The 57,671-nt window shown below is 72.4% G+C and carries 43 protein-coding genes and 1 riboswitch (2 of these 44 cut by a window edge); of the genes, 22 read left to right on the top strand and 21 right to left on the bottom strand.

What is annotated here, in order from left to right:
- The 3 genes from IPH07_08710 to IPH07_08700 form a co-directional block, all read left to right on the top strand.
- A protein-coding gene (locus IPH07_08710) for a hypothetical protein (protein MBK6917466.1) crosses the window boundary here: on the top strand, positions 1–893 show its 3' portion. 457 nt of this gene lie to the left of the window's left edge; the window shows 893 of its 1,350 coding nt (coding positions 458–1,350); its start codon lies beyond the left edge, outside the window; the stop codon is at positions 891–893.
- A gap of 52 nt (positions 894–945) precedes the next feature.
- Positions 946–2,202 carry a threonine/serine exporter family protein gene (locus tag IPH07_08705; GenBank protein MBK6917465.1) on the top strand — a complete coding sequence of 419 codons (1,257 nt, stop codon included), beginning with the start codon at positions 946–948 and terminating at the stop codon, positions 2,200–2,202.
- Between the two features lie 93 nt (positions 2,203–2,295).
- Positions 2,296–3,849 (top strand): hypothetical protein, encoded by a 1,554-nt coding sequence (locus IPH07_08700; protein MBK6917464.1) that lies wholly within the window; start codon positions 2,296–2,298, stop codon positions 3,847–3,849.
- A 45-nt stretch (positions 3,850–3,894) separates the two neighbouring features.
- Here IPH07_08700 and IPH07_08695 read toward each other — a convergent pair whose 3' ends face one another.
- The gene (locus tag IPH07_08695; GenBank protein ID MBK6917463.1) at positions 3,895–5,898 is read right to left on the bottom strand and encodes an ATP-dependent helicase; all 2,004 of its coding nucleotides are present in this window, start codon (positions 5,896–5,898) and stop codon (positions 3,895–3,897) included.
- Positions 5,895–8,198, bottom strand: a complete 2,304-nt coding sequence (locus IPH07_08690; GenBank protein ID MBK6917462.1) for a DPP IV N-terminal domain-containing protein — start codon at positions 8,196–8,198, stop codon at positions 5,895–5,897. Before IPH07_08690 ends, IPH07_08695 begins: the two co-directional genes overlap by 4 nt.
- A 127-nt stretch (positions 8,199–8,325) precedes the next feature.
- Between IPH07_08690 and IPH07_08685 the strand changes: the two genes are divergently transcribed.
- Positions 8,326–8,763: a hypothetical protein gene (locus IPH07_08685; protein ID MBK6917461.1), complete on the top strand. Its 438-nt coding sequence runs from the start codon at positions 8,326–8,328 to the stop codon at positions 8,761–8,763.
- A gap of 10 nt (positions 8,764–8,773) precedes the next feature.
- Here IPH07_08685 and IPH07_08680 read toward each other — a convergent pair whose 3' ends face one another.
- On the bottom strand, positions 8,774–10,207 hold the full coding sequence (locus tag IPH07_08680) for a ferritin-like domain-containing protein (protein ID MBK6917460.1): 1,434 nt from the start codon (positions 10,205–10,207) through the stop codon (positions 8,774–8,776).
- Positions 10,208–10,327: 120 nt separating this feature from the next.
- Entirely contained in the window at positions 10,328–11,449 is a 1,122-nt protein-coding gene (gene bioB, locus IPH07_08675; protein MBK6917459.1) for a biotin synthase BioB, read from the bottom strand.
- A 232-nt stretch (positions 11,450–11,681) separates the two neighbouring features.
- Here bioB and IPH07_08670 point away from each other — a divergent pair, with 232 nt between their 5' ends.
- From IPH07_08670 to IPH07_08655, 4 genes are read left to right on the top strand one after another with little or no spacing between them, the layout of a single operon-like run.
- A complete protein-coding gene (locus tag IPH07_08670; GenBank protein ID MBK6917458.1) occupies positions 11,682–12,605 on the top strand; it encodes a pyruvate dehydrogenase (acetyl-transferring) E1 component subunit alpha in 924 nt (307 codons plus the stop codon).
- A 2-nt stretch (positions 12,606–12,607) separates the two neighbouring features.
- The gene (locus tag IPH07_08665) at positions 12,608–13,591 is read left to right on the top strand and encodes a pyruvate dehydrogenase complex E1 component subunit beta (protein ID MBK6917457.1); all 984 of its coding nucleotides are present in this window, start codon (positions 12,608–12,610) and stop codon (positions 13,589–13,591) included.
- Between the two features lie 60 nt (positions 13,592–13,651).
- A complete protein-coding gene (locus IPH07_08660; protein MBK6917456.1) occupies positions 13,652–14,971 on the top strand; it encodes a 2-oxo acid dehydrogenase subunit E2 in 1,320 nt (439 codons plus the stop codon).
- Positions 14,972–15,000: 29 nt separating this feature from the next.
- On the top strand, positions 15,001–16,074 hold the full coding sequence (locus IPH07_08655) for a hypothetical protein (GenBank protein ID MBK6917455.1): 1,074 nt from the start codon (positions 15,001–15,003) through the stop codon (positions 16,072–16,074).
- 24 nt (positions 16,075–16,098) lie between these two features.
- Here the strand turns inward: IPH07_08655 and IPH07_08650 are convergent, their stop codons facing one another.
- The 3 genes from IPH07_08650 to IPH07_08640 all read right to left on the bottom strand — a co-directional run bounded on the left by IPH07_08650 (position 16,099) and on the right by IPH07_08640 (position 21,397).
- The gene (locus tag IPH07_08650; GenBank protein ID MBK6917454.1) at positions 16,099–17,556 is read right to left on the bottom strand and encodes a glutamine synthetase; all 1,458 of its coding nucleotides are present in this window, start codon (positions 17,554–17,556) and stop codon (positions 16,099–16,101) included.
- 104 nt (positions 17,557–17,660) lie between these two features.
- On the bottom strand, positions 17,661–20,531 hold the full coding sequence (locus tag IPH07_08645; protein ID MBK6917453.1) for a sulfatase-like hydrolase/transferase: 2,871 nt from the start codon (positions 20,529–20,531) through the stop codon (positions 17,661–17,663).
- Complete coding sequence (locus tag IPH07_08640; protein MBK6917452.1) at positions 20,528–21,397, bottom strand: decaprenyl-phosphate phosphoribosyltransferase; 870 nt, start codon at positions 21,395–21,397, stop codon at positions 20,528–20,530. The genes IPH07_08645 and IPH07_08640 overlap by 4 nt, the downstream gene beginning before the upstream one ends.
- A 353-nt stretch (positions 21,398–21,750) precedes the next feature.
- On the opposite strand from IPH07_08640, the gene mqnB reads away from it, so the two are divergent.
- Both mqnB and IPH07_08630 read left to right on the top strand, forming a co-directional pair.
- Positions 21,751–22,374, top strand: a complete 624-nt coding sequence (mqnB, locus tag IPH07_08635; protein ID MBK6917451.1) for a futalosine hydrolase — start codon at positions 21,751–21,753, stop codon at positions 22,372–22,374.
- A gap of 47 nt (positions 22,375–22,421) precedes the next feature.
- The gene (locus tag IPH07_08630) at positions 22,422–23,210 is read left to right on the top strand and encodes a 1,4-dihydroxy-6-naphthoate synthase (protein ID MBK6917450.1); all 789 of its coding nucleotides are present in this window, start codon (positions 22,422–22,424) and stop codon (positions 23,208–23,210) included.
- Positions 23,211–23,238: 28 nt separating this feature from the next.
- Here the strand turns inward: IPH07_08630 and IPH07_08625 are convergent, their stop codons facing one another.
- From IPH07_08625 to mdh, 6 genes are all read right to left on the bottom strand, one after another.
- Positions 23,239–23,448 carry a hypothetical protein gene (locus IPH07_08625; GenBank protein MBK6917449.1) on the bottom strand — a complete coding sequence of 70 codons (210 nt, stop codon included), beginning with the start codon at positions 23,446–23,448 and terminating at the stop codon, positions 23,239–23,241.
- Complete coding sequence (locus IPH07_08620; GenBank protein MBK6917448.1) at positions 23,445–24,047, bottom strand: cob(I)yrinic acid a,c-diamide adenosyltransferase; 603 nt, start codon at positions 24,045–24,047, stop codon at positions 23,445–23,447. The genes IPH07_08625 and IPH07_08620 overlap by 4 nt, the downstream gene beginning before the upstream one ends.
- 76 nt (positions 24,048–24,123) lie before the next feature.
- Positions 24,124–25,206, bottom strand: a complete 1,083-nt coding sequence (locus IPH07_08615; protein ID MBK6917447.1) for a hypothetical protein — start codon at positions 25,204–25,206, stop codon at positions 24,124–24,126.
- 235 nt (positions 25,207–25,441) lie between these two features.
- Complete coding sequence (gene sucD, locus IPH07_08610; GenBank protein ID MBK6917446.1) at positions 25,442–26,347, bottom strand: succinate--CoA ligase subunit alpha; 906 nt, start codon at positions 26,345–26,347, stop codon at positions 25,442–25,444.
- A complete protein-coding gene (gene sucC / locus IPH07_08605) occupies positions 26,344–27,540 on the bottom strand; it encodes an ADP-forming succinate--CoA ligase subunit beta (GenBank protein ID MBK6917445.1) in 1,197 nt (398 codons plus the stop codon). The genes sucD and sucC overlap by 4 nt, the downstream gene beginning before the upstream one ends.
- A 4-nt stretch (positions 27,541–27,544) precedes the next feature.
- Positions 27,545–28,501 (bottom strand): malate dehydrogenase, encoded by a 957-nt coding sequence (gene mdh, locus IPH07_08600; GenBank protein MBK6917444.1) that lies wholly within the window; start codon positions 28,499–28,501, stop codon positions 27,545–27,547.
- Between the two features lie 656 nt (positions 28,502–29,157).
- Between mdh and IPH07_08595 the strand changes: the two genes are divergently transcribed.
- The gene (locus tag IPH07_08595) at positions 29,158–29,709 is read left to right on the top strand and encodes a hypothetical protein (protein ID MBK6917443.1); all 552 of its coding nucleotides are present in this window, start codon (positions 29,158–29,160) and stop codon (positions 29,707–29,709) included.
- On the top strand, positions 29,700–30,293 hold the full coding sequence (locus IPH07_08590; protein ID MBK6917442.1) for a hypothetical protein: 594 nt from the start codon (positions 29,700–29,702) through the stop codon (positions 30,291–30,293). Before IPH07_08595 ends, IPH07_08590 begins: the two co-directional genes overlap by 10 nt.
- Here IPH07_08590 and IPH07_08585 read toward each other — a convergent pair.
- Positions 30,265–30,828, bottom strand: a complete 564-nt coding sequence (locus IPH07_08585; GenBank protein MBK6917441.1) for a hypothetical protein — start codon at positions 30,826–30,828, stop codon at positions 30,265–30,267. The genes IPH07_08590 and IPH07_08585 overlap by 29 nt on opposite strands.
- A 149-nt stretch (positions 30,829–30,977) precedes the next feature.
- Positions 30,978–31,182, bottom strand: a riboswitch (cobalamin riboswitch).
- A gap of 46 nt (positions 31,183–31,228) precedes the next feature.
- Positions 31,229–31,594, bottom strand: coding sequence for a hypothetical protein (locus IPH07_08580; protein MBK6917440.1), 366 nt, complete (start codon positions 31,592–31,594; stop codon positions 31,229–31,231).
- A 198-nt stretch (positions 31,595–31,792) separates the two neighbouring features.
- On the opposite strand from IPH07_08580, the gene ybgF reads away from it, so the two are divergent.
- The 3 genes from ybgF to IPH07_08565 all read left to right on the top strand — a co-directional run bounded on the left by ybgF (position 31,793) and on the right by IPH07_08565 (position 35,072).
- On the top strand, positions 31,793–32,734 hold the full coding sequence (ybgF, locus tag IPH07_08575; protein ID MBK6917439.1) for a tol-pal system protein YbgF: 942 nt from the start codon (positions 31,793–31,795) through the stop codon (positions 32,732–32,734).
- Positions 32,735–32,739: 5 nt separating this feature from the next.
- Positions 32,740–34,209, top strand: a complete 1,470-nt coding sequence (locus IPH07_08570) for a LysM peptidoglycan-binding domain-containing protein (protein MBK6917438.1) — start codon at positions 32,740–32,742, stop codon at positions 34,207–34,209.
- Positions 34,210–34,271: 62 nt separating this feature from the next.
- Complete coding sequence (locus IPH07_08565; protein ID MBK6917437.1) at positions 34,272–35,072, top strand: DNA-processing protein DprA; 801 nt, start codon at positions 34,272–34,274, stop codon at positions 35,070–35,072.
- 15 nt (positions 35,073–35,087) lie between these two features.
- On the opposite strand, the gene IPH07_08560 is transcribed toward IPH07_08565, so the two are convergent.
- The 3 genes from IPH07_08560 to ligD all read right to left on the bottom strand — a co-directional run bounded on the left by IPH07_08560 (position 35,088) and on the right by ligD (position 46,212).
- A complete protein-coding gene (locus IPH07_08560; GenBank protein MBK6917436.1) occupies positions 35,088–42,851 on the bottom strand; it encodes a tetratricopeptide repeat protein in 7,764 nt (2,587 codons plus the stop codon).
- Positions 42,852–42,913: 62 nt separating this feature from the next.
- Complete coding sequence (locus IPH07_08555; protein MBK6917435.1) at positions 42,914–43,528, bottom strand: alpha/beta hydrolase; 615 nt, start codon at positions 43,526–43,528, stop codon at positions 42,914–42,916.
- A gap of 95 nt (positions 43,529–43,623) precedes the next feature.
- Positions 43,624–46,212, bottom strand: coding sequence for a DNA ligase D (gene ligD, locus IPH07_08550; GenBank protein ID MBK6917434.1), 2,589 nt, complete (start codon positions 46,210–46,212; stop codon positions 43,624–43,626).
- Between the two features lie 204 nt (positions 46,213–46,416).
- Between ligD and IPH07_08545 the strand changes: the two genes are divergently transcribed.
- The 3 genes from IPH07_08545 (at position 46,417) to IPH07_08535 (ending at position 50,356) form a co-directional block, all read left to right on the top strand.
- Positions 46,417–47,232, top strand: coding sequence for a Ku protein (locus IPH07_08545; protein MBK6917433.1), 816 nt, complete (start codon positions 46,417–46,419; stop codon positions 47,230–47,232).
- A 43-nt stretch (positions 47,233–47,275) separates the two neighbouring features.
- Positions 47,276–47,887: a sigma-70 family RNA polymerase sigma factor gene (locus tag IPH07_08540; GenBank protein ID MBK6917432.1), complete on the top strand. Its 612-nt coding sequence runs from the start codon at positions 47,276–47,278 to the stop codon at positions 47,885–47,887.
- Positions 47,888–48,082: 195 nt separating this feature from the next.
- Complete coding sequence (locus IPH07_08535) at positions 48,083–50,356, top strand: response regulator (GenBank protein MBK6917431.1); 2,274 nt, start codon at positions 48,083–48,085, stop codon at positions 50,354–50,356.
- Positions 50,357–50,365: 9 nt separating this feature from the next.
- Here the strand turns inward: IPH07_08535 and IPH07_08530 are convergent, their stop codons facing one another.
- The 3 genes from IPH07_08530 to IPH07_08520 form a co-directional block, all read right to left on the bottom strand.
- Positions 50,366–51,079, bottom strand: coding sequence for a DUF434 domain-containing protein (locus IPH07_08530; protein MBK6917430.1), 714 nt, complete (start codon positions 51,077–51,079; stop codon positions 50,366–50,368).
- 31 nt (positions 51,080–51,110) lie between these two features.
- Entirely contained in the window at positions 51,111–51,542 is a 432-nt protein-coding gene (locus tag IPH07_08525; protein MBK6917429.1) for a CoA-binding protein, read from the bottom strand.
- Positions 51,543–51,613: 71 nt separating this feature from the next.
- The gene (locus tag IPH07_08520; protein ID MBK6917428.1) at positions 51,614–51,859 is read right to left on the bottom strand and encodes a hypothetical protein; all 246 of its coding nucleotides are present in this window, start codon (positions 51,857–51,859) and stop codon (positions 51,614–51,616) included.
- A gap of 58 nt (positions 51,860–51,917) precedes the next feature.
- Between IPH07_08520 and IPH07_08515 the strand changes: the two genes are divergently transcribed.
- The 4 genes from IPH07_08515 to IPH07_08500 all read left to right on the top strand — a co-directional run.
- Positions 51,918–53,168, top strand: a complete 1,251-nt coding sequence (locus IPH07_08515) for a TolC family protein (protein ID MBK6917427.1) — start codon at positions 51,918–51,920, stop codon at positions 53,166–53,168.
- A 97-nt stretch (positions 53,169–53,265) separates the two neighbouring features.
- Positions 53,266–54,438 carry an HlyD family efflux transporter periplasmic adaptor subunit gene (locus IPH07_08510; GenBank protein MBK6917426.1) on the top strand — a complete coding sequence of 391 codons (1,173 nt, stop codon included), beginning with the start codon at positions 53,266–53,268 and terminating at the stop codon, positions 54,436–54,438.
- Positions 54,438–57,506 carry an efflux RND transporter permease subunit gene (locus IPH07_08505; GenBank protein MBK6917425.1) on the top strand — a complete coding sequence of 1,023 codons (3,069 nt, stop codon included), beginning with the start codon at positions 54,438–54,440 and terminating at the stop codon, positions 57,504–57,506. Before IPH07_08510 ends, IPH07_08505 begins: the two co-directional genes overlap by 1 nt.
- A protein-coding gene (locus IPH07_08500) for a response regulator transcription factor (protein MBK6917424.1) crosses the window boundary here: on the top strand, positions 57,503–57,671 show its 5' end (the start). The gene runs 488 nt beyond the window's last position; 169 of the gene's 657 nt are visible here — the first part of the coding sequence; it begins with the start codon at positions 57,503–57,505; its stop codon lies off the right edge, out of view. Before IPH07_08505 ends, IPH07_08500 begins: the two co-directional genes overlap by 4 nt.

Genomic DNA, 57,671 nt, shown 5'->3' with positions numbered 1-57,671 from the left:
AGGACGTCGCCGCCGATGCGTTCGCGCTCGACCGCCTGAGCCCGCGTGCGCGCGGGCGCGGCTTCGCGATCATGCTCGGCGCGCACCATGTCGGTGGCGATCTGCTGGTCGCGACTTGGCTCGCACCGTGGGCGGCGCTGCCCGGCGGCATGCCGGCCGTCACCGCGTGGATCGCTGCCGGCGTCGCCGCGATCGCGGCGGTGCTGCTCGGCTCGGCGCGCGCGCCCGTGGGCCGCCCGATGCTCGCAGCGCCACCGTCGTGGGCGCAGGGCCTGCGATCCTTCGCGGGACGGCGGCGGTTGTTGTTGTTGGCGAGCCTGGTGTTCGCGGCCGACGTCGTGACCTCGGCGGTGTCGTACGCGTGGTTGGTCGGGCACCTCGGCTGGACGCCAGCGCAGATGGCCGAGCGGCTGGGATGGTTGCTCGCGCCCGCGACGCTGCTGGGGTTCGCCTCGGCTGCGCTGGTGCTGTCGCGATTGGGCAACGCCCGCGCGGCGATCGTCAGCAGCGCCGTGCTCGGGCTGGCGTGGGTGGGCTTCGCCGCGGCCGCGGCCGCCTGGCACCGGCCGGTGTTCGTGCAGACCTTCGCGGCGTTGCAGGCGATCGTGATCGCGTGGCTGTACACGGCGACCCACGCCGTGCTCGCCGACGCGACCTGGCCGCGGCTGCGCGCGACCCAGTTCGCGGTGCTCACGGCCGCGACCAACCTGCCGCGGCTGTGGGCACCGGGGATCGGCGCGCTGCTGGTCGGTGGCTTCGGCTTCGCCGGTACCTTCGCCGCGTGCGGCCTGTGGCAGCTGGCGATCGCCGCCATGCTGCCGTGGGCGACCCGCATCACCGCGGCGGACCCGGGCGAACCGACCGCGGGCGCGCCGCCCTCGGCGCCAGCATGACGCGCGGGCTCCGGTGTCGGCCGGGGCTGCTAGGCTGCGGCGCAGCGACGCCGTGACGACCCCGCCCGAGCCCGCCATCGCGTTGTTGCTCGCGCTCGCCCGCGGCCTGCACGAGTCGGGCTTCGCCTCGCCCGAACTCGAGTCGGCGTTGACCCGCGTGGCGCAGCACCTCGGCATTGCCGCGCAGTTCTTCTCGACGCCGACGTCGATCTTCTCCGCATTCGGCCAGGGGGCCGAGCAGCACGTGCACCTCTTCCGCGTCGAGCCGGCCTCGGTCGATCTCGGCAAGCTGGTCGAGCTCGAGGCGCTGATCGACGCGGTGTGCGACGGCGAGGTCACGACCGAGGATGCACTCGTGCGTGTGAACACCATCGTGGCTGGGCGCCCGCCGTTCTCGCGGCCGGTGACGATCGGCGCCCACGCGCTGTCGTCGGGCGCATTCGCGCTGTTCCTGGGCGGCGGGCTGCACGAGACCGCCGCGGCCGGTCTCATCGGGCTCGTCACCGGTATCGTCGCGATCATCGGTCGACGCATCGCCGGGGTCGCGCGGGTGTTCGAACTCGTGACCGCCGCGCTGGCGGCTTTGCTCGCGATCGCGATGGCGCACCTGTGGCCGCCGCTGTCGGTGTTCACCGCGACGCTCGCGGGTCTCATCATCCTCATCCCCGGCTTCACGCTGACGATCGCGCTCACCGAGCTCGCCAGCCGTCACCTCGCGTCGGGCACCGCTCGTTTCGCGGGCGCGATGGTCACCTTCTTGACGATCGGCTTCGGGGTCGCGCTCGGCAGCCGCATCGGCGAGCTGGCGTTCGGCCCGGTGCCGACCGGCGGCATCGGGCCCACCGCGCCGTGGGCCGAAGCGGTCGCGCTGGTGGTCGCGCCGGTGGCGATGCTCGTGCTGTTGCGGGCGCCCGCCCGCGAGCTGCCGTGGCTGCTGGCGACCGGCGTGATCGGCTTCGCCGGCGGGCGCTGGGGCTCGCGCGCGCTGTCGCCCGAGCTGGGCATGTTCGTCGGTGCGCTGGCGCTTGGTGTCGCCTCCAACCTCTACGCGTGGTGGCGTCGGCAGCCGGCCAGCACCGTGCTCGTGCCGGGGATCCTGCTGCTGGTGCCGGGCTCCATGGGCTACCGCAGCCTCGCCGAGATCATGGCCCGCGAGGTGTTGCCGGGGCTGGCGACCGCGATCGAAATGATCCTCGTGGCTGTTTCGTTGGTCGCGGGACTGCTGGCCGCCAACGTCGCCACACCGCCGCGCCACGTCGCGCGTCGGATTCGCGATGCCTTCGGACGACCGCCGCCGCGCCGGCGGTGATTCACTCCACGACCGCAGGGAACCGAGCGCGGAACCTTCGCACCTACGAGTTGACCACACACCATGACGCGCGCTGCAAGCCTCGCTGGGTCCTTGTCCGTCGCACTGCTGGCGTGCGGCTGTGACGGCGCAGTCGCGAAGCTGCGTGAGATCGTCGGTGCCGACGCGTCGGCGGACGAGGACGCCGCCCAGGTCGCCAACGCGGGCGTGGTCGACGAGTCCGTCGAGGCCACCGGCGAGGCCGCGAGCGCCGACGCGAAGCTGCTCGCCGAGGCGGTGGTCGAGCTCGCGCCGGAGCTCGGCGCCGCCGCGTCCGAGCCCGCGAAGGCGGCGGTCCCCACTCCCGCCGCGCAGGGCCCCGACGAGCTCGAGGTCCACGACGTCACCGTCGAGTTCGCCGAGGGCGGCGGCTACTACGGCGGCTACGGCTACGGCGGCTATGGCGGCCCGGCCAAGGTGATGAAGGTCGAGGCCGCCGCACGCACCAAGGCCACGCCGTCGCGCAAGGGCGAGGTGATGGTGCGGGTGTCGTGTCAGGACGGTGGCGAGAGCTTCGCCGACGCAGCGGTCGCGTCGATCGACGGCGGCTACGCCAACGCCGTGCCGGGGCCGGGTGCGGAGTTCAAGCTCTCCGCACAGCTCTTCACCACCAACGTGCTCGGCGATCCCAGCGCGTGCCGGGTGAGCGTCACGCTGCGGGACAACGACCGCACGCCCCACCGCCGCGGTGGCCTCGAGCTGTGCTGGAGCTCGGGTCGCAAGGCCGCCGCGCCGTGCGAGACCGCGGCCGAGCCGACCCCCGAGGTGGCGTGGAGCGTTCGCGACGCGCAGTTCCTGCCGACCGCGGAGTTCGGCTTCGTGGTGGTCGCCGGCAGCGGGCCGCCACCCGATCGCCTCGGCCTGCGGGCGACCTGCCATGGCGGCGACAAGCACTTCGTGGAGTTCCAGTTCCTGAACGCGCGCTGGTACGGGCTCGAGCCCGGCGACGCGATGCTCCATCGGCAGATGCTCCAGAGCACCTGGGAGTTCATGCGCAGCGCCGAGTGCGACGTCGAGGTGCAGGACGTCTCGTACGACTTCGAGAAGTTCGCCGTGCGCGGCGTGAACACCATCGGCCGCCGCTGCGTGCGACCGGCCGGGGTGCGCGACGGCCGGTGCCGCGCCACCGTCACCGAGGTGCCCGCGGTCGATGCCAAGGGCACGCCCGCCCAGCTCGCGATCTTGAACGCCAACGCGTCGTCCTACGGCCGCTGGTACAGCGCGTACGCGCAGGCGGAGATCACCCTCGCGGCGCCGGTCAGCAAGGACGCCAAGCTGACCTTCGCGAGCGTGTGCGGCAAGAAGCGCGAGGAGATGCCCATCACGCTGGTGACCCCGCTCGAGATGGTCTACCCCGGTCAGAGCGTGCGCGTGCAGGCCGGCGTGTCGGGCGAGGGCCACCGCAAGGTCGCCAGCTGCCGCACCCACTTCGCGCTCGAGGACGTCGACTCGAGCGGCGCCAAGCAGACCTGGGTGCTCGGCGAGCAGTGCTACCGCGCCGACGGCACCACCACGCCGTGCCCGGGCACCACCGCGCCGCCGGCCTCGGCCTCGGCCTCGCCGGCGTTCTCGGGCAAGCACGGGCCCGGACGCAAGCCGTTTCGCTAGCGGGGTGCGGACGAACGCGAAGCGTTCTTCCGGGCACTGCTGGGCTCACTCCGCCGGCTCTTCGCTGATCTGCCAGCGATCGAACACCGCGGGCGCGTGGTCGATCTCGGTGAGGAAGCGGCTCGGTCGCATCAGCGTGGCCGGGCCGTCGCGACCGTGCTCGATGGTCGGGTAGCACAGGTAGAGCTCGTCGGCGGCGCGCGTGCACGCGACGTAGAACAGCCGCCGCTCCTCCTCGAGCTCGGCGACGACGCGCATCGACTGTGCAGTCGGGAAGCGCCCGTCGACCAGCCACAGCACGAACGCGATCGGCCACTCGAGGCCCTTGGCCTGATGGATCGTCGACAGCACCAACTTGTCGTCGGGTGCCTCGGCGCCCATGACATTCTCGGCCGCGAGGCCCTCGAACAGCGCCAGCTCGGCGAGGAACTCCTGCGCGCCGCCGTAGCGCTCGGCGTACGCGGCGAGGTGCTCGAGGTCCTCCTTGCGCACGTCGGCGTTGGTGAACGAGCGCTCGGCGTACTCGCCGTAGTGCGACTCGACCACGCGGCGGATCGCCGCGCCGACGTCGGTGTCGCCGACCGCGAGCAGCTCGAACAGCGTCGACAGCCGCGTCAGCGCCTCGGCCGCGCGTCCCCGTGCGGCCGCAGCCTGGCGCAGCAGCGCCGCCGGCAGCTCGCCGCGCTCGTGCACCGCCGCCAGTGCGGTGGCGTGTTGCTCGGCCGAGGCGGCGCCGATGCCCGGCCATTGCTTGAGCAGCCGCACCCACGCCACCTGATCGCGGGGGTTGTCGTGGGCGCGCAGGTACGCGACCACGTCCTTGATGTGGGCCTGCTCGAAGAACCGCAGACCGCTGCGGATCGCATACGGGATCTGGCGGCGCGTGAGCTCGACCTGCAGCTCGAGGCTGTGGCTGTGATTGCGGTACAGCACCGCCAGCTTCGACAGCGGCAGGTTCTGCTCGTGGTGCAGCTCGAGTACCCGCTGGGCCACGAACTCGGCCTGCTGGTAGACGTCGCGCAGCGGGATCACGGCCGGGCGCATGCCGCTGTGCTTGATCGCGACCAGCTCCTTGGCGTGACCGCTGCCGTTGCGGGCGATCGAGCGGTTCGACAGCGCCAGCACCTCGGGTGTGCTGCGGTAGTTGACCGTCAGCTTGAGCACGCGGGCGTCGGGGTGGCGGCGACGGAACGCACCGATCTGCTCGAAGTCCGCGCCGCGGAACGAGTAGATCGATTGCGCGTCGTCGCCGACGCAGGTCAGCGAGCCGCAGCGCGCGGCCATCTCCTCGCACAGCGTGCCCTGCAGGGCGCTGACGTCCTGGTACTCGTCGCACAGCACGTGGTCGTACTCGCCGCGCAGGGCCTCGGCGACGGCGGCATGCTCGGGCGCGGTCAGCAGCGTGTGCCAGTGGACCAGCAGGTCGTCGAAGTCGACGACGTTGAGCGCACGCTTGCGCTCGGCATAGCGCGCGCACACATCGAGGATCGCCGGCAGCTGCGGCACCAGGTTGGTCGCGCGTGCGGCCACCAGCTCGGGCAACGGCGTGCCGGTGCCCTGTGCGAGCCCGATCAGGCCGTGGAGCAGCTTGGGCTCGGGGAAGCGTCGGGCCGACAGCGCCTTGAGGCCGAGCTCGGCGATCACCGAGGCGAGGATGGCCCGTGCGTCCTCGCCGTCGACGATGCCGAAGTCGGTGCCCAGCCCGACCGCGTCGGCGTGGCGGCGCAGCAGCCGGTGGCCGATGTGGTGGAAGGTGCCGGCCCAGCAGCGCTGCATGTCGAGGCCCAGCAGCGCCTCGACCCGCGCGACCATCTCGCGCGCGGCGCGATTGGTGAACGTGCACAGCAAGATCCGATCGGGCGGGGTGCCGCGCGACACCAGCCGCGCCACGCGGTAGGTCAGCGTGCGGGTCTTGCCGGTGCCCGCACCCGCGATCACCAGCACCATGCCCGGCTCGGCCTCGACCGCCGCGCGTTGCTCGGGGTTCAGGTCGCGCTCGGCGTCGAACAGCGGCTTGCTGGGCCGCTCGCTCTTGATGACGTACTTCACGGCGCGCGCAGGGTGCGATCGAAGAACTCGCGGATGCGGTCCTCCATGTACACGCGATCGGCCTCGGCCCGCGGCATGTGCCGCTCGTTGGGGAACAACAGCAGCTCGTAGTGCTTGCGCGCCTTGACCAACGCGTCGATGAGTCGGGCGCTGTGGCGGAAGTGCACGTTCTCGTCGATGAGCCCGTGGACGATCATCAGCTCACCCTCGAGCGTGTCGACGTGGCTCATCACGCTGGAGTCGCGGTAGCCGTCGGGGTTGCCGGCGGGCGTGCCCATGTAGCGCTCGGTGTAGTGGGTGTCGTAGCCGTCCCAGCTCGACACCATCGCACCCGCGACCGCGGCCTTGAAGGTGCCCGGCGCCCGCATGAGCGCCATCGCGGCCATGTAGCCGCCGTAGCTCCAGCCGTAGATGCCGACGCGCTGGGGATCGGCGAGGCCCTGTTGCACGAGCCACTGCACGCCCTCGACCTGGTCCTTGACCTCGAGGTTGCCGAGGTCGTTCTTGATCGCGCCCTCGAACGCGAGCCCGCGGCGCGCGGAGCCGCGGTTGTCGAGCTCGAACACGAGGTAGCCGAGCCCGCGCAGGAACTGGGCCCGCATGTCGACGGTCTGCTCCCAGCTGTCGGTCACGCGCTGGGCGTGGGGTCCACCGTAGACGCTGACGATGGTGGGCCACGGCCCGCTGCCCTGCGCGGGGCGGTAGAGCGTGCCGTACAGCTCGGTGCCGTCGCTGGCGGTGAGCGTGACGATCTCCGGTGGCGGCAGCTCGAGCGCGGCCATGCGCGGATCGGGGGGCACGGCGACGCGGTGCACGAGGCTGCCGTCCTCGGCCTTGCGAATCGACACCGATGGCGGCGCGGACATCTGGCTGTGGCTGTCGACGAACACCGCGCGGGCGCGGTCCATCACGACGCTGTGCATGCCCGGCTCCTGCGTGATGCGGGTCGGCTCGCCGCCGCCCAGCGGCACGCGGTACAGCTGCATCTGCGTGGGGCCGTCCTTGCTGGCGGTGAAGTAGACCCAGCCGGACTTCTCGTCGACGCCGGCGAGCGCGTCGACCAGCCACTCGCCCTGGGTCAGCGGTCGGATCACGTGGCCGTCGGCGGCGACGAGATACAGGTGACGGAAGCCGGTGCGCTCCGAGCCCCACACGAACGCGCCCGCGAGCTCCCCTTGGCCCTCGCGCAGCGGCTCGAAGAGGTCGTGCAGGTTGATCCACACGTCGCTGCGCTCCTCGAGCACGAGCGTGCGTGCACCGGTGGCGAGGTCGAAGCGCACCAGCTGCAGGCGGGTCTGCGCACGGTTCTCGATCTCGGCCATCAGCGTGCCGTCCGGCAGCCAGTGCACGCGCGCGAGGTAGATCTCGGACTCGCCGTCCATGCCGAGATCCATCCACGTCGGCTCGCCGCCGTCGCGCCCGACGACGCCGAGCCGAACCTTGGCGTTGTCGGCCCCGGCGAAGGGATAGCGATGATCTTCCCAGCTCGGCGTCGCGTCGGCTTGATGCACGATGCGCCAGATCGGAATCGCGGTCTCGTCGACCGCCTCGAACGCCAGCTTGTCGGCGGCATGACTCCACCAGAAGCCATGGCTGCGCCCCATCTCCTCCTGCGCCGCGTACTCGGCCAGGCCGTGGGTGCGGCCGGTGCCCCGTGCACCCTGGGTGACCTGCCGTGGCGCGCCGCTGCCGTCGGCCGCGACCACGTAGAGCTCGTCGTCCTGCACGTACGCGACCCACTCGCCGTCGCGGCTGATCTGCGCGTCGATGCAGGGCTTGCCGTCGCCGCCGGCGAGCTTGCGCGGGCTGCCGTGCAGGCCGTCCTGCACCCAGACCTCGCCGCGCAGCGGCACCAGTACGCGGTTGGCCTCCTTGGCCCACGCGTAGCTGGTGACGCCGAGCCCACGCTCGCGCGCACGCTCGCGTCGCAGCTTCTCTTCGGGCGACAGGTTCTCCTCGGTCGCGCCGCCGCCCGCGGGGGCAAAGAGGATCTTGCGCTCGCCGCTGACGGGATCGTGCGCGTAGAGCTGGCGTGTGAGCGAGCCGTCCTCGCTCCACAGATAGGTGAGCATGCGGCCCGCGGGATCGGGGCGCACGGCGCTCGGCAGGAATGCCATGCCGGGCAGGGGGTAGCGTGCGACCTCTTCGATCGCGATCGTGCCGGTGGTGGTAACCATCGCTGTTTGCTCCGAGCCAGTGTCGGTGGCGCCGCGCGCACCATCGCGGTCGCGCGACGGCGTGCCGCACGATCCGAGCCCGAGCAGCGCCAGGAGGAGTGCGAGGCCGCGCATGGCCGGCATGATAGCCCCGATGCGCGGGTGCGCTGCGGTGGCCGTGCGAGCGCCGCAGCCGCGGGTGCGTCGGCGTGCCCACGGCCGACGGCTTGTCAGCGGCGGGGGAATCGGGCGAGCATCCCCGACCACAGGCATGACCACACTCGTCGAGAAGCTCACCGCACCCGCAGTCCGTCCCCAGGTCGTCTCCGCGTGCTGCGATCTGATCGATCGCGAGGTCGACGGCAAGTCGGGCCTCTCGGGCTTCGCGGTGAAGACCGGCTACAAGGTCGTGAAGGCGATCAAGCCCGGCTTCGTGACGCAGGTCGTCGAAGCGCTGCTGCCCGACTTCGCGGCCGCGATGGAGCCGATGCAGGCCAAGGCCGGCGGCGGCGGCGAGCCGTTCGCGAAGTACCTCGAGAGCCACCGCGACGAGGTCGCCGACGCGCTGCTGTCGGTGACCGACGCCAAGGCCCAGCGCTCGAGCAACGGCACCGTGCGCAAGACCTACGAGAAGCTCCGCGGGGGCGCGCGTGAGCACGTGATCGCGGCGGTGCCGAACCTGGTCGGCACCCTGCGCCCGTACCTGTAGCGGCGCCGCGTCAGGCGGTGCTGGCCGCGACGCCGACCGGACGGCGTCCGACCAGCTCGGCCAACATCGGCGCGACGATGTCGTGCCACGCGTCGGCGACGCTCTGCGCGAGCATGGCCGGGTCGAGGCGACCGTGGTGGCGCAACGCGCTGCGGGTCGCGCTCGACAGCAGCGGCGCGTCGCCGGGCTCGACCACCGGTGGGTGCTCGAGCATCGCCGCCAGTGCGGTGCGGACGTCGTTGCCGCCGTGGCCCAGCGCCCACGCGATCGTACGCCAGGCCAGCGCGGCGTGGCGCGACTCGTCTTCGATGATCACCCGCAGCGTCGCGCACACGGCCTCGTCGGTCGCGACCGCGAGCGAGCGCTCGGCCACCAGCGTCGCGACGGTCTCGCCCACGCAACCCTCGAGGAAGGTCTCGATCGCCAGCTGCGGCAGCGACTGCCCGCGCGGCGACAGCGAGGGCAGGGGCCCGGGGCCGACCGCCCGCCCGGCGTACGCGCTCGCGAGCGCGAAGCAACGGCGCGCGTGGTCGACCTCGTCGAGCCCCGACTGCATGCAGCCGGCGACCAGCTCGGGCGGCGCGGCCACGGCCATCAGCTCGAGCGCCGCGCGCGAGAACGACGCGACACTGGCGTGCTCGCGCAGCGCATCGTCGAGCCACGCGCGGGCGAGCGCGAGTCGGGCCTCGTCGGAGAGCTCCGCGACCTCGGGCGTGATGGCGTCGTCGACCCACGCGGTGCCGCTCTTCGGGGTCGCGACCACGCTGTCGCTGCCGTCGAGCAACGGACGTCCGCTGCAGTACTCGAACCAGTGGTAGCAGCACGCGTCGGCCTTGCCCTCGCTACGCATGCGCTGGGTGCGGCCCTCGTTGAACGCGCCCTGCATCTGTCGCTTGTTGGGCAGCCCGGCGTAGGCGGGCGCGTCGAGCGGGCTCGGATCGTGGGCGCCGGTGATGCGCGCCGGGCAGTCCATCTGCTTGGGCGTCGAGTCGCCGGTCGGGGTGATCTTCGCCGCGGTCTCGGCGGTGCCGCACCAGTTGCCCGAGGGACAGCTCTCCTCCTCGGGGTTGTAGCCGTCGACGTAGGGCGGGTCGCCGGGGATCGGCAGGTACTGCGCCGGCGTGCCGGGTGGCGGCGGAGCGCTCGGGGCGTGGTGGTGATCGTCGCCGTCGGGCGTGGCCACCTTCACCGGTGCGTCGTCGTCGTCGTCGATGCCGGGCCGCTCACCCTTGGCTGCTGTACGGGCCTTCTGCTCTTCACGCTTCTTGCGGAGCTCGGCGAGCTTGCCCTTGCCCTTGCCCTCGGCCTTCTCGGCCTTCTCGGCCTTGCCCGCGCCGTCGGCCTTCGCAGGCGGCTCGGCGCTCGAACAACCGAACGCGAGGGCGAGTGCCGGCACGCCGGCGAGACCGACGAGACGATGCCGAAGGACGAGGGCGTCGCGCATGCTCGGCACCGTAGCACCAAACCCGGGGCGCCTTGCAAGCGACGAGATGTTGCGGTCGGCCGTCGCGCCGCCTGCGATCGCGATCGGGCGAGCAGGCTCACGCGGGCCGCCGGCCACCGCTCACGCGCGGACGGGCAGGCGACGCACGCCGTCGTGCGCGGCGGCGGTCGGCGCCGCCGGCAGGCCGGTGCCCGCATGCGCGCGATCGTTGCGGCCCGTCAGCTCCGGGCGCGTCGCGCCGCAGGCGTGGGGCACCAGGCCCAGCTCGTCGAGCATGCGCAGGTCGTCGTCGACGCCGCGATTGGGCGTGGTGAGGAAATCGCCGATCATCATGCCCGACGCGCCCGCGCTGAACATCAGCGGCAGCAGCTGGCCCAGGTGCGTCCGACCGGCGGCGATGAAGATGTTCTGCCGCGGCAGGAACAGCCGGAAGGCGGCGATGATGCGCAGCATCTCGAGCGGAGGCAGCGGCTCGAATGGCTCGACCTGCGCCAGCGCCGTGCCCTCGATGCTGACCAGGAAGTTGATCGGCACCTCGTCGACGTCGAGCTCGCGCAGGGTCTGGGCCAGCTCGACGCGGTCGTCGGGGCCTTCGCCCATGCCGAAGATGCCGCCCACGCAGGTGCGCAGACCCTTGGCCTGCGCGCGGCGGATGGTCGCGATGCGCTCGTCGTAGCTGTGCGTCGAAACGATGCGCTCGAAGTACGCGCGGCCGCTCTCGAGGTTGTGGTTGAACTCGGTGAGGCCGGCCTCGATGAGGGTGTCGAAGCCGCGATCGGACACGAAGCCGAGCGACGCGTGGGCCTCGGTGTGGCCGGCCGCTCGGATCGCCCGCAGGCCCGCGGCGATGTGCGCGAGGCCGACCGAATCGTCCTCGAGCCCGCGCGTGGCGGTGACCAGCCCGAGCGCGCTCGCGTGGCGCGTCGCCGCGACCTCGCTGGCACGAACGATCTCGTCGACGCCGGCGAACTTGCCGGGCTTGACGTGGGTGGAGAAGTGCTTCGACTGCGCGCAGAAGCCACAGTCCTCGGGACAGCCGCCTTCCTTGGCGTTGATGATCGAGCACAGGTGCACGCGATTGCCGAAGCGGGCGCGCCGCACCCGGTCGGCGGCGGACATCACGTCCCAGACGTCGACCTCGCCGCCGAGGTACGCACGCAGCCCGGCGGGCTCGAGCGCATCGAGCCGCCCGGCGAGAATGGCGTCGGCGATGGTGGCGGGCGCGGGTGCAGGCACGGACATGCGCCGAACATACACCGGGTGCGACCGCGGGCAAGAACGGTGATAGCCTCCCGCTCCGCGTGCGCATGCCATCGCTGCGCCCCGGTCTCCCTCGAGCCTACGAACCACGCGCCCCACGCCTGCAAGGAGCAACCCCTTGAGCCGCGATACCGCCGCGCAGAAACAACCCAGCCCCGCGCCTGCATCGACGCAGGGCGGCGATCTCGCCCGATCGCGCCACCTCTATACGGAGATGCTCCGCATCCGCCGCTTCGAGGAAGCCGCCGCGCGCTCGTACACCCAGGGCAAGATCAGCGGCTTCCTGCACCTGTACATCGGGCAGGAGGCGATTGCGGTCGCGACCGCCGATCTGATGAAGCCCGGCGATCGCGTGGTCACGACCTACCGCGATCACGGCTTCGCGATCGCGCTCGGCTGCGAGCCCGGCGCGTGCATGGCCGAGCTGTACGGCAAGGCCACGGGCCTGGTCGGCGGCGTCGGTGGCTCGATGCACTTCTTCGCCCGCGACAAGGGGCTGTGGGGCGGCTACGCCATCGTCGGCAGCCACGTTCCCGTCGCAGCCGGTCACGCCTTCGCGAGCAAGTACACCGGCGACGGCGCGGTCACGATCTGCTTCCTGGGCGAAGGCGCCATGCACATCGGCGCGACGGCGGAGGGCATGAACCTCGCCGGCCTGTGGAAGCTGCCGATCGTGTTCGTCATCGAGAACAACCTCTACGCCATGGGCACGCCGCTGTCGCGACAGAGCCCGGTCGACGACCTCACCACCCGCGCGCCGGGCTGGGCGCTGGCCAGCGACCGCTTCGTGGTGCAGGACATCCACGAGACCCGCGAGCGACTGGGCGCCGCCATCGAGGCTGCGCGCACGCAACACCGGCCGGCGCTGCTCGAGCTGCTCACCTACCGCTTCCGCGGCCACAGCATGTCGGACCCGGGCAAGTACCGCACGAAGGAAGAGGTTGAGCAGTGGCGCAGCCGCGATCCGCTGCAGCGGCTCGAGGCGCAGCTGCGCGACGGCGGTCTCGACGAGGACGCCCTCACGGCGATCGACGACGGCGTGGTCGCCGAGATGGATGCCGCGATCGAGTTCGCCGACGGCTCGCCGCTGCCGGACCCAGAGCACCGCTTCCGCCACAACCTCGTGGAGGATGTCTGACCATGGCGACGCTACAGATCCGCGAGGCGCTGCGCGCTGCGATCGACGAGGAGATGGCCCGGGACGAGCGTGTGTTCGTGATGGGCGAGGAGGTCGGGCACTACGACGGCGCCTACAAGGTGACCGAGGGCCTGCTGGCCAAGTACGGCGAGCGTCGCGTGGTCGACACGCCGATCGCCGAGGCCGGGTTCGCCGGGGTCGGAGTCGGCGCGGCGATGGCCGGGCTGCGCCCGATCATCGAGTTCATGACCTTCAACTTCTCGGCGGTGGCGTTCGATCAGATCCTCAACAACGCCGCCAAGCTACGCCAGCTCACCGCCGGCCAGTTCACGCTGCCGATCGTGTTCCGCGGGCCCAACGGCGCCGCGCACATGTTGAGCTCGACCCACAGCCAGGCCTTCGAGAGCTTCTACTGCGGCTTCCCGGGCGTGAAGGTGGTCTCGGTCGCGACCGCGAAGGACGCCAAGGGCCTGCTCAAGGCCGCGATCCGCGACGACAACCCGGTGATCTTCTTCGAGAGCGAGGTCATGTACGCCAACCGCGGCGAGGTGCCCGACGAGGAGTACGTGATCCCGATCGGCGAAGCCGACATCAAGCGCCCCGGCAGCGGCATCACGGTGATCACGTGGGGGCAGGGGCTGCAGGTCGCGCTGACGGCCGCCGAGCAGGCCGCCGAAGAGGGCCTCGATTGCGAGGTCATCGACCTGCGGACCCTGCGGCCGCTCGACGACGCTTGCGTGCTCGCGAGCGTGCGCAAGACCAACCGCGTGGTGATGGTCTACCACGGCTGGCCCTACGGCGGCGTCGGAGCGGAGCTCTCCGATCGCATCCAGCGGCTGGCCTTCGATCACCTCGACGCGCCGATCCTGCGCGTGTGCTACGAGGACGTGAACATGCCGTACGCCGAGAACCTCGAGCAGCTGGTGCTGCCGAGCCCGGCGCGCGCGCTCGAGGCGATCCGCGAGGTCGCGTACCGCAAGGTCTGACGCATCGCCCGCGTCGCTCGCAACCCCATCGCAACATCCGCATCCGAGGAGACCGCAGCAATGGCAACCGTCGTGGCGCTACCCCGCCTGTCCGACACCATGGAAGAGGGCGTCATCGCCAAGTGGCACATCAAGCCCGGCGACAAGGTCAAGCGCGGTCAGATGATCGCGGAGATCGAGACCGACAAGGCGACGATGGAGTTCGAGTCCTTCGACGCCGGCGTCGTGCTCGAGCTGGTCGCGCCCGAGGGCAAGACGCTGCCGATCGGAGCGCCCATCGCGGTGTTCGGCCAGGCCGGCGAGGATCCGAAGGCGGCACTGTCGGGGGCCGCGAAGGCGCCGGCGAAGGCCGAGTCGAAGCCGGCGGCGAAGACGGACGCGGCGCCCGCGTCGAAGCACGCGGCGAAGCCGGACGCGGAGCCCGCGGCGAAGACGGACGCAGCGCCCGCGGCGAAGCCGGACGCGGCGCCCGCGTCGTCGACGGACGCGAGGCCCGATGCCAAGCCGGAGCCGCGCGACGACGGACGCATCGCCGCGTCGCCGCTGGCGCGTCGGCTCGCGCGCGAGCGTGGACTCGCGCTCGCCGACATCGAGGGCTCGGGCCCGCACGGCCGCGTGGTCAAGACCGACGTCGAGCGGGCTGCGAGCGCGCCGCGTGCCGCCGCAGCGGCTGCGCCGGCGTCCGCGGGCGACACCGTGCTCGAGCTGTCGATGATGCGCAAGACGATCGCCAAGCGCATGGCGCAGGCGAACGCCGAGATCCCGCACTTCTATCTGACGATCGTGGTCGACATGGACCGCGCCGCCGCCGTGCGCGACGAGCTCGCCGCCGCCGAGGTCAAGGTCTCGTACAACGACCTCATCGTGCTCGCGTGCGCGAAGGCGCTGCGCATCCACCCCGAGGTCAACGCCTACTGGAACGGTCAGACCATCGTGCGGCGTGGTGACGTGCACGTGGGTATCGCGGTTGCAGTCGAAGACGGGTTGGTCGTACCGGTGCTACGTCACACCGACCGCATGTCGTTGTCGGAGATCGCGGCCAGCGCCCGTACGCTCGGTGGCAAGGCCCGCGAGCGTGCGCTCGAGCCCGCGCAGATGACCGGCTCGACCTTCAGCGTGTCGAACCTCGGCATGTTCGGCATCGAGGCCTTCGCAGCGGTCGTGAACCCCGGAGAAGGCGCGATCCTGGCGGTTGGCGGCATCGCCGACGAGGCGGTGGTGCGCGCGCCCGCAGCCGGCGGCGCGCCGACGCTCGCGGTCGGCAAGCGCATGCGTGTCACGCTGTCCTGCGATCACCGCGTGATGGACGGGGCGACCGGTGCCAAGTTCCTCGCGACCGTGCGCGGCTTGCTGGAGCAGCCGCTGCGGATGTTGGCCTGAACTCGGACGAAACCAGCTACGCTTCGCCCATGCGGCGCGTGGCGCTGGTGTCGTGGATCGCGGTCGCGGCGTGTTCGTCGGCGTCGCTGGGGAGCAACTCGGGCATCGACTCGGCCGCCAGCATCGGCGGCAGCGCCAGCGTCGGTGACACCGACGGCAGCGGCACCGAGTCGTCGGCGACCGCAAGCGCGAGCTCGACGACCGCCGGGCCGACGACCGACGACTCGGCCACCGCGACGGACCCCAGCGGTGGCAGCACCGAGGATCCCACGGTCGCCCAGAGCAGCAGCGACAGCGGCGGCGCCGACACCAGCGGCGGCTCGAGCAGCGACGGCGGCAGCAGCTCGGGTGGCCTCGATCCGCTGGCCTGCACCGACGCCGACCTGGGCTCGGCGACCGGCTTCGGCCTGCGCAGCGCCAGCACCACGGGGGCCACCGACGACGTCGCGATCTCGTGTGCGAGCGGTGGTGGCATCGACGACGTGCTGGTGTGGACCGCACCCGCGGCCGGCACCTACCACTTCAGCCTCGCCGGTTCGGGCTACGACACCGCCATCGCGGTGCTCGACGATGCATGCGACGGCGCCGAGCTGATCTGCAACGACGACGGCCCGCTCGAGGAGGGCGTCTCGCTGGCCTCGGTCGCGCTGGTGGCCAATCAGCGGGTGCTGCTGGTCATCGATGGCTACGCCGGCGACAACGGCAGCTACGTGCTGAGCATCAGCTCGGGTGCGGCGCCGAGCTTCGCCTGCGCCGACGGTGGCGACCTCGGTATCGCGACCGGCAACGCGGTCGCCACCGGCAGCACGGTGGGTGCGGCCAACGACTTCTCGCCGAGCTGTCAGGCCGGCGGCGCCGACGTGCTCTACACCTGGACGCCGCCGACGTCGGGTGCGTACACCTTCTCGCTGGCGGGATCGTCGTACGACACCGTGCTCGCGATCGCCTCGGGCGGCTGCGGCGGGGTCGAGCTCGTCTGCAACGACGACTCGGGCGGGCTGCAATCGCAGGCGTCGGCGAACCTCACCGCGGGGCAGACGGTGGTGATCGCGATCGACGGCTACAACGGCGCCACCGGGAGCTACTCGCTCGCGGTGAATTGAAGCGGGCCCTGCCCGTGGGGCCTACTAGAACCGGTTCCACAGGAACTGGTTGGTCACCTCGTGGTGGAACTGCACCTCGGCGCGCTTGATGAGCGAGCCCAGCGCCTTGGGGCAGCGCTCGGCGGAGGCCTGCTTGACCTCGGCGAAGCGGCTCACCACCGACTCGCCGAGCAGCTCGGTCATGGTGCGGCTGCCCTTGAACAGGCGCAGCGCGTCGTGGATGTTGTCGGGCAGGAACCGCGTGCGCGCGCGCTTGTTCGGATCGGGGTCTGAGCTCGGACCCTCGAGGCCCGTGCGCAGCAGCGCATAGACGGCCAGGTACGGGTTGGCGTCGGGGCCGACCGAGCGCACCTCGATGCGGGCGGAGCGCTCGTTGCCGATCGGGATGCGCACCATCGAGCCGCGATCGCTGGCGGATGCCTTGATCTGGTTGGGCGCCTCGTAGTGCGGGTCGAGCCGACGGTAGGCGTTGACGCTGCTGTTGAGCAGCAGACACAGATCGCCGGCGCTGTTGAGGATGCGGTCGATGAAGTCCCAGCCGGTCGCCGACAAGCCGCTGTCGCCGTCCTTGTCCCAGAAGAGGTTCTTGCCGCCGGTCTGCAGCGAGATGTTGGTGTGCATGCCGCTGCCGTTGACGCCGGTGACGGGCTTGGGCAAGAACGACGCCGTCATGCCGAGGTTCTGCGCGACCTGGCGGCACAGCAGCTTGTAGAGCAGGACCTGGTCCGCCGCGACGCAGGCCTCGGCGTAGCTGTAGTTCATCTCGAACTGCGACGGTGCGACCTCGGGGTGGTCCTTCTCGTTGGCGAAGCCCATCGCGCGCTGGGCCTCGGCGGCGGCGTCGATGAAGCGGCGCAGGTCGTCGCCCGGCAGCGAGTGGTAGTAGCCGCCGGTGGAGATGAACTCGAAGGCGTTGGTCTCGGGGTAGTGCTGCTCGGCGTCGCGGCCACGGAACAGGAAGCCCTCGATCTCCATCGCGACCTGGGCAACCAGGCCCTTGGTGTCGAAGAGCTCGCGGGTGTACTGCTTGAGGCGACCGCGGAGGTCGGCGGCATAGGGCGTACCGTCCTGGGCGAGCGCTTCGGCGAACACCAGCACCTTGCCGGGGCCGAACACGTCGGCCGGCATCCACCAGAACGCGGGCCAGTCGATCGACAGGCGCAGGTCCGACTCGTGCTGCGCCGAGAAGCCGCGGATCGACGAGCCGTCGAACGTGAGGTTGTCGGCCGAGCGCAGCAGGAACTTCTTGTCGTAGTCGAGCATGTGCAGCCGACCCTCGAGGTCGGCGAAGCACACGGTCACGGCCTTGATGCGCTTCTCGTCGGTCAGGTACTTGATGCGCTGCTCCCGGACCTGGTCGACCGGCGTGCGCTCGAGCCGCTGGCGCTTGGCCTCCAGGTTCATCTCCTCGAGCTGCTCGTAGCGGATCTCGAGGAAGTCACGGAGGCTCGAACGCTCGGGGGTGCCATCAGTCGGGGCCATGCAACGCTCTCATGCGCCAAACTTATGCTTAGGGCAAGCGGATTTAATCTAAACCGGCGCCGGAAAAGCCTACGGGACCTCACGCGCGCCCGGCACCTGGGAGATCACTCGGCCGTGCGCGGCTCGAGGCGGGCCACCGCACGACGGGCCTCGGCGCGGATGTCCGGGTACGGGCCGCCCGCCGCGATCGCGCGAAGCAGTGCGCGTGCCTCGGGCCGGGCGTCGTCGCGGAGCAGCCGGACCGCCAGGCGTGCGCCGGCGTTGGTGTCGACGATCGCGGTGAGCTCCGACATCGCCGCGACCCCGAGGCGGGCCAGCAGCACGCGCGCCGCCTCGCGACGCACGCGGAGATCCTCGTCACGATCGCGCAGCACCTGGCGCGCCGGCAGCAGGTCGTCGACGTCGCCGTGCTCGATCAGCACGCGCCACGCCGCCGCGCGCACGCGTGGGTCTCGATCGGCGCGGCGCGTGCGGCACTCGGCGCGTAGCGCCGCCAGCTCGGCACCGTCGCCGAACACGCCAGCGGCGGCGTCGAGCACCGCGAGGGTCTCGCCGACCGCGCCGAGGTGGGTCTGCTCCGCCAGTAGCTCGCGCAGCAGGGGTGCGAAGCGGGGCGCAGGCAGCGACCAGCCGGCGATCAGCTGCAGCCACGCGGCCAGGGTGGGGTCGTCGATGCGGCTGCGCGCGAGGGACTCGAGGCGAGTGGCCGCCCACTCGTCGCCGAAGCCGTCGACGCCGGCGGCGGCGAGCCGCGCAAGCGTGGTTCGCTCGGCCGGCGTGTCGGCGAGCTCGCGCATCCACGCGGTGACGGCGGGCCCCAGGGCTGCGAGCGCGCCGGCGATGTCGTCGTGCAGCAGCGTGGTGGCGATCTGCGTGCGCAGCTCGTCGTCACCGGCCACGAACAGCTCGCGGGCCCGCGCGAGCGCGTCGGCGTCGGGGGCCAAGGCGACCAGTCGCAGCAGGAGCGGCGCGGCGGCGCCCGGGCGCCGCGGGTCGAGCTCGCGCAGTCGCTGCAACAGCAGCGCATGCACGGCTGGCCGCTGCAGCTCGCTGGCGACCACCGCCGGTGCGAAGCCGACCAGCTCGATGGCCAGCGATTGCACGAGCCCGGGGTCGTCGGCCTCGACGTCCTCGCGCTCGTGGGGATCGCGGCGCAGATCGAAGCGATGGCGTGCGCCGGTGCGGGGCTCGACGACGAGCTTGTCGTCGCCGCGCACGAGGCCGACCCGTGAGCCCTTGGCGTTCTCGAAGTAGTAGCTGCGCCGTGGGGGCTCGCGGAGGCCGACGAACCACGGCAGCAGCGAACGCCCGCGGTCGCCGGGCCGTGGTGGCCCGCCGAGCAGGTCGACCAGCGTCGGCACCAGATCGACCACGCCGACCGGTGACGCGAGCTCGCGGGGCGCGAGCCCGGGCACCGCGAACGCCAGCGGCACCCGCAGGTCCTCCTCGAAGAGGTTGGGCCCGTGCAGCACGGTGCCGTGATCGCCGAGGCCCTCGCCGTGATCGCCGACCACGATGACGATGGTGTCCTGCGCGTGGCCGAGCTGCGCGAGGCCGTCTTCGAGCGCGCCGAACTGCGTGTCGAGGTAGGCCAGCGAGCGGCGGTAGGCGTCGTCGCGGGTGCCCGCGCGCCGATCCAAGGGCGCACCGTCGAAGCCGGGCGCGTGCATCGTGAACAGATGCACGAACAGGAAGAAGCGATCGTCGGCGCCCGCGACCAGCTCGAGCGCGTGGGGGATCGCGGTGTCGCAGGCCGCGTTCTCGTAGGTGCGAACCTCGTCGAAGCCATCGAGCAGCGCCGCGATCGCCGGGTACTTCCCGGGCATGAAGTAGCTGTGCACGACCGCCATGGGGTGCAGGCCCAGGGCCTCGAGGCGGTTGCCCAGCGGCACGCCGAGCGCGAGCGGATCGTCGCTGGCCCACAGCGAGCGGAACATCGACGGCATCGCGCGGCGCGTCTCGGTCGCGGTGGTGTACGTGCGGGCGAAGCGGACCGCGCCGGCCAGCCACGCGTCGAGCCGCGGGGTCGAGCGCGGGGCGGCGAAGCGGGTGCCCTCGGGCGGTCGCAGCGGCGGGAGGGCGTCGGCACGCAGGGTGTCGATGACGACCAGCACGACGTTGGCCTGCGGGCGTCGCGGTGCCTCGAGGCCGGAGGTATCGTCGGGTCGCGGCAGCTCGCCGGCGCCGACGTCGAGCTGCGCGAGCGTGTCGTGCAGCAGCGTCGGCGGCGGTGCCGGCATGGCGTTGCGGATCCACTCGGCAGCGACATTGGATCGCAACAGCAGCGTCGCGCGCACGCGGGTGGGCATCGTGAACCACAGCAGCGGGGCCACCAGCGCCGCCGCAATCGCCAGACGCGGGCCCCAACGGCCGCGGCCGTCGTCGCCGTCGTCGAGCCACCAGCGCGCCGCGATGACCGTGGTCGCGGCCGCGAGCGCGTGCATGCCCATGTGCAGCGGTGGGTAGAGCCCGGGTTGGATCGTCACGTCGAGCCACGCCAACAGCGGTGCGATCGCGGCCATCGCGAGCAGTCCCGGCGTGGCCGGACGCGGCCGAGCCGCGAGCCGCAGCAGCGCCACGACGCCGATCGCCGCCAGCACGATCGGTGTCGCGTGGACCAGCGGCGCCCACGACTGCTCGGCGATCCACGGCCCCGACGCGAGCTCGTCGCCCGCCAGGTGGGCCGGGGTCGCAACCAGCAGGAACGTCGCGACCCGCTGGGCGCGTGCGGGCTCGCGGAAGCGGGCGCCGATGGCGGCCCCGAGTGCCGCGGTCGCGACCACGCACAGCGCCAGCGTCGCGTGCCCACCCCAGAGCGCCGCCAGCTCGGCGAACGAAAGCGCGTGCCCTCCGGGCACCACCGCACCGGCCATGCGCGCCTGCACGCGGTCGATCGCGAAGCCGATGGTCCCCGCCCACGCGACCGCCTGCAGCCACGCGGCCGCAGCGGCGAGCCATCGCGCCCGTGGGGTCATGCCCAGTAGAGGATCGCGCCCGTCACCAGGAGATACACGACGAAGTTCGCCATGAAGAGCGGATCGCGGAGCATCTCCTCGGTCGGGCTCTCGGCGTCGTGGCGCGTGGTCGCGAGGTGCGAGAACCGCAGGATGCCGACCACGCCGAACGGCACCGTCCACACCAGCGCGTCGGTGCCGAAGGTCGCCACGGTGTGTTCGCTGCGGGTGTACAGCGCGTAGGTCACCACCACCGCGGTCGCGACCACGTGCAGGATGATGCGCAGGCTCGACAGATCGTAGCCGCGCAGCGCCGCGCGCTGCTTGTCGGCGTCCGCGCTGGCGGCGAGCTCATGGGCGCGCTTGCCGAAGCCGAGGAAGGTCGCGAGCAGGAACGTGCACGCGAGCAGCCAGTGCGACGGCTCGACGTCGATCGCGAACGCGCCCGCGAGCACGCGCATGATGAAGAATGTCGCGATGCAGAAGACGTCGAGGTAGGCGATCTGCTTGAGCCGAAAGCTGTACGCGATGTTGAGCACGAAGTAGCCGCCGAGCACGGCGGCGTAGCGGGGCCCGAGCGCGATCGCGCCAGCCACGATGAGCGGCACCGCGATGAACAGGAACGTCTTGGCCACGCGCACCGGCAACGCGCCCGAGGCGATGGGGCGGTGGCGCTTCTGCAGGTGCAGGCGGTCTTGCGGCGCGTCGACGATGTCGTTGAGGACGTAGACGCAGCCCGAGATCAGACAGAAGAGCGCGACCGCGGCCAGCGATCGTGCCACTGCGGTGGCCTCGAACAGCCGCAGCGCGAAGAACAGCGGCACGGCGACGAACGAGTTCTTGACCCACTGGCGCGGCCGCAGGGTCTTGACGAGCGCTACGAGCACGGAAGACCCCTCGACTATGGCACGGCCGCGCGGGCGGTTCCATGGCTTTGGCCAGGATGCGGGGCGGACAGCGGCCATCGGCCCCGCGCCGGTCGTGGCAAGCGGCGCGCGCCGATCCGCCGTCGCAGCGAAGACGGCATCCCGGGCGGACCCCGCGCGATGGTCGGCGGCGCGTGCTGCCCCGTGTGCCGGCGCTGCTCGGCACGCGGCCCGTCCGCACCGGTGCGGTCCGCTCGAGCCCACGCGCGCGCCGGCAGCCACACCGCCGGCATCGAGGTGGCCGCCGCGCAATCACGATGGCACGGCGATCGGCTCGCCACGCGGGGTCGTTGTCGCGTATGCCTGTGGCACCGATGCCGGCCGCGTGGCGATGGGTGCACGCCGCACCACTCGAGGGTGAGGCGCTGCTGCGCCACGGGCTGCCGCGGTTGCAGCTCGGCGTCGGCAAGACCCGCGCGAGCTTCGAGCTCACGCGCGCGCTGGTGTCGGAGCCGGGCGCCGGCGTGGTGGTGGTCGGGGTGTGCGGGGCCTTCCGCGGCCGCGGGCTCGCGATCGGCGACATCTGCGTGGTCGCCCAGGACCGCGAGATCGACGAGGGGGTGCAGACGCCGGCGGGCTTCCTCGATCTGCAGGCGCTGGGCCTGACGGCGCCGTGCGAGGCCCGGGCCGACGAGGCCATGACCGCCCGCGCCGCAGCCACGCTGGCGTGCCCCGCGGTCGCGGGCGTGACGGTCTCGACCTGCAGCGGCACCGATGCGTTGGCGGCCGCGCGGGCGCGAAGCGGCGCGGCGATCGAGACCATGGAGGGCGCCGCAATCGCGTGGGTCTGCGCCGAGCTCGGCGTGCCGTGGATCGCCGTGCGAGCGGTCAGCAACTACACCGGCGATCGCGACCGCGCCGGGTGGGATCTGCGGCGCGCCATGGTGGCGCTGGGCGGCGCCGTCGATCGACTGGTCGCAGCGGGGGTCTGCACGTGAGCACGACGTTGAGCCTGGGCTTCTCGAGCTGTCCGAACGACACCTTCATGTTCGACGGCGTGGTCCACGGGCGCGTCGCCCTCGACGGCATCGTGCTGTCGCCTGTCATCGAGGACATCGAGGCGCTCAACGCCCGCGCCTGCGATCCCGACGCTGCGCGACTCGACCTCACCAAGCTGAGCGTCGGCGCGCTGCCCGAGGCGCTGGGTGAGTACGCGGTGCTCGGTGCCGGTGCGGCGCTCGGGCGCGGCGTGGGCCCGTTGGTGGTACGGCAGGCCGCGCGCGACGATCTCGGCGGCCTGGCCGCGCTCGGGCAGCACCGCGTGGCCATCCCCGGCGTGCGCACCACCGCGTGGCGCCTCCTGCAGGCCTTCGCGCCGCAGGTGGTGCCGGTGCCGATGCGCTTCGATCACGTGATGCCGGCGGTGGCCGCCGGCGAGGTCGATGCCGGGCTCGTCATCCACGAGGGCCGCTTCACCTACGGCGCCCACGGCCTGCACTGCATCGCGGACCTCGGGGTCTGCTGGGAGCAGGACACCGGACTGCCGGTGCCACTCGGGGTCATCACCGCCCGGCGCTCGCTGTCACGGTCGCTCGTCGCTCGCTTCGAGCACGCGCTGTCGGGCTCGATCGCGCTGGCGTTTCGCGAGCCCGCGGCGTCGCGCCCGTGGGTCGAGTCGCTCGCGCAAGAGCTGAGCGGCGACGTCATCGATCGCCACATCGCGCTGTACGTCAACGACGACAGCCGCCGTCTTTCGGACGAGGGACGGCGCGCCATCGAGACGCTGTTGCGCCGCTGCGGTGCGACCGGCTCGCCCTGGCCCGACGACGGCTGACTCAACCGGCGACGTCGGGCCGGTGCGCTCACTCGGTGGGGCGCTTGGGCAGCGCGCGACCGTCGGCGTCGACGATGGTCCAGAACGCAGGCCACTGCGGGATCTCGGCCAGCGTCGGCAGCACCTCGTCGAAGTTGTGCGGGTATGTGCGTCGCACGTAGCGGACCACGGCGTCGGCGCTGGGGGCTTCGACGAAGTGGGGCTCGAGCGGTGGGAACTCGTAGCGGTACTTCTTCACGGCTGCTCCACCGACGCGGGATCCCAGAGCACCTCGGGCTCCTGCCACGCGCGGGCGGCCGCACGCGAGAGCACGAACAGGTAGTCGCTCAGGCGGTTGACGTAGCGCAGCGCCTCGCCGCGCACGCGGTCGCCGTGGGCCAGCGCCACCAGCTCGCGCTCGGCTCGGCGGCACACCGTGCGCGCCACGTGACAGACCGCCGCGACCGCACCGCCGCCCGGCAGCACGAAGCTGCGCAGCGGCTCGAGCAGGGCGTTGTGGGCATCGATCTCGTGCTCGAGTCGCGCGACGTGACGGTCGTGCACCGCGAGCTTGGGCACCTCGTCGACCGCGCTCGGCGTGGCCAGCTCGGCGCCCAGGTTGAAGAGCTCGTGCTGGATGCGTGCGAGCTCGGCGTCGGCGGTCGCGACGAAGCCGGCATCCTTCGCTTCGTCGGCGCGCTGCAGCTCGATGCGCAGCACGCCGATCTGGGCGTTGAGCTCGTCGATGTCGCCGTAGCTGCGGATGCGCAGGTGGTCCTTCCCGATGCGCTCGCCGCTGGCGAGCATGGTGCCGCCGTCGTCACCGCTGCGTGTGTAGACCTTCGAGATGTAGACCATCGCCCGGCGGAGGCTAGCAGGCCGCGGTGGAACTTCGCGTCGCGAAGCGACCGCCGCGGGCCGGCACGACCGGCCGCTACTCGAGCGGTGCCGGCTCGCTGGGGATCTCGGCGGCGGGCTCGCTGCGCGCGACCACCTCGGGTGCGGCCGGTGCCGCACTCGGCAGCTTCGAGCGCGGCGCCGCCGGACCCTGCGACGACGCCGGCTCCGGGTCGGGCCGTGCGCGGGCGGGCTCCGCGGACGCGCCGGCGGCCTCGGCCGTGGGGGTGGCGCCCACGGGCTCGGCCGGCCCAGCTGCGGGGTTCGACGATGGCTCCGCAGTGCGTCGCGATCGCGGCACGCTGCGGGGGCGCTCGCCTGGCGTCGGGTCGTCGCCGGGCGGCACCGCCTCGATGCGCACAGGAGCTTCGCGCACGACCGGTTGGCCGAGCTCGGGCGTGTCGCCGCTCTCGGCGGCACGCACCTCGCTCACGCGACCACCGTGGCTGCGGGTCGCGGCGGCCTCGGCATCGGGGCGCAGCGTCAGCCACAGCGCGCCGCCACCGATGGCGAGCGCGACCACGACCGTCGCGGCCAGGCCCGCACCCGACGAGCGTCGCGGGCTCGCGGGCAGCGGGCGGCCGATCGCCAGCGGCTCGGTGTGATCGCCCGGCATCATGCGCTCGGTGACCTCGTGCTGCGCGACGTGCTGCGCCAGGTCGAGCGCGACCTCGACGGTGGGCGTCGGCGGCGGCATCGGTGCCGCCACGATCACGCGGTGCGGTCCGGTCTCGATCGCCTCGTCGAGGCGCATCACCATCGAGGTCTCCGAGCGCGGACGCGAGGGGCCGCGCAGCTCGATCGCGATCTGGGCGATCGCGGCGTCGGCCGATCGCTCGAGTCGCAGGGCAGTCAGTCGCTGATGCGGCTTGCGATGGCGTGCGAACAGCTGCTTGATCTCCCGCAGTCGCTCCCCCTCGAGGTTCTCGCTGCGCAGCACCACGAAGAGGCCGCGACTCGCATCACCGAGGGCCTCGACCAGCGGTTCGTCGTCGCGCTCGACGCCCGTCACCACCTCGGGCGACAGCCCGCGGCTGCGCGCCACGTCGACCCAACGGACCAGCTCGAGGTCGTCCTCCTCGGCGCACAACAAGACGAACGAGCTGGACGGCGCGGACACGGATCCCACCACATCATCCAAGCACCACACGTGCCAAGCTTCGGTGAGCTACCAAACCGTTGTCCGACTCACTCGCCTCGGCCGAACGATCACGTGCGGCCGAGGGCGGCCGGGGCTGGTCACCCTCGCTCGGGACAGCCCCAAACGACAGCGGCGGCCACCCACGTTGTGGGCAACCGCCGCCGGGGCAGGTGCGCGCGGCACACTGCGGCCGCACGCATCGACGCGCGCGAGCTCAGCTGCGGCCGAGCGCGCGCACCATGGTCTGACCGATGTCCGAGGGCGTCTCGGCAATGTGCACGCCGGCCTCGCGCATCGCGTCGAGCTTGGCACCCGCGGTGCCCTTGCCACCCGAGATGATCGCGCCGGCGTGGCCCATGCGCTTGCCCGGCGGCGCGGTGGTGCCGGCGATGAACCCGACCACGGGCTTGCGCACGTGCGCCTGGATGAACGCGGCGCCGTCCTCCTCGGCACTGCCCCCGATCTCGCCGATCATCACGATGCCCTCGGTGGCGCCGTCGTCGTTGAACAGCCGCAGGCAGTCGACGAAGTTGGTGCCGTTCACCGGATCGCCGCCGATGCCGATGGCGGTGGTCTGACCCAGGCCCAGCGTCGTCAGCTGGTGCACGGCCTCGTACGTCAGCGTGCCGGAGCGCGAGACCACGCCGATCTTGCCGGGCTTGTGGATGTAGCCGGGCATGATGCCGATGCGGCACTGCTCGGGCGTGATGATGCCGGGGCAGTTGGGCCCGATGAGTCGCACCGGGCGCTCGGCGATGGCGCGACGCACCGCGATCATGTCGGCGACCGGGATGCCCTCGGTGATGCACACGAGCAGCGGCACGCCAGCGTCGGCGGCCTCGAGGATCGCGTCGGCGGCGAGCGGCGGCGGCACGAAGATGACCGAGGCGTTGGCCCCGGTCTCGCGCACCGCGTCGGCGACGGTGTCGAACACCGGCACGCCCTTGCCACCGGCGGGGTTGTCCATCTCGGCGAGCACGCGCTCGCCACCCTTGCCGGGGGTGACCCCGGCCACGACCTTGGTGCCGTAGGCGAGCGACTGCGTGGCGTGGAAGAGGCCGGTCTTGCCGGTGATGCCCTGCACGAGCAGGCGGGTGTTGCGGTCGACCAGCACGCTCATTTCGTCATCTCCACGATCTTGGCCGCGGCGTCGCGCAGCGAGGATGCGGTCGTCACCTGCAGACCGCTGTTGTCGAGCAGCTCGCGGCCGAGCTCGACGTTGGTGCCCTCGAGGCGCACCACCAGCGGCACCTTGAGGCCGACCTCCTTGACCGCCGCGATCACGCCGTTGGCGATGGTGTCGCACTTCATGATGCCGCCGAAGATGTTCACCAGGATGCCCTTGCAGGCCTTGTCCTTGGTGATGATCTTGAACGCCGCGGTGACCTTCTCGGCGGTCGCGCCACCGCCGACGTCGAGGAAGTTCGCCGGCTCGGCACCGAAGAACTTGATGATGTCCATGGTCGCCATCGCCAGGCCGGCACCGTTGACCATGCAGCCGATGGTGCCGTCGAGCTTGATGTAGCTGAGGTCGAAGTTCTTGGCCTCGAGCTCGGAGGGGTCTTCCTCCGTGGGGTCGCGCAGGGCCTCGACGTCGGCGTGGCGGTACAGCGCGTTGTCGTCGAAGTTGACCTTGGCGTCGAGCGCCACGATGTCGCCGGACTTGGTCACCACCAGCGGGTTGACCTCGAGCAGCGAGCAGTCGAGCCGATCGTAGGCGGCGACCAGCTTGCGCAGGAACAGCGCCAGCTTCTTGGCGCCGTCGCTGCCGAGCCCGAGCCCGAACGCGAGCTTGCGGGCCTGGTAGTCGCGCAGACCCAGGGCCGGATCGATGGTCTCACGGAGAATCTTCTCCGGGTGCGTGGCCGCGACCTCTTCGATCTCCATGCCGCCCTCGGACGACGCCATCACGGTGTTGCGACCGGTCGCGCGATCGAGGGTGATCGCGAGGTAGAGCTCGCGCGCGATGTCCATGCCCTGCTCGACGAGCAATCGCTGCACGAGCTTGCCCTCGGGCCCGGTCTGGATCGTCACGAGCGTGCTGCCCAGCATCTTGGCGGCGACCTCGGCCGCCGCGTCGGCGCCACGGACCACCTTCACGCCGCCGAGGTCGGCGTGCTCGCGGAAGCGACCCTTGCCGCGTCCACCCGCATGGATCTGCGCCTTGACGACGACGACTTCGTTGCCGGTCTCGCCGATCAGGGCCGCGGCCGCGGTCGCGGCCTCGGCGGGCGAGAACGCCACCCGCGAAAGCGGCACCGGCACGCCGCCCTGACGCAGCAGCTCCTTGCCCTGGTACTCGTGGATTTTCATGATCTCACTTCTTTCCGTAGGGGAGGATCGCGACGACCTCGCGCACCGCCTTGGCGGAGACCTCGAGCATCTCCTTCTCCTTGGCGCCGAGCTTCATCTCGATGACCTTCTCGACACCCTTGCTGCCGAGCACGCAGGGCACGCCGATGTAGAGGTCCTTGTAGCCGTACTGCCCGTCGAGGTAGGCGGCACAGGGCAGCACGCGCTTCTTGTCGCGGACGATCGACTCGACCATCGCGATGCTGGCGGCCGCGGGCGCGTAGTAGCCCGAGTAGCCCAGCAGGCCGACGATCTCGCCGCCGCCGTTGCGGGTGCGCGCGATGATGGCGTCGATGGTGTCCTGCGGCAGCAGCTCGGTGAGCGGGATGCCGCCGACCGAGGTGTGGGTCGGCAGCGGCACCATGGTGTCGCCGTGGCCGCCGAGCACCATGCCGTGGATGTCCTCGACCGAGACGCCGAGCGCCTGCGCGATGAAGTACTTGTAGCGGGCGGTGTCGAGCACGCCGGCCATGCCGATCACGCGCTGCGACGGGAAGCCCGACTCGGCCAGCATCACGTGGCACATCGCGTCGAGTGGGTTGCTCACGCAGATGAGCACGGCCTCGGGCGAGCGCTGGGCGATCTGGCGGGTGACCTCGCCGACGATCTGGCGGTTGATCTCGACCAGCTCGTCGCGGCTGGTGAACTTGCCCGTGACGGGGTCCTTCTTGCGCGGCACGCCGGCGGTGATCACGACCACGTCGGAGCCGGCGGTCTTGTCGTAGTCGTTGACGCCGATGACGTCGCAGTCGAAGTCGAACACCGGCGAGGCCTCCGACAGATCGAGCGCCTTGCCCTGCGGCAGACCTTCCTTGATGTCGACCAGCACCACGTCACCGAGGTGCTTCTGCACTGCCCAGTGGGCGGCGGTGGCTCCGACGTTTCCAGCTCCGACGATCGTGATCTTGTTGCGGCGTGGCATGGTGTCTTGGGCTCTTCGCGACGACGGTCGCGGGCGCCCGTATAGCACGAAGGCGGCGCTCTCGGGGCTCCCCGAGGGCGCAGCGTGCGACGCTGCCGGCGCGCTCGCGAGTCCGATCACGTGCCCGCCGGCGTCGCGACCGGACGGGCGCGCCCGCGCGCGTGGGACCCCGCATCGCGCGACTGGCGGGCCAGGACCGGCACGCGTTGCGGGGTTTCGCCGCGGGCTGTTAGCGTTGCCGCTCGCTCCCGCCCGTGCTCTGCGATGCCACGCCCGATGACAGTGCCGCCGCGGCGGACCCCAGTCGACGTGCCGTCGCGCGTGCTGCTACCGCTGCTGCTCGCGCTGCAGGCGGGCTGTCGCGTCGGCACCTTCGCCTGTGAAGGCGCGGACGCGTGCGTCGACGGTGGCGCGGTCGGGACCTGTCAGCCCGACGGATGGTGCAGCTTCGACGACGCCACCTGCGGCAGCGGACAGCGCTACGGCGAGCATGCACCGGCCGCGCTCGCGGGCACCTGCGTCGACGCCGGCGGTTCGACCCACGTCGAGCTCGGCGAGGGCTCGTCGTCGGTCGCGTCGAGCCTGGCAACGCTCGGCACCAGCGAGAGCACCAGCGATGGCGGCTCGTCGTCGTCGAGCAGCGGCGCCGCGGGGGCGTGTGCGGCGACGGCAGCCTCGATCCCGGCGAGGCCTGCGATCCAGGCTTCGATGGCTTCGGCAACTGCACGCCCACGTGTCAGCCCAACGTGTACGACGACGGCTGGGTCGGACCCGACGAGGCCTGCGACGGCGGCGATGCCTGCGACGCCGCGTGCAGCTTGCGATGCGGCAACGGGGTGCTCGATCTCGGTGAGGCGTGCGATGTCAGTGCCGCCGATCCGGGCGTGCTCGACTGCCATGCGCTCGGCTTCGAGAGCGGCGTGGCGACCTGCCGCGCGTGCGTGCTCGACACCAGCGCGTGCGCACCGTGCTCCTCGCTGGGGTGCACGTGCGTGAACGGGGAGACCTGCGCGCGCGGACGCAGCTGCGTGGCCTCGCCGTTCACGGACGTCGGGCGCTGCCTGCTCGACTGCGAGATGGGCGAGGACTGCGAGGACGAGGCGCAGTGCGTGGCCTCGCACTGCGCGATCCCTTGCATGCCGTTGTCCGACGCGTGCCCGCGCGGCAGCGTCTGCACGAGCGTCGTACCGAACTACATATGTCTGTGAAGCACGACGACACCCGACCCCGCCTGGTGACCCACCTGCCCGCGTTCGCATGGGGCCTCGGTGGCGTCGCGGTGTTCCTGGGGCAGGGCATCACGCGCCTCGCCGGTCGCTCGCTCGAGGCCATCGACGCCGGTCTGACCACGACGCAGTGGATCGCGATGATCCTGTGGATCGCGTTCATGGCCCACGCCGAGGGCCTGCGTGGGTTCCACCGCCGCTTCTCGCCGCGCGTGGTCGCGCGGGCGATCGCGCTGGGTGAGCACGCCACGCCGCTGCGGATCGCACTCGCGCCGGCCTTCTGCATGTCCTATTTCCACGCCACGCGGCGGGGTCTCGTGGTCGCGTGGTCGGTGTCGCTCGGCATCATCGGGCTGGTGATGGTGGTCAGCCAGCTCTCACAGCCGTGGCGCGGCATCGTCGACGCCGGCGTCGTGGTCGGGCTGGCGATCGGTGAGGTGAGCCTGCTGTGGTACGCCCTGCGGGCGCTGCGGGGCCAACGGCCGCCGATGGACCCCAACCTCCCCGAGGAGGATCGGGATCCATCGGATGCGCGGGTCACTGCGGCGTCAGGCGGCTCCAGCTGAAGCCGCCGCAGCCGGCGTTGGCAGGGTCGGCGGGATCGGCCGGCGTCGCGGCGGCGGCCGCCTCGGCGCTGTCGAGCCCGAACGCGGCCTGGCAGTACCACAGCTCGTCGGGCAGCGTGGTCCAGTCTAAGCGCGACCAGGTGTCGTCGTCGTCGCTGTGCGCGACGAGGGTGTGCGCTGTGTTGTCGAAGCTGTCGATCGCGTAGGTGAAGACGTCGGCGCCGAAGGTCTGCACCCACTGCGTCTGCGTGATCTCGTGGGCGCCGCCGAAGTCGTCGACCCACTCGCCGACGATCGCCAGCGCCTCGCCGCCGTCGCTCGAGCCGCCGTCGCTCGAGCCGCCGTCGCTCGAGCCGCCGTCGCTCGAGCCGCCGTCGCTCGAGCCGCCGTCGCTCGAGCCGCCGTCGCTCGAGCCGCCGTCGCCGTGGGTGGAGGTGTCGCTGGCGTCGTCGCCGGTGCACGCGGGGACGAGGATGAACAGGGGCACCGACGCGCAGGCGCGGTGCAGGACCGAGAGGATTGCAGGACGGATCATGTGGTGGACTCCCGAAGCGATGTCGCGCGCATCGACGTTGGGTGTCCCCGGCCCACGACGGGGCCCTTGCTCCCCGGCGAGACCTCGGGTGGGTCCGTCGGGAATCGCCGGCCATCCGCGTGGTCCGGGGACGATTCGATCACGCCCTCGCGAAGGGCGTGTCCAACGGCAGGTCTTCGGGCTCGCAGGCTCTTGGGTGACCTACTGATCGCGCTTCCCAGTCGCCCCTCGTCGGGGGTCCCAGTGCGGGTGCGACGTTCGTTCCTGCATACCGCTGCGGGACAGCCGCGGAGTCTCACCGCGTTCCCTCTTGCCCCGTCGCCTTCGCGACGGACCGTCGGCGCGCGCACGATGCCACGGAGCGTCGCCCGTGCAAAGCCTCGCAGTCGCGCAGCGTGATTCAGGAGCTGGCGTTGAACTCGAAGCCGACCAGGCAGCGGATTTCTTTGACGTCGCCGGGCTTGAACCGCGGCGTCACCAGCGTGCGGTGCCGGTTGTGGAACGCGTGCTCGAGCGCGAGCACCTGGCTGTCGGTCAGCTTGGAGGCCGGGCACGAGGTGCCGCCCCAGCGGTACTCGTCGATCTTGCCATCGGACTTGCGCACGCCGATCGATCCCAGCGAGCCGGCGTCGTCGCTGCCCTGGGTGTTGAGCGCGAAGCGGACGATGCGACCCTGGGCGCCAGCCTCGTCGGCGGCGGCGGGCGTCGCGACGAGTCCGAACAGGAGGGCAAACGCGGGGGCGAACACGTGCTTGTCGAGCTTCACGTCGCCTGCGAGCTTCGCATCATTTCGGCAGCGTTGGGAGTCAGGAGGGCGCGCGAAGCCGGGCCCTCCTGGTGCATCCGGCCGTTCGATCCCACGCCGCCGCAGCGCTCCCTCGCCCCGGCCGGGCCTCGGGGCCGGCCGCTTCGGTCGGGTTTTTGGCGGGCTCGGACCAGGGTTGCTAGCCTGGTCCACCAGAGCATGGCGCAACCCGTAGCAGCGAATCGAGCCCGCGCGCGACCGCGACCCCGCAGTGCAGGGCCGATCGCGGGTTGGCTGGCGCTGGCGCTCGCGCTGCCCGGCTGTGCCCATGGCGCGGCCGCCAGCCGCACCGCCGCCGCCGCCCACGACCAAGCCGAGCTGGTCGACGCGCTGCGGCGCGACAACACCGCCATGCGTCGACGGCTCGCGGAGCTGGAGGATCGCGTGGTGCGGCTCGAGCACGACGCCGATGGCTACGGCCCCGAGGATCGAACGCTGCCGGTGGTGCGGCTGCAGCCCCGCGCGCGCGCCGAGGCCGAGCCGCCCCCTGACGAGGCACCGTCGCCGCGCAAGCGCGCCCCGACGCGCACGCTGGGTAACCTGCCCAACTCTGGTGCGCCCGACGACGATGCGTGGGAGGACCACGAGCCGCTCACCGCCGGCGAGGCCAGCGTCGGTCCCGACAAGGGCGCGAGCTATCGCCTGGTGGGCACGCGGCTGGTGCAGCTCACCAAGGACAACGCGCCCACGCGTCCCGACCGACCTCCGCGCGACGCCGCCGGCAACGCGGTGCTGACCGAGTACGAGACTGCGATGGCGCTGTACAAGGCCGGCGAGATCGGTGGCGCCGAGCGTGCCTTCGACATCTTCGCGCGCGACCACGCCAAGCACGACTACGCCGACAATGCGCTCTACTGGAAGGGCGAGGCGGCCTACGACCAAGGGCACTTCGACGACGCGCTCGCGGCGTTCACCGCGGTGGTCGAGCGCTACGGTGGTGGCAACAAGGCCGCCGACGCGCTGCTCAAGATCGGGCTGTGCTACGGCAAGCTCGGCGACGACGCCAACGCGCGCGACGTGCTGGTGGGCCTGGTCGATGCGTACCCCGACACCCGCGCCAGCGACATCGCCCGCGCGCGGCTGCGCGAGCTCGAAGGGTGATCACGATGCGACGCACGCTGCCGGCCTTCCTCTTGTCGCTGTGGCCGTTGACCGCCGCTGCCGCGCCCGCGGCCGACGACGACGGTGCGCTGGCACCCGGCACCGGCAGCTACTCGCCGCAGCCAGGGGTCGACGCCGCCAACACCCGTCGCGCCGCGGCCATCGATGCGGCCTTCGGCACGCCGCCCGCGGGCGGTCGCAACGACCCGAGCACCAGCGACGACCCCGGCTTCGGCGCGCGTGGAGCCGCGAAGTCTGCCGATCAGACCTACGGCTCGACGGCGCGCTCGTTCAACGCCGCCGGCGAGGTGGTCGACGGCCTCGAGCTGTACGACGAGCGCTTCGACGAGGATCCCGACTACGCCGACCAGGTGCCGGACGTGCACGTGGTCCAGCGCGGTGACACGCTGTGGGACATCTCGGGCTACTACCTGCGCGACCCCCATGCGTGGCCGCGGCTGTGGTCGTGGAACGAGCACATCACCAACGCGCACTGGATCTTCCCCGGTGACCGCGTGCGGCTGTACGACCCGCGCCGGGGTCCGGGCAACACCAACCAGCCCAACCTGCGCTTCAGCCAGACCCACGTGCCCGAGGGCGCGACGCCGCAGAGCTTCGTGCTCAACCAGACCGCGTTCGTCGACGCGGCGCAGTTCGACACCGCGATGAAGATCGTCGGCGGCGGCGAGGCCAACGTCATGATGTCGACGCTCGACACCGTGTACATGAGCTACGACCGCTCGCGGCCACCGATCCCCGGTGAACGCCTGGTGGTCTACGCGCCGCACGAGAAGGTCTACGATCTCAAGAACCGCAAGGTCATCGGCTACATCGTGCAGATCATGGGCGAGGTCGACGTGCAGACCATCGCGCGCAACACCGCCGAGGGCACCATCGCGGTGGCGGTGAACCCCGTCGAGCGGGGGTATCGCGTGGGCCCGCTGCGTCGCCAGTTCCGCCGCGTCGACGAGGTCCCGGCCGAGAAGTCGGCCGCCGGCCTGGTGGTCGCGACCATGAACGACACCAGTCCGATCCCGATCGCCAAGACCCGCAAGCGCAAGAGCCTGCTGGGCGATCACGTGTTGGTCGGCGAGACCCAGTTCGTGGTCATCAACCTCGGCAGCAAGCAGGGCCTCGAGAACGGCAACGTGCTCGAGGTCGTGCGCAAGGGCGATGAGTACACCAAGAAGCGCGTCTTCAAGATCCCCTACGAGGACGGCTGGCCGCGGCGCGTGATCGGGGCCCTGGTGGTGTTGCAGACCCAGCAGGACACGGCGTTGTGCGCCACGACCTACGCGCGCCGCGAGATCGAGCGCGGTGACCACGTCGAGCTGCGGGGTCCCGAGATCCTCGAACGCGAGCGCAAGCAGCAGGACGCCGCGACCCGTGGCAAGCCGGAGCTCGAGGCCAGTGGCCAGACCAAGTCGGGCAGGGGCTCGCGCAAGGCCGGCGGCAAGGTCAGCATCGGCGGCTGACGCGGTCGGCCGCGCGTGCACAGCTGCAACGGCCCGATTGCGCCGGCCGACGCACACCGGCGGTGAGTCGCCGGTCGATCGACGCCGCGCAGTTGGGCCTGGCCGGGGCGCCAAGGCGCTTCGAGCTGCATGGCGCGCTCCCGCCCTCGCCGCGGCTGGCGATCGTGGGCAGTCGCGCGATGCTGCACGCGCTCGCCCGCGAGGTCGAACAGGCGGTGCGCGTCGCCGCCGAGCACGGCCACGCGGTGGCCTCGGGCGGTGCGATCGGCATCGATGCCGCGGTGCACCGCGCCGCGCTCACCCACGGTGTGCCGCAGCTGGCGGTGCTGCCCTGCGGCAGCGATCGCCCCTATCCCGCGCAGCACCGCGGGTTGTTCGAGGCCATCGCGGCCGCACCCGGCAGCGGCGTGCTGTTCGCCCAGCCATCCGGCACGCCGCCGCGCCGGGCGATGTTCGTGAGCCGCAACGCGTTGTTGGTGGCGCTGTGCGACGCGTGCGTGGTGATGCAGGCCGAGGCCCGCTCGGGCAGCGAGACCACCGGCCGGCTCGCACTGCGCCGAGGCATCGCGGTGGCCGCGGTGGTGGGGACGCCAGGGTGCGCGGCGCTGGTCGCCGCCGGTGCGCGGGCGCTGCGGCCGGGCGACGGGCCCGAGGCGCTGGTGGCGTGGCTGCAGGGCCGCGTCGCGCCGGTCCACTGGCCGCAGGCGCTCGAGCCTTTGCGCGCGCGGCTGCAGCTCGCGGGTGCCCGCGGTGCGTCGCTCGATCGGCTCGGTGGCCCCGCGGTCGCGCTCGATCTGCTGCGCGCCGAGGCGCTGGGCCTGGCGCTGCAGATTGCACCCGGCGTGTGGGTGCCGGCGGGCTGACGCCCGCTGCGGCTGCTAGCCCTCGCCGAGCTCCGCGAGGAAGTCGGCGACCTCGCTCGACTCGGGCTCCTCGTGCTTGGCCTTGCGGGCCCACAGCACCGCGCGCTGACGATCGCCGCGGCGGTGGGCGATCTTCGCCTGCCGCAAGAACGCCGAGGTGCGACTGATCGGGCACTCGCCGTCGATCAGCGTGATGGTGCGCAGCACCTTCACCGCCAGGTCCCACTGCTCGAGCGCCTCCGCGAGGTCGGCGAGCTCGCCGGCGATCTGGCCGTTGTTCTTGTCGTGGCTGAACGCGGTCTGCAGCTCGGTCAGCTGCTCGTCGGTGGCCCCGCGGGCGCCAGCGGTCCGCGAGCGGCCGTGGTGCAGCAACGCGAGCTCGGCGGGCTTGCGCGGGCGCGCGTCGGCCATCGCCGCGTCGAGCAGGGCCTGCGCCGCTTCGACCTCGCCGAGCGACAGCTGGATGTCGGCGAGCAGCGCGGTCGCGCCGAGATCGCCGGGCAGCAGCTCGAGGATGGTCGTCACCAGCGGCAGCGCGGCCTCGGTGTCGCCCTGCGCCACGAACAGCGCCGCCGCCTGTTGGATCAGCTCGAGCCGAGCCTGCGGGTCCTCGGTGTCCTCGGCGGTCTGCGCCAGCAGGCGGGCGAGCTCGCGATCGGCTCCGATCTGCTCGTAGATGCGACGCAGCTCCTCACGGATCTCGATGTTGCCCGGCTGCTTGCGCCGCGCGTGCTCGAGCCCGGCGCGGGCCTCCTCGGGGCGGCCGAGCTGGCGGCAGGCGTAGGCCAGTCGCAGCGCGGCGGTGACCTGCGCCTCGCCTTGCTCGAGCGCGACCAGTCGCGCGCAGGCCTTCGCGACCGCGTCCCAGCGATCGTCGGCGGCATCGATCTCGATCAGGATCTGCAGCGCGCCGGTGTCCTTGCGCTCGCGCTCGAGCCACTCGGTCAGCACGTTGCGGGCGTCGTCGCGGCGCTCGAGCAGCTGGTACAGCTCGACCACGCGGACCAACGCAGCGCGCTCGACCGCGGTGTCGCCGTCGATGCGCGCGGTTGCCAGCCGTTGCTCGATCGCCTCGACCAGCGCGTGCGCGGCGTGGGCGGCATCGATCGCCGTCGCCGCCTCCAGATCCGCGATCGCGGCGTCGAGCCGATCGGCATCGTCGCCGCGTTGACGCAGCTGCGCGCGCGTGGTCAGCAGCGGCAGACGATCCTGCTCGTCGTCGGTCGCGTCGAGCACCTCGCCGAGCACCGTGATGGCACGTGCGAGCTCGCCGGCGTTGGCCAACGCGCTGGCGTACTCGAGCCCGAGCTCGGCGTCGGCGCGGCTGCTGGTCCAGGCCTGGGCGAGCACCTCGAGCGCGGCGTTCACGTCACCGAGCAGATCGCGGTGCAGCGCCGCCGACTGCCGGAGGATCGCGACGCGGGCGGTGGGATCCTGCTCGACCTGCGCGGCGGTGCGGAGCACCTCGGCGAGACCGCGCCAGTCGCCGCGGTTCTCGTAGGCACGCTCGAGCCGGCGGCGGACGTCGCCGTGGTCGGGCGCGCGACGGTGGGCGGCGACCAGAGCTGCGAGCTCGGCCTCGGTGTCGCCGCGCGCGGCGTGGCGATCGGCGAGGTCGATGGCGAGCGCCGTGCCGGTGTCGGGCGGCTCGATCTGGATCAGCGTCCCGAGCACCGCGACCAGCTCGTCGAAGGCGTCGTCGCCGAGCCACTTGGAGGCCGCGTAGAGCAGGCGGCGGTCGTTCGGCGCCCACTGCAGACCCGTGCGGATCGCCGACAGCGCGTCCTCGCGGTCATCGTCGGCGAGGCGCTGCGCCAGTGCCAGCGCGCTCGCGGCCACCGCGGCCGAATCGCCGCGCGCCTGATCTTCGACCAGCTGCTCGCGCATGAGGTCGGTGATCTCGCCGCCCCGACCGGTGCGCTCGAGCAGCTCGAGCAGCAGCGCGCGCGCCTGCGCGTGATCGGGTTGCTCGCGCAGGACCTCCTGCAGCACCGCCGAGGCCTCGTCGCGCGGGTCGCCGGCAGCCAACAGCGCCTGCACCAGCTCGAGTCGCATCGCGATGCGCTCGGCGGCGCCGGCCAGCGAGTCGAGTGTCTCGTCGACCAGACGATGCAGTCGGTCGGTGTCGCCGCCGCGGCGGTACAGCGCCGCCAACGGCTCCCAGGCCCCGCGCAGCGAGGGATCGCGCTCGAGCAGCGCCTCCCACACCCGCACCGCGCCGTCGTCACCGACCGCGTCGGCGAGGCGTTGCGCCAACGCCAGCAGCTCTGCGGGTGGGCACACACCCGCGGCCTCGACGAACCACTGCACGGCGCCGTCGTGTTCCTCGGTCGCGAGGTGGTCCTCGGCCAGTCCGATCATCGCCCACGCGGTGCGTGTGCCGGCGTCGAGCATCGCGCTGCCGAGCTCGACGGCGCGCAGCATCAGCGCGCGCGCGCGGGCCTGTTCGCCCCGACGACGCGCGAGTGTCGCGGCCTCTTGGACCTCGTCGGGGGTCGCCTCGGGCAGCGCCACGCGCCGCTCGAGCGCCTGCAGGATCGCGCCCTCGTCCTGACTCTTGCGGGCGACCTGCTCGAACAGCTGCAGCAGATCGGCGCGCGGGGCCTGACGCTCGGGGTCGGTCGCGCGCGCGAGGATGCGGGCGGCTCGCTCGTGGCGAGGGTTGGCCGCCAGCGCGCGCTGCAGGGTCTCGATGCCGTCGTCGATGGCGTCGGGATCGGCGAGCTGCACCTCGGCCATGCGATACAGCGCGTCGGCACGGGTCTCCGCGGCGGACTCGCCGAGCGTGGTGAGCCGCTCGAGGATGCGCATCTGTTCGGAGGTGTCGCCGCGCAGCGCCGCGACCCGGGCCGCGGCCCGCCACACGTCGACCTCGCGCACCGAGGTGCCCTCGGCCTGCGCGAGCAGATCGGCGGCGCGCTCGTAGTCGCCCCAGTCGCGCTCCATGACCTCGGCGAGCCGCAGCAGCAGCTCGCAACGCACGTGCACGTCGGAGGTGCGCCGGGCCTTCTCCAGCTGCTGCTCGAGCTCGTCGGCGTAGCGCTGCACGTGGCCGCTGCGGGCCGCGGCCTCGCGCGCCTCCTGGTTCAGCGCAGGGTTGCCGGGGTCGGCGGCGATCGCCAGCAGGTAGTGCTCGAAGGCCCGGTCGTGATCGTCGTCGGCGGCGTAGGCCCGCGCGAGGTCGGCGAGCACCTCGGCACGGCGTCGGCGATTGTCGACGCTGTGCAGGCGCAGCTCGAGCACGCGACGCAGCAGGGCCTTGTCGCCGCGCTGCTGCAGGACCCGCTGCAGCGCGGGCGCCTCGGCATCGCTGTGGACGATGACCTCGAGCGCCGACTCGACGAGCTCCTGGGCCTGGGCCTGCTCGCCGCGCTCGCGCGCGATCGTGGCCAGTTCGTACAGCACCTGCGCGGCGCCGATGGGGGAGCGCGTGCGCTCCTCACCGTCGGGCGGTCGGCGCACGAGCATCAACAGGGCCCGGTACGACCGCTCGGCGCGATCGAGCTGGCCATCCTCGCGGGCGGTCTGCGCGAGCATGTGCATGATCGCCGGGTTGCTGGCATCCATGCCGGCGGCGAGCTCGAGCTGATCGAGCGCCTGGTCGCGCTCGCCGGCGGCGTGCAGGACCTTCGCGAGCAGCAAGTGGGCCGCGGCGCGCTCGGGCGAGCGCCGGCGGCCGTAGTCGGTGATCAGCGCCTCGAGCACGACGCGGGCCTCGTCGGTGCGGCCGGCGACCCGCAGGCCGTCGCCCAGGCGCGCCCGCAGCCCGCGATCGGCGTCGCCGAGCGCGATCGCCCGCATGAGCACCGGCACCGCCTGGTCGGGTTGATCGAGGCGGTCGCCATAGATCTCCGCGGCCTCGCGGGCGTAGCTCAGCACGGTCGCGTCGTCGGCGACCGCCTCGGAGGCGATGACGAGCGCGCGCGCCAACTTCTCCCAGTTCTCACGCGAGCGGTACAGCCGCAGCAAAAGCTTGCGGACCTCGCCGTTCTTGGGCGCCTCCTCGAACGCGGCCTCGAGTGTGGCGATGGCGTCGCGCTCGCGCTCGGCCTGCAGCAGCGCGCGGCCCAGTCGCAGCAGCACCGGCACGCGCGCGCCGGCCTCGGTGCTCTGCAGCCGTCGCTGCAGGCACGTGGCCGCCGCCGCGGGCTCGTTGCGCGCGAGGTGCAGGCGCGCGAGGGCATCGAGGGCGTCGTTGTCGGGGACCAGCCCGACCTGACGCGTCAGCGCTGCGATCGCGCGCGCGCTGTCGCCGAGCCGATCGCCGGCGATGCCGGCGGCCATCGACCACAGCTCGGCGGCACGCCGCGACTCGCCGGCGCGCTCGAGGATGTCGGCCTGGGCCTCGAGCACGTCGCACAGCTGGCCGTGCCGACCTTTGTCGTGCAGGATCGTCGCGAGCGCGTCGATGGAAGCGACGTGGCCGGGGTGCTCGGCGAGGTTGCGTTGCAGCGCGTCGACGCGGCCGCCGCGGCGCTCGAGCTCGCCGACCAGAGCCGAGAGCTCGAGTCGCAGCTGCAGCCGCCGCGCGAGCTCGTCGGTGAGGTCGAGCTCGCGGGTGCGCAGATGAACCAGCTCGAGCACCTGGGACTCCGCCTCGCACAGCGCGGCGAGCTCGGCCACCAGCCCACGGTCGTCGGGGCGCGCGGTCAGCAGGTGCCGGAGGATCTCGATCGCGCGACGGCGATCGCCGTGCTCGACGCACGCACGCGCGGCGCGATGCTCGAGCGCCTCGACCTGGGCGCGCGGCAGCGGCAGCGTCGCGGCCTGCAGCAACGCCTCGATGGCGGCGGCGCGATCGCCCTGCGCGAGCAGGCCGTCGACCCAACGCGCGAGCGATGCGGTGGTGGTGTCGACCAGCGCTTCGTCGGCGCGCGGACCGGCAGCCCGCAGCAGCCGCGCGGCCTTGTGGTGGAGGTTGGCGGCGAGTTCGCGGGTCGCCGGCGCTTCGGGGGCCGAGGCCGCCAGCAGCTCGACCGCCTCGCGCAGCGACACGAGCTGGTCGGGCTGCAGGCGATCGAGCGCGAGCAGGCTGTCGAGCAACCCGGGGTCGCCGAGCTCTCGCTGCAGTGCGACCAGCTGCGCGAGCGCGGTGACGTCGTCGGGGGTGCGCAGGTGGGCGCGCGCGGCCGCAGCAGCGGCGGCCGCGACATCGTGGCAGTGCTCGTGGGCCCAGCGCGCGGTGAGCAGCTCGAGCTGCCGCGCGATCGCGGGCGGCAACGCGGCGGCGGCGATCGCCGGCGGCATCGCGGCGACCAACTCGGTCCAGGCGTTGCGGGCCGCGGCCGCGGCCGTCAGCGCGTCGATCGAGCCGCTGTCGACCTCGCCGCGAAGGCGACAGATCGCGAGCGTGCCCGCGGTCGCGTCGGCGAAGCGACCCGCGCGTGCGGCTGCCCGCGCGACCGATCGCTGGATGTCGATCGACTCGGGGTCGTGCTCGCCGGCGGCCGCGTAGGCCCGCACGGCACCGTCGGGGTCCTCCAGCTCCCGCTCACGCACGCGGCCCTCGGCGGCGTGCAGGTGCGCGGCCCTTGCCGGGTGCGCGGCGACGGCGGTGGCGGTGCGGTAGGCGTCGGCGACGGTGTCCCAGCGCCCGGTCGCGGCGCCCAGACGCAGCAGGTCGTGCTCGAGCCCGGTGTCGGTGGGGTCGAGCGTGAACGCGTGCGCGATCGACTCGAGCGCTGCCGCGGCGTCACCGGCGTGCAGCTCGTGCAGCGTGGCGGCCTCGCGCAGCACCGCGATCGCACGGCGTGGCTCCTGGCTGCGACGTACGCGGGTCTCGACCAGCTCGAGCAGGCCGTCGGCGTCGCCGCGACGGCCGTAGGCGATCGCGAGTGCATCGGCGGCGGCGTGGCCCGCGGTGGCGTCGTCGAGCAGCGCCCGCAGGCCCGCACGTGCGTCTGCGTTGCCGGGATCGATCGCGAGCGCGTCGGTGTACGCGGCCACCGCCGCGGCGGCGTCGCCCAGCGAGACCCGCTGCACGTCGCCGAGCCGCACCGCCAGCGCGCACGCACGATCCCGCAGTGCATGGGAGGCCGCCTCGGCGACCCGCGCCCGCTCGTTGCTGCGCGACGATTGCTGGAGCAGGGCGTCGAGCGCGTCGATGGTCTCCGGCTCGTCGCCGAACTCGCTGCGGATCTCGATCCAGGTCGCGATCGCGTCGTCGATCGCGGCCAGCTCGGTGGCCTGCAGGCGTGCGCGCCACACCAGGTCGGCGCGTCGTTGCTGCGGCAGTGTGGCTGCGGCCGCGCGCTGCCCCAGCGCCGCGACCAGCTCGACGGTGCGGCCGTGGCGATGCAGCACCTCGATGCTGGCGTCGAGCGCGTCGCGGTCCCGCGGGTCGGCGGCGAGCCGGCGGGCGTAGGCCGACAGCGCGCGCTCGGGCTGTCCGAGCGCGTCGGCGAGCCGGCCGGCCTCGCCGAGCACGGCGCGGCGCAGCGAGGCCGAGTGCTCGAGCTCGGCGAGCTGCTCGAGCAGGCCCAGGCGCTGCTCGTCGCGGCCCGCGGTCGCGAGCAGCTCGCCCAGCTGATGGGCGGCCGACAGCGCGAGCGAGCGATCGGCCTCGCTGTCCTCGACCACGCGGGCGAGCAGCGACGCGGCCTGCTCGGGCGCACCCAGCCGCTGGGCGTGGATCTGCGCCGCCTCGTAGCGCAGCGACATGCGCAGGCTCGGCTCGGCGGTCTGCGCGGCGCCGACCAGGGCGTCGGCCAGCACCGCGTGCAGCTTGGCGCGATCGGCCAGCACCCGCAGCTGCTTGCGGGCGTCGGTGTCGGCGGGCTCGAGCTGCAGCAGGGTCGCGAAGTGGGCCATCGCCTCGGCGTCGCGGTCGGCGATCGCCAGCCGCGTGCCCGCCTCGCGATGCAGCGCGAGGCGCTCGCCGCCGTCGGCGAAGCCGAGCGCGCGCTCGATCGCACGGATGACCTCGGCGCCGCGACCGGTGGCGTCGTAGCTCTTGCGCAGCAGTGCGAGCGCGCCCAGGCGCACCGCGTCCGGGGCGCCTTCCTGCGCGAGGATCGACTCGAGCAACGTCAGCCCGCCCTCGTGATCGGGCGCGTCGCCGACCAGCACGCGCAGCTCCTCGAGTGCGGGGCCGGGCGCGTCGAGGTGGCGGATGAAGGCGTTCGCGATGCGCAGGCGCGTCGCGCGGGCCTCGAGCGTGGGCATGTCGAGCACGCGGCCCTGCCACATCTCGATGAGGTCCTCCCAGCGGCGCTGACGCTCGAGCAGGCGCTCGATGCCGGCGACGACGGCGAGGTTGTTGGGCTCGAACTCCAGCTGCAGCTGCAGGTAGTCGACCGCGCGGTTGGGGTCGGCCGCGAAGTCCTTGGCGATGTGTGCGGCCTCGTCGAGCAGCTGCTTGCGCCGCTGCGCGTTGGGGGCGTGGGCGAGTGCGCGGTCGTAGACGTCGAGCAATGCGTCCCACCGCTCGGCCACGGTCAGCACCACCACCAGCCGCTGCAGCGCCCAGTCGGCCTCCGGATCCAGCTCGACGATGCGCGTGAACAGCACGCTCATCGCATCGGCATCGTCGCCGAACCACTCCTCGTGGAAGCGTGCGGCCCGGCGCGCGAGCTCGGTGCGGACCGGACGCGAGAGCTGGCCCTCGAGCACCTCGCGGTAGACCGCCGCGAGATCGTCGGGCCGCTGCAGCGCATCGGCGAGCTCCTCGGCCTGCGCCCATGCGTCGGCCTGCTCGGGGGCCGCGCGGACCTGCTCGAGCACCGCCTGGAACGACTGATCGGGTGCTGCCGTGCCGCCGCCTCTGGATCCCTGCGCCATCGCTCGTCCTTCCGAGAAACTCCACATCCGTCCACCGTCGGGCGCACTGCGGAGGACGCCGACTATACCAGGGGCTCGCGCGGCTCGGCGGGCGTCGACGCGTGTGCGAGCATGAAATCGGCGACCGTGCGCGCCAGCTCGGCCATCACCTCGGCCGCGTCGCGACCCGAGCGACGCAGGACGTCGAAGCCGTGATCGGCGTGCTCGACCACGTGCAGCTGCGCGCTCGCGGGCAAGCAGGGCGCGAGCCGTGCGACCTCGCCGAGCTCGTCGCGCGTGCCCTGCAGCACCAGCAGCGGATGGGGCAGCTGGGCCAGATGATCCGCCCGGTGTGTGGCGGGCTGCCCACGCGGATGCAACGGGAAGCCGAATGCGACCAGGCCCACCACCGGCAGCGGCGACATCGAGGCCGCCAGGGTGGTCATGCGTCCACCCATCGACTTGCCGCCGGCGAAGCAGGCCAGCTCGGGCCAGTGGGTGGCGCAGGCCGCAGCGGCCGCGCGTACGCACGCCAGCAGCAGCGGCTGCGCATCGATGCGCCGGCGCTTCGCCTCGGTGTAGGGGAATTGATAGCGCAGCGTGGCCACGCCGCAGGTCGCGAGCGACTCCGCGAGCGCGACCATGAAGCGGTGGTGCATGTCGGCCCCGGCCCCGTGCGCCAGCGCGAGCGCGCCCACCGACGCGGTGCCCGGCGCGGCCTCGCTGGCGAGCGCCGAGACCTCGCCGCGCTCGCCGCTCGGGGCGCTGTAGGGGATGCGCAGTGGCGTGGTGTTCATTCGGTCAGCTCCAGCAGGCGCTGCAGGATGGCCGGCAGGTCGGGGCGCAGCGTGAGCACGTCGCGCATCGGATCTCCGACTGCGGCCAGCCGCGCGGGCACCGTGCGGAGGTTGAAGTCGTGGGTGTCGAGGTCGTCGCGCAGCTCGTGCCAGTGCAGCGGTGTCGACACCGGCGCGCGGGGCAGCGGCCGCAGCGACAGCGGCGCGACCAACAGGCGGCCGTGGCCGTTCTGCAGGAAGTCGATGTAGACGCGGCCCCGTCGCGAGGGCACGTGCCGCTCGATGGTCGCGATGTCGTGCAGCCGCCGCGCGACCACCTGGGCGAGGATCTCGCCCAGTGCGCGACACTGCTCGAACGTGCACTGACGGCCCAGCGGTAGCAGCACGTGCAGGCCGGTCGACCCGCTGGTCTTGAGGAACGCCGGCATCTCGATGTCGCGGCACAGCGCCTCGATCTCGCGGGCGATGCGGACCACGTGGACGAACGGTGCGCCCTTGGGGTCGAGATCGAGGATGCACCAGTCGGGGTGCTGCAGATCCTGCAGCCGACTGCCCCACACGTGCAGCGGGATGGTCGCGAGGTTCGCGACGTACGCGACCGCATCGACCTCGTCGCACACGAAGTACTCGATCTCGCGCTCGGCGTGCTCGCTCCACATGGTCTTGGTGCGCAACCACGACGGGATGTAGGGCGGCGCGTTCTTCTGGAAGAACGACTTGCCGGCGATGCCATCGGGGTAGCGGGTGAGCACGAGCGGCCGGTCGCGCAGGTAGGGCAGCAGCCACGGCCCGACCTCGCGGTAGAACCCCACCAGGTCCTGCTTGCGCAGACCGTCGTCGGGCCAGAACAGCTTGTCGGGATTCGACACCACCACGCGGTGCGGGCCGGCAGTCGGGGCCGCCGCGGCGGCCTCGCGATCGGCCAGCGCCAGTGCACCGTCGTCGTCGTCACCGTCGTCGTCGAGCGGCGTGGTGTCCGTCGGTGCGGATGCAGCCGCGGGCTCGCCGGGCGCGTCGGCGTGGCCGGTGGTCGGCATCGTGCAGTCGGCGGCCGGCTTGTCGGGCCGCGTGCGCAGGAACACCGGGTGTCGCAGCAGACCCTCGTCGGTGCGGTGCTTGAAGCGGACCTCGACGACCAGCTCGGGCGCCACCCACACGAACCCGTGGCCGCTCGGGATCGGCCCGGCACACGCCGGCGTGTCGCGGACGCGGCGATCGAGCGCGGCCCGCAGGCCCGCGAGCGCGGCCTCGTCGAAGCCGCTGCCGACGCGGCCGACGTAGATCAACGCGCCGTCCTCCCAGGCCGCCAGATGCAGCGCACGCAGGCCGGTGCGGGTGCCCTCGGGCAGCGTGAACCCGACCACCACGAAGTCGGCGGTGTGCTCCGTGCGCAGCTTGATCCACTGCGGGCTGCGGCCGCCGACGTAGGCCGCGTCGGCCCGCTTGGCGACCACGCCCTCGAGCCCCAGCGCCTCGATCTGTGCCCACAGCGCGAGGCCTTCGGTGGCGACGTGATCGGCGTAGCGGATCGCACCCGCGCGGGGAAGTAGCCGCTGCAGCAGCTGCTTGCGCAGCGACAGCGGCAGCGGTCGCAGATCGAAATCCTCGAAGCCCAGCAGATCGAAGGCATACAGCACCACCGGGTGCTCGCGCATGGCCCGGTCGACGTCGCGGGCGCGCAACAACAACGCGCGACGCTGCAGGCGCTGGAAGTTGGGCCGCGCGTCGTCGTCGAGCACCACGACCTCGCCGTCGAGCACCACGTGCTCGTAGGGCAGGGCGGCGAGCGTGCGGCTGATCTCGGGGAACGCGGCGGTGGCCTCGAAGCCGCTGCGGTAGCGCAGCTCGGGGCGGTGCTCGGTCGCGCCCGCAATCACGCGGTAGCCGTCGTACTTGAGCTCGAACCACCAGCCCTCGCGACGAAACGGGGCCTCACCGACCTGCGCCAGCATCGGCTCGACCGCCGCCACGACCACCCGGCGTCGTGGCGCGCCGGCCTCGAGCAGTGCCGCGCGCAGCTCGGCGGTGCGACCGAACCCCTCGCGCAGCTGCTCGATCGTGAGACCCGAGAGCACCGAGCTGTCGTCGGGCGGCTGGGCGCCGGCGCGCACCGAGCCGCCGTCGGGCTTCTTCATCAGCAGCCACTGCTTGCCGTCGCCGCCGGCAGTCCGCACCAGCGTCCAGACCCCGCGCAGTTTGTGGCCGTGCAGCTCGAACAGCAGCTTGCCGTCGCGGTAGCCCTCGTCCATGGGGATGTGCGCGGTGTAGATGCCGCGGTCCCACACGATCATCCCGCCCGCGCCGTAGTTGCCGTCGGGGATGATGCCCTCGAAGTCGACGTACTCGATCGGGTGGTCCTCGGTCTCGACCGCCATGCGCTTGTCGTCGGGGTCGAGCGAGGGCCCGCGGGGCACCGCCCACGAGCGCAGCACACCGTTCATCTCGAGCCGAAGGTCCCAGTGCATGCGCCGTGCGGCGTGCATCTGGATCACGAACAGCTTGGGGCCGCCGGGCGAGGTCGTGGGCACGCCGCCGAACGGCTCCGCCGTGCGATCGGCCGAGCGCTTCTCGCGGTAGCGCGTCAGTGTGCCGGCGTCGGCGGCGGGCGCGGGCGCTCCCGGGCGGGCCTTGCGGCGGCCGTATCGACTCGATCGCGCCAAGCGGGCCTCGGTCGGCGGGTGATCGCGCCGCCGCGCTCACGCCAGTGTGCCACGGTGCCGCACGGCCCGGGTAGTCCCCGCAGCAAGCGCTTTGCAATCGTCGCGGCGGCGTCGCAAGGTAGAGCGGTCATGGCCGCGCGTGCGATCTCGTCGGGCACCATCGCCTTCGGCTTGGTGTCGATCCCAGTGAAGCTGTTCACGTCGGTGTCACCCTCCGACGGCATCCACTTCAACAACCTCCACAAGGACTGCGGTACCCGGCTCAAGTACCAGTTCCACTGCCCCAAGCACGACGTCGTGGTCGGGCGCGACGAGACCGTGAAGGGCTTCGAGTTCGCCAAGGGGCAGTACGTCGTGTTCACCCCCGACGAGCTCGACGCGGTCGAGGAGCAGGCCACCGGCGGCATCGACATCGTCGAGTTCGTGCCCATCTCCGAGGTCGACCCGATCTACTACGACAAGGCCTACTACCTCGCGCCCGAGGAGGGCGCCGCGCGGGCCTACCAGCTGCTCGCCGAGGCGTTGCGCGCGACCTCGCTGGTCGCGCTGGCGAAGTACGCCGCGCGTGGCAAGCAGTACCTCGTGCTCCTGCGGCCGGTGAAGCTCGGGCTCATCATGCAGCAGCTCCACTATCCCGCCGAGGTGCGGCAGATGTCGGAGGTGGGCATCGAGCAGGCCGACCTGCGCGACGGCGAGCTCGACCTCGCGATCAAGCTGGTCGAGCAGGGCGCGCGCAAGAACTTCCGCCCCGAGCAGTACTCCGACGAGGTGCGTGCCCGCATCGAGGCGCTGATCCAGCGCAAGGTCGACGGACAGGACATCACCGCGGCGCCGCAGGCCAGCCCCAAGGCGCAGGTCATCGACCTGATGGCCGCGCTCAAGCAGAGCCTGGGCGCGGGAGAGCCGCCCGCGGTCGCCGCGGGCGACGGCACCACCGACGGCTGACCCGCGCCGCGCGTCGCGGTGATACGCTACGCCCAGGCACGGCGTGACGAACGACGACTTCGAGCTGTTGGAGAAGTGGCGTGGCGGCGACGCCAAGGCCGGCAATCAACTGTTCGATCGCTACTTCGATCCTCTGTACCGGTTCTTCCGCAACAAGGTGCAGGACGCCGCCGACGACCTGGTCCAGCAGACCTTCCTCGCGCTCGTGCAGGCCCGCGACCGCTTCCGCGGTGACGCCAGCTTCCGCACCTATCTGTTCACCGCCGCCCGCAGCAAGCTCTACAACCACCTCGAGCGACGCGGACGCGAGGGCATCATCGATCTCGGCGCGACCTCGTGCGAGGACCTCGGCATCTCGCCGACCGGTCTGCTCGCCAAGGACGAGCAGCAGCGCCACCTGCTGCTGGCCCTGCGCAAGCTGCCGATCGATCTGCAGGTCGCGCTCGAGCTGTACTACTTCGAGGGCGTGCGTGGCCCCGAGCTGGCCGAGATCCTAGAGGTGCCCGAGGGCACCATGCGCAGCCGCATCCGTCGCGGGTGCGAGCTGCTGCGCGATCGGTTGGTCGAGCTGACCCAATCGCCCGCCCTCGCCGAGTCGACCTCGTCGAACCTCGAGGCCTGGGCCGCGGCGGTTCGGGCCCGCCTCGATCGCTAGAAGAGGGTGCCCTCGGCCGGGCGCGCCGGTTGCCCCTCGCGTGACGCAGCGCCGGCCCCGTGGTGGGCCGCTCGTGCGCTGCTGCAGGTGTCCCTCGAACGCACCTGCACGCGCGGACCTGTAGAAATCGGTCCCGGCTCGGGCCGAAGCCCTGGCCCAAGGCTCCGCCACCGCGTTACGCTGGGATCGATTCCGATGCGTATTCTGGTCGTCGAAGACGATCCGCTGCAGCGTGAGGTGATGCGCCGCGAGCTTGCCGCGGTGGGTCATGAAGTGCTGGCCGTGGGCGACGCCGAGGTGGCGATGGTGGCCCACGCGCAGACGCCGTTCTCGCTGGTCGTCGCCGACTGGTTGCTGCCCGGCATCGACGGCCTGCGGCTGGTGCAGCGCATCCGCGCACAGCCCGGCGGCGAGGGCGTGTTCACGCTGGTCGTGACCGCCCGCGATCGCCCCGAGGATCTCCAGCGCGTGCTCGACTCCGGCGCCGACGACTACATGGCCAAGCCGGTCGACGCCGCGGTGCTGATGACCCGCGTGCGCATCGCCGAGCGCAGGCTCGCGCGGCAGCGCCTGCACGACGTCGACCGCGAGGCGCTGCTGCGCACGCAGGCCGAGTTCCGTCGCGTGATCGAGCGCTGCCCGCTGGGGGTCATCGCGCGCCACGGCTCGATCGTCCAGTACGCCAACGGGGCCGCCGCGCGCATCTTCGGCCTCTCGCGGCAGGAGCTGGTCGGTGCCAACGTCCAAGACTTCGTCGCGCCGGAGTTCCGCGAGGTGATGGAGCGTCGCTCGCAGCGCTTCGATCGATCGGGCGCACCGCCGCCGCCGATCGAGATCATCCTCGTACGGCCCGACGGGCGTCGCATCGTCGCCCGGCAGATACCCGTCACGCGCGCGAGCTTCGAGGGCATCGATGTCAGCTACGTGATGTTCGAGGACGTCACCGCCCGCACCAACGCCGAGCGACGGCTGCGGATGACGCAGTTCGCGGTCGACCGCGCGGGCGACCTCATCCTGTGGGTCGAGTCGGGCGGCACCATCACCTACGCCAACGCGGCCGCCAACGAGCTGCTGGGCTACGCGCCGTCGAGCCTCGACGGTCGCATGCTGGCCGAGCTCGACGCCGACCTCGACGTGCGGGGCTGGAACGAGTGGCTGGGGCGGCTGGTGGCGCTCGGGACCCTGCGCTACGACACCCGGCTGCGCGACCGCTCGGGGCGCATGGTCGCGGTCGAGGTCTCGGCCAGCGCGCTGCAGTTCGACGGCGAGACCTTCGCGGTGTTGTCGGCCCGCGACGTGCGCGAGCGCGAGTCGTTGCGCGCCAACCTCCAGCGCGCCGAGCGGCTGGCCTCGGTCGGCTCGCTCGCGGCCGGCGTGGCCCACGAGATCAACAACCCGCTGGCCTACGTGCTGGCGAACCTCGAGCTCGTGGTCGAGGCGCTCGCACGCACGGAGATGACCGACGACTCGCGCACGCGCATCAACGAGCTGGTCGACGGTTGCCTCGACGGCGCTGGGCGAGTGCGACGGATCGTCGGCGATCTGCGCTCGTTCGCACGCCAGCGCGACGAGGAGGCCGGGCCCTGCGACGTGCATCGCGTGCTCGACACCGCGATCGGCATCGCCGACAACCAGATCCGCCACCGGGCGCGGCTGGTGCGGGCCTACGGCGCGCCGGCGACGGTGACCGCCCACGAAGGCCGGCTGTCGCAGGTGTTCGTCAACCTGCTGGTGAACGCAGCGCAGGCGATTCCAGAGGCCGGCGGCGAGGAACACTCGATCACCGTCGTCACCGCGACCCCCGAGAACGGCTGGGTCTCGATCTCGATCACCGACACCGGCATCGGCATCGATCCACTGCTGCTCGAGCGCATCTTCGAGCCGTTCTTCACCACCAAGCCGCAGGGCGAAGGCACTGGGCTGGGGCTATCGGTGTGCCACGGCATCATCAGCTCGCTGGGCGGTCGCATCGAGGTCACCAGCCGGCCCGGCGAGGGCGCGACCTTCCGCGTGGTGTTGCCGACCGCGATCGGCGGTGTGAAGGCGCCTGCGAAGTCGTCGACGTCGGTGCCGTCGCCCGCGGGTCCCGGCATCCGCGTGCTGGTGGTCGACGACGAGCCGCTGATCGGCGAGAGCGTTCGCAAGGCACTTTCGGGGCACCAGATCACCGTGGTGCACAGCGGCGCCGAGGCCATCGCGGCCTGCGATCGCACCCGCTATGACCTCGTGCTGTGCGACATCATGATGCCGGGCGTCTCGGGCATCGACGTCTACGAGACCGTGCGCCTGCGTCAGCCCGAGCAGGCCGCGCGCTTCGTGTTCATGACCGGCGGCGCATTCACGCCCAAGGCCAAGGGCTTCCTCGATCGCTACAGCGGCGAGGCGCTGGCCAAGCCATTCACGCTGGCCGACCTCCGCGACCTGGTGGCGCGCTGGGCCAAGCGCTCGATGCCGCAGACCGGCTCGTAGCCGCCGCGCTCACGCCGACGCGGCGCCGAGATCGACGATCCACGCCGGCACCTGCGCGAGCGCCAGCGCGTACGAGACCAGATCGAACCACGCGCCGCAACGATCGAGCACGCCGGCGTCGGCGCTCGCGACCACGTCGTGGCCGCGGGCGAGCACGCCGTCGGGGTCGAACACCAGCTCCGCCCGCCACGGCAGTGCGCGCTCGGCCGCCACGCGCTCGAGCTCGCGGCCGAGCTCGGCGCTGCGCGACACCGGTCGATCGAGATACCACACCACCTCGGATGGACGCAGCGCCGCGAGGGCGTCGGCGAGCACGGCGAGCGCCGCGGTGGTGGACGCGACCTCGCGCCAGTTGCCGTGCACGCTCGCGATGTCCCGCAGGGCGCTGTCGCAGCCGCGGAAGATCGGCGCACCGGCGATCGCGGCCTCGGTGGTGATGAGGCAGTTGAAACCGTCGATCGCGAGCGCGTGCCCGTGCAGCATCGCGGCCGCGCACGCGCGGGCGGCACGGCCCGCGAGCGACGACGTGCCCGCGGCGCAGCGGCGGACCGCGTCGCGCTGGCGCTTGTCGAGGCCGTGGCGATCGCCGACCAATGCGGTCGCGCTGCGCTCGGCATAGCCGCGCGTCAGCAGCCACGACAGCTCGGCGGTCGCCGCCTGCAGGGCTGGCAGCGCTGCGGCCCCGAACAGGGCCGGATCCTCCGGATGCGCGCCGCGGGCCACCGCGCGCACGAGCGTAGCAAGTCGCGGTGCGCTACGCCCGGCCGTGGGGCGGCAGCCCCAGGCGTCGGTGCTCGGCCAGCGTGCAGCGATCCTGCACCACCGTGATGCCGGCGGTGCGCAGGCGGTCGGCGAACGCGTCGTTGCGGATGCCGAGCTGCAGCCACACCACCGCGGGCCGCGGCGTCATCGCGAGGATCTCGGCCTCGTGCGCGGGCAGCAGCTCGGCGCGGCGGAACACGTCGACCATGTCGACCGCCCAGGTGAGCTCGGCGAGCGAGCCCACGAACGGCGCCCCGAAGCCGCTGCGCCCCGCGCCGATCGGGTTCACCGGCAGCACGCGATAGCCCACGCTCGCGAGGTACTCCGGCACGTAGCACGCGGCGCGCTGCGGCTCCCAATGGGCGCCGAGCACGGCGATGGTGCGGGTCTGCTCGAGGATGGCGCGGAGGTCGGGCTCGGACATCGAGACCGGTGGTTAGCATCGCCGCCGCGCCCGGGGAATCACCTTCGTCGCGGTGGTCGCGGGGGACGGTTCTACTTCGAGCCTTCGAGCGCACCGAGCTGCTCGGCGGCGGTCGCCTCCGCGATGCCGCTCTCGGTGCTCATCACCGCCAGTGCATCGGCGTAGTCGAAACCGTCGCCGTCCCACCAGTGCTCCATGTACCAGTATGCCGCGTCACGGCCGTCCTCCAGCCACGCTTCGGTCTGCAGGTCGCAGCCGTCGGGGCAGGCCGCGAACTCCGTCCAGGACCCCGACGCGGCGCAACTCGAACGACGCACTAACGACCGCGTGGCTCCGAGGCTTGCGCCAGCGCATCGAAGCGGCCACGGTGCCACGGTGCGATCGATCATCGCGACCGCGCTGGCGGTGCCGCTGCTGTCGGGCACGCTCGGTGGGGTCGTGGGCTGCAGGCATGCGCAGCCCGAAGCGCTGGTCGAGGGCGAGCTGCGCGAGCGCGTCGGCCACGGCTTCGCGACCGAGCGCGGCGATGATGCCCCGCCGGCGCTGCCGGCCGAGGTGCGGCTGGACGATGGTGTGAGCGCCGACGAGGCGGTCGCGATCGCGCTGTGGAACAGCGCGACCTTTCGCATCGAGCTCACGCGTCTGCACGCGGCCGAGGCCGAGCTCGCAGCGGCCAAGCGACCGTCCAATCCGACCCTGCGACTGCTGTTCCCCGCGGGTCCGCAGCAGCTGAGCGTGCTGCTGACGTGGCCGATCGAGAACCTCGTCACGATGCCGCGACGCATCAAGGTGGCGCGGACGAACCTCGATGTCGTCGCGGCGCAGGTGGTGCAGATCGGTGTCGATCTCGCGCGTGACGTCAAGCTGGCGCACGCCGACTGGGCGCTGGCCCACGACCGCCTGGCGGTTCGCGGCTCGCTGGCCGCAGACTTCGCCGCGATCGCGACGATCGTGCGCGCGCGGGCCAACGGCGGCGACGTGCCGGTGACCGAGGCCGAGATCGCCGAGGCCGATGCCAGGCTCGCGAGCGACGAGGTCGCCCGTGCCCGCGACGAGGTCGCGATCGCGGGCTCTCGGCTCGAGGCGCGGCTGGGCGGCGTGTCCCTGCGTGCGGCAAACCCCAGCGCGATGGCGCCGGCGACGATCGCAGCGCACGCGTCGTCCGCCGGCGAAGCGTGGGCCGCGAGCGCTCGCGACACGCGTCCCGACCTGCGTGCCGCCCAGCTCGCGCTCGAGACCGCGGGTGCGCGCGTCGGCCTCGAGCGCGCCGCGGTGCTGAACCTCGCCGGCGTCGGGTACGGCGTCGGGCCGGCGTTCACGGGCGGCGTGCAAGGCGAGCTGCCGATCGCGTCGCAGAACCAGCTCGGCGTCGGCCGGCGCGCGCGCAGCTCGAGGCGGCGAGGTGGCGTGTCGTCGAGCTGCGCCAGCGCGTGGACGCGGAGGTCACCCAGGCACGGACGCAGCTGGACGGCGCGCTGCGGTCGTGGCGGCTCTACGACGACGAGGTGGTCGCGGCCCGCACGCGCGATCTCGCGGCCGCGACCGCGCAGTACGATCTGGGCGAGAGCGACTACGCGGCGGTGCTGCTGTCGGCGCAGCGGCTCGAGACCACGCGCCTGCGGATGATCGAGCTCGCCGCCGACGTGAGGCGTGCCCACGCCGAGCTCGAGCGCGCGGTCGGTCGCCGCCTCGGTGCGAGCCCGCCCTCGACCAAGGAGAGCCGATGACATCGTTGCGACGGTGGTGGATCGTGGGCCTGTTCGTGTGTGGCTGTCGCGACGCATCGTCGCCTGCGGCCGCGGTCGTCGCGGCGCCGCCGGCTGCGACCGTCCGGCACGGCGTGCACGAGGGCGAACTCGCCGTGGTCACGCTGTCGTCGGCGGCCGAGACGGCGCTCGGCATCGAGACCGCCACCGTGACCGCGGCCGCCTCCACGGCCACGCGCGCGTCGTTCGGGATCGTACTCGCGCCGCCCGGCACCACCATGACGGTCGCCGCGCCGGTCGCCGGCACATTGCGCGACGGCGACGTGCGTCTCGTCGCCGGCGGTGCGATCGATGCCGGTGCGACCGCGTTGCGGCTGGTGCCGCTCGCACCGGTCGATCGCGACGTCAAGGCGCAGGCCCGTCGCCAGAGCGCGACCACGCAGGCGCGCCTCGACGTCGCGCAGGCCCGTGCCACACGGCTCGAGTCGCTGATGAAGGATCGCGCCGCGAGTGCGCGCGCGCTCGAGGAGGCCCGCGGCGAGCTCGAAGCGGCGCAGGCCGAGCACGACGCGGCGCAGGCCCGCGAGCGTGCGCTGGGTCGCGCACCGCTGTCCGCCGACGTGACGCTGCGCGTGGTCACCCCGATCGCGGGCATCGTGCGTGCGCAGTGGGCCGCGCCGGGGCAGGTCGTCGCTGCGGGTGCGCCGTTGTTCGAGGTCGGCCCGAGTTCGTCGTTGTGGCTGCGCGTGCCGATGTCGGCGGCCGAGCGCGCGCGGCTCGGACGCCCGCGCGCAATCGAGGTCGCACGGCTCGACGACGGCGATCGCTGGCAGGCCGAGCCGGTTGCGGCGCCGCCGTCCGCGGATCCGAACAGCGGCGACGTCGATGTGGTCTACGCGCTGCCAGCCGCGGCCGCCGGACTCGCGCCGGGCGAACGATTGCAGGTGTGGCTGCCCGAGCAGGCCCGCGCGGCGACCAGCGTGCCCACGGGCGCGCTCGTGCGGGACTTCGATGGTGGCACGTGGGTCTACGCCTGCCTCGGCGAGCATCGCTATGCGCGGCGACGCGTCGAGGTGGCAGCGACCGACGGTGAGCGGCTTGCGTTGGTCCGCTCGCCCGAGCTCGGTACGTGCATCGTCACGGTCGGGGCCGCCGAGCTGCTGGGTACCGAGTTCGGGGTGGCCCACTGATGCGCGCGCTGCTGTCGTTGTGCCTGCGGCAGCGCGTGGTGGTGGCGGCGCTGGCGGTGTTGTTGATGCTGGTCGGCATCGATGCTGCTCGCACCGCGCGGATCGACGCGTTCCCCGAGTTCGCGCCGCCCAAGGTCGAGATCCAGACCGAAGCGCCGGGGCTGTCGAGCGTCGAGGTCGAGACGTTGGTGACGCGACCGCTCGAGGACGCACTCGGCGGGACGCCCCTGGTCGCCACGCTGCGCTCGAAATCGGTGCTGGGGCTGTCGTCGGTCTTGGTGCTGTTCGAGCCCGGCACCGATCTGTTCCGCGCGCGTCAGCTGGTCCAAGAGCGGGTCGCACTGGCGCAGCCGAACCTGCCCGCACATGCGCGCGCGCCGGTGGTGCTGTCGCCGACCAGCAGCACCTCGCGGGTGCTGAAGATCGGGCTGTCGTCGCCGACGCTCTCGCGTCTCGCTCTCTCGGACCTCGCGCGGTGGACCCTGCGGCCGCGCTTGATGGCGATCGCGGGCGTCGCCAACGTGGCGGTGTGGGGCGAGGCCCGGCGAGAGCTGCAGATCGAGGTCGCGCCGGAGCGCCTGCGATTGTTGGGCCTGCGACTCGCCGATGTCACCGCCGCAGCTACGGCGGCGGTCAATCCCGCCTCGGGTGGTTTCGTCGACGGGCCCAACCAGCGGCTCGCCGTGAGTCACCCTGCGGCAGTCGACGGCGTCGAGACGCTGGCCGATGCGCCGGTGCCGATCGCCGGCGGCGGGGTGCGTCGACTCGGCGAGGTCGCCGAGGTCGTCGAGGGCCACGCACCGCTGGTCGGTGACGCGGTGATCGACGCGGGGTCCGGGCTGTTGCTCATCGTCGAGAAGCAGCCGTGGGGCAACACGGTCGCGATCACCGACGCGATCGACGCGGCGCTGACCGAGTTGGCGCCCGCGCTCGGTGACGTCCGCGTGGATGCGACCATCTTCCGACCCGCGCGCTTCATCGAGCGCGCGGTCGACAACCTCGAGGTCGCGCTCGCCATCGGTTGTGCGTTGGTCGTGCTGGTGTTGATCCTCGCGTTGCTCGAGTGGCGGACTGCGCTCATCAGCGTGCTGGCGATTCCGCTGTCGCTGCTCGGTGCCCTCGCCGTGCTGCACCACGCCGGCTCGACGCTCGACACGATGGTGCTGGCGGGGCTGTCGATCGCGCTCGGCGAGGTGGTCGACGACGCGATCATCGATGTCGAGAACATCCATCGCCGCCTGCGCGAGAACGCCAGCGCCGCCACGCCCCGCTCCGCGTTCGCGGTGGTGCTGTCGGCCTCGATCGAGGTCCGCAGCGCGGTGGTCTTCGCGAGCGTGATCGTGGTGCTGGTGTTCTTGCCGGTGTACCTGCTGCCAGGCCTCGCGGGCGCGTTCTTCCGCCCGCTCGCGCTGGCGTATGTGCTCGCGGTCGGGTCGTCGCTGCTGGTCGCGCTCACGGTGACGCCAGCGCTCGCGCTGATGCTGTTGCCGCGCGCTCGCCTGCGGGCCCCGGCTCCGCGGGCGCGGTTCGAGGCACTGTGCGCCGCAATGCTGCGGCGCCGTCGCGGCATCCTGGCGGGGGCCCTCGTGGCGCTGGTGGCGGGTGGGTTCGGCATGGCCCGGCTCGGCAGCGGCTTCCTGCCCGACTTCCGCGAGCAGGACTTCTTGATGCACTGGATCGCGAAGCCGGGCACCTCGGTCGAGGCGCTGCGACGCACCACGATGCGCGTCATGCCCGAGCTCCTCGCGATCCCGGGCGTGCGCAACGCGGGTGCCCACCTCGGACGCGCCGAGGTGTCCGACGAGGTCGTGGGCCCGAACTTCGGTGAGATCTGGGTCAGCGTCGACGAGGGCGCCGATCATGCAACGACGACCGCGGCGATTGCCCGCACGCTGGCGCCGTATGCCGGCATCTACCACGACGTGCAGACCTATCTGCGCGAGCGCGTCGACGAGGTGCTGAGCGGCGGCCATGCGCAGCTGGTCGTGCGGGTCAGCGGCCCCGATCTCGCGGTGCTCGACGAGCGCGCCCATGCGATCGCGCGCGAGCTGCAGGCGTTGGCCGGCGTCGCCGAGGTCTCGGTCGAGGCGCTGACACCGGTGCCGCAGATCGAGGTCACGCCGCGGCAAGCTGCAGCAGGCCGTTTCGGCCTGACCCACGCCGACATCCGCATGCAGGTCGGCACCATGCTCGCCGGCGTGCGCGTCGGCGAGGTCTATCGATCGCTGCGCCCGGTCGCGGTGGTGGTGTGGGGCGAGCCGCTGCTGCGCACCGAGCCCACCGCGCTCGCCGATCTGCTGCTCGAGACCCCGACTGGCGCGCGCGTGCGCCTGGGCGAGGTCGCCGACGTCGCGGTGGTGGCGACGCCCGGCGCGATCAAGCACGAGGGCGGCGCGCGGCGCATCGACGTCGCCGTCCACCCCGACGGCACGCGTGCGCAGGGTGAGGTCGCGGCGTCGATCGAGGCCGTGCTGGCCGCGACGTCGTTCCCGACCGCCCATCACGCCGCGTTGCTCGGTGAGGCCGCGGCGCAGCGCGACGCGACGTGGGCGTTGTTCGTGGGTGGTGCGTTGGCGGTGCTCGGCATCGTGTTGGTGCTGTACGCCGACTTCGGTGCGCTGCGTCCGACGTTGCTGGTCGCAGCGACGTTGCCGTTCGCGACCGTCGGCGCGGTCGCGGGCTCGCACCTGCAGGGCGGTGTGCTGTCGCTGGGCTCGCTGGTAGGCTTCGTCACGGTGCTGGGCATCGCGGCCCGCAACGGCATCATGCTGGTGAGTCACTACCGCCACCTCGAGCTCCACGAGGGCCTCGCGTTCGGCAGCGCGCTCGTGATCCGCGGCACCGCCGAGCGGCTGTCGCCGATCCTCATGACCGCGTTCGCGACCGGGCTCGCCTTGGTGCCGCTGGTGGTGCTCGGCGACCGACCCGGGCAGGAGATCGAGCATCCGATGGCGGTGGTGATCCTCGGCGGGCTCGTGACCAGTACGCTGCTGAACCTCGTGGTGACGCCGGCGGCCTACCTCGGGTTTGGCCGCGGTGCGCGTGCCTTTGCGGAGCCGCAGCGGTGAACGTCGTCGTCATCGACGACGATCCGGAGCTTTGCACGCTGCTCGCGACGGCGCTGGGGCGCGAGGGCCACACGGTGCGCACGGCGGGGTCGTTGGCCACGGGGCGCGAGCAGCTCGAGGAGATCGGCATCGACGTGGTGGTGCTCGACCTCGGGCTGCCCGATG

The sequence above is a fragment of the Deltaproteobacteria bacterium genome (assembly GCA_016709225.1).
Taxonomy (GTDB): Bacteria; Myxococcota_A; Polyangia; order Nannocystales; family Nannocystaceae; genus Xiheibacterium; species Xiheibacterium phototrophicum.
This window is presented reverse-complemented; position numbering and strand designations above follow the sequence as displayed.

Excerpts from the sequence above, each read along its gene's own strand:
- sucD (MBK6917446.1), bottom strand. The coding sequence starts at position 26,347 with ATGAGCGTGCTGGTCGACCGCAACACCCGCCTGCTCGTGCAGGGCATC.
- IPH07_08620 (MBK6917448.1), bottom strand. The coding sequence starts at position 24,047 with ATGGTCTACATCTCGAAGGTCTACACACGCAGCGGTGACGACGGCGGC.
- mqnB (MBK6917451.1), top strand. The coding sequence starts at position 21,751 with ATGCCGGCCGCGTGGCGATGGGTGCACGCCGCACCACTCGAGGGTGAG.
- IPH07_08670 (MBK6917458.1), top strand. The coding sequence starts at position 11,682 with ATGCTCCGCATCCGCCGCTTCGAGGAAGCCGCCGCGCGCTCGTACACC.
- IPH07_08545 (MBK6917433.1), top strand. The coding sequence starts at position 46,417 with ATGGCCGCGCGTGCGATCTCGTCGGGCACCATCGCCTTCGGCTTGGTG.
- mdh (MBK6917444.1), bottom strand. The coding sequence starts at position 28,501 with ATGCCACGCCGCAACAAGATCACGATCGTCGGAGCTGGAAACGTCGGA.
- IPH07_08585 (MBK6917441.1), bottom strand. The coding sequence starts at position 30,828 with ATGATCCGTCCTGCAATCCTCTCGGTCCTGCACCGCGCCTGCGCGTCG.
- IPH07_08665 (MBK6917457.1), top strand. The coding sequence starts at position 12,608 with ATGGCGACGCTACAGATCCGCGAGGCGCTGCGCGCTGCGATCGACGAG.
- ybgF (MBK6917439.1), top strand. The coding sequence starts at position 31,793 with ATGGCGCAACCCGTAGCAGCGAATCGAGCCCGCGCGCGACCGCGACCC.
- IPH07_08680 (MBK6917460.1), bottom strand. The coding sequence starts at position 10,207 with ATGCGCGACGCCCTCGTCCTTCGGCATCGTCTCGTCGGTCTCGCCGGC.
- IPH07_08570 (MBK6917438.1), top strand. The coding sequence starts at position 32,740 with ATGCGACGCACGCTGCCGGCCTTCCTCTTGTCGCTGTGGCCGTTGACC.
- IPH07_08510 (MBK6917426.1), top strand. The coding sequence starts at position 53,266 with ATGACATCGTTGCGACGGTGGTGGATCGTGGGCCTGTTCGTGTGTGGC.
- bioB (MBK6917459.1), bottom strand. The coding sequence starts at position 11,449 with ATGTCCGTGCCTGCACCCGCGCCCGCCACCATCGCCGACGCCATTCTC.
- IPH07_08690 (MBK6917462.1), bottom strand. The coding sequence starts at position 8,198 with ATGCCGGCCATGCGCGGCCTCGCACTCCTCCTGGCGCTGCTCGGGCTC.
- IPH07_08535 (MBK6917431.1), top strand. The coding sequence starts at position 48,083 with ATGCGTATTCTGGTCGTCGAAGACGATCCGCTGCAGCGTGAGGTGATG.
- IPH07_08655 (MBK6917455.1), top strand. The coding sequence starts at position 15,001 with ATGCGGCGCGTGGCGCTGGTGTCGTGGATCGCGGTCGCGGCGTGTTCG.
- IPH07_08630 (MBK6917450.1), top strand. The coding sequence starts at position 22,422 with ATGTTCGACGGCGTGGTCCACGGGCGCGTCGCCCTCGACGGCATCGTG.
- IPH07_08645 (MBK6917453.1), bottom strand. The coding sequence starts at position 20,531 with ATGACCCCACGGGCGCGATGGCTCGCCGCTGCGGCCGCGTGGCTGCAG.
- IPH07_08660 (MBK6917456.1), top strand. The coding sequence starts at position 13,652 with ATGGCAACCGTCGTGGCGCTACCCCGCCTGTCCGACACCATGGAAGAG.
- sucC (MBK6917445.1), bottom strand. The coding sequence starts at position 27,540 with ATGAAAATCCACGAGTACCAGGGCAAGGAGCTGCTGCGTCAGGGCGGC.
- IPH07_08650 (MBK6917454.1), bottom strand. The coding sequence starts at position 17,556 with ATGGCCCCGACTGATGGCACCCCCGAGCGTTCGAGCCTCCGTGACTTC.
- IPH07_08505 (MBK6917425.1), top strand. The coding sequence starts at position 54,438 with ATGCGCGCGCTGCTGTCGTTGTGCCTGCGGCAGCGCGTGGTGGTGGCG.
- IPH07_08685 (MBK6917461.1), top strand. The coding sequence starts at position 8,326 with ATGACCACACTCGTCGAGAAGCTCACCGCACCCGCAGTCCGTCCCCAG.
- IPH07_08560 (MBK6917436.1), bottom strand. The coding sequence starts at position 42,851 with ATGGCGCAGGGATCCAGAGGCGGCGGCACGGCAGCACCCGATCAGTCG.
- IPH07_08525 (MBK6917429.1), bottom strand. The coding sequence starts at position 51,542 with ATGTCCGAGCCCGACCTCCGCGCCATCCTCGAGCAGACCCGCACCATC.
- IPH07_08590 (MBK6917442.1), top strand. The coding sequence starts at position 29,700 with ATGTCTGTGAAGCACGACGACACCCGACCCCGCCTGGTGACCCACCTG.